Origin of the sequence: Carboxylicivirga fragile (assembly GCF_050589805.1) — a bacterium.
Taxonomy (GTDB): Bacteria; Bacteroidota; Bacteroidia; order Bacteroidales; family Marinilabiliaceae; genus Carboxylicivirga; species Carboxylicivirga fragile.
The window spans coordinates 1-57671 of sequence record NZ_JBNGOY010000007.1 but is presented as its reverse complement, the minus strand read 5'-3'; the positions used below and the strand labels follow the sequence as shown (position 1 = coordinate 57671).

Annotated in this window: 31 protein-coding genes and 1 pseudogene (1 of these 32 running past the window's edge); all 32 read left to right on the top strand. The window is 38.6% G+C overall.

What is annotated here, in order from left to right; translation table 11 throughout:
- Positions 1-246 carry the end of a hypothetical protein gene (locus tag ACRD7B_RS04380; RefSeq protein WP_430823256.1) on the top strand. It extends 1455 nt beyond the left edge of the window, so the window shows 246 of its 1701 coding nt (coding positions 1456-1701); the start codon falls outside the window, past its left edge; the stop codon is at positions 244-246.
- A gap of 20 nt (positions 247-266) precedes the next feature.
- Positions 267-3530: a SusC/RagA family TonB-linked outer membrane protein gene (locus ACRD7B_RS04375; protein WP_430823255.1), complete on the top strand. Its 3264-nt coding sequence runs from the start codon at positions 267-269 to the stop codon at positions 3528-3530.
- Positions 3531-3558: 28 nt separating this feature from the next.
- A complete protein-coding gene (locus ACRD7B_RS04370; RefSeq protein ID WP_430823254.1) occupies positions 3559-5400 on the top strand; it encodes a RagB/SusD family nutrient uptake outer membrane protein in 1842 nt (613 codons plus the stop codon).
- 226 nt (positions 5401-5626) lie between these two features.
- Positions 5627-7243: an arabinan endo-1,5-alpha-L-arabinosidase gene (locus ACRD7B_RS04365; RefSeq protein WP_430823253.1), complete on the top strand. Its 1617-nt coding sequence runs from the start codon at positions 5627-5629 to the stop codon at positions 7241-7243.
- Between the two features lie 12 nt (positions 7244-7255).
- Positions 7256-8377, top strand: coding sequence for an aldose epimerase family protein (locus ACRD7B_RS04360; RefSeq protein ID WP_430823252.1), 1122 nt, complete (start codon positions 7256-7258; stop codon positions 8375-8377).
- Positions 8378-8535: 158 nt separating this feature from the next.
- Positions 8536-12822: a hybrid sensor histidine kinase/response regulator transcription factor gene (locus ACRD7B_RS04355; protein ID WP_430823251.1), complete on the top strand. Its 4287-nt coding sequence runs from the start codon at positions 8536-8538 to the stop codon at positions 12820-12822.
- Positions 12823-13003: 181 nt separating this feature from the next.
- Positions 13004-14473: an arabinan endo-1,5-alpha-L-arabinosidase gene (locus tag ACRD7B_RS04350; protein ID WP_430823250.1), complete on the top strand. Its 1470-nt coding sequence runs from the start codon at positions 13004-13006 to the stop codon at positions 14471-14473.
- A 20-nt stretch (positions 14474-14493) separates the two neighbouring features.
- Complete coding sequence (locus ACRD7B_RS04345; RefSeq protein ID WP_430823249.1) at positions 14494-16026, top strand: alpha-N-arabinofuranosidase; 1533 nt, start codon at positions 14494-14496, stop codon at positions 16024-16026.
- An 82-nt stretch (positions 16027-16108) separates the two neighbouring features.
- Positions 16109-17062 carry a glycoside hydrolase family 43 protein gene (locus tag ACRD7B_RS04340; protein ID WP_430823248.1) on the top strand — a complete coding sequence of 318 codons (954 nt, stop codon included), beginning with the start codon at positions 16109-16111 and terminating at the stop codon, positions 17060-17062.
- A gap of 302 nt (positions 17063-17364) precedes the next feature.
- Positions 17365-18048: an NUDIX hydrolase gene (locus tag ACRD7B_RS04335; protein ID WP_430823247.1), complete on the top strand. Its 684-nt coding sequence runs from the start codon at positions 17365-17367 to the stop codon at positions 18046-18048.
- A gap of 140 nt (positions 18049-18188) precedes the next feature.
- Entirely contained in the window at positions 18189-19697 is a 1509-nt protein-coding gene (araA, locus tag ACRD7B_RS04330) for an L-arabinose isomerase (protein WP_430823246.1), read from the top strand.
- Positions 19698-19753: 56 nt separating this feature from the next.
- Positions 19754-21433 (top strand): sodium:solute symporter, encoded by a 1680-nt coding sequence (locus tag ACRD7B_RS04325; protein ID WP_430823245.1) that lies wholly within the window; start codon positions 19754-19756, stop codon positions 21431-21433.
- Positions 21434-21445: 12 nt separating this feature from the next.
- Positions 21446-22135, top strand: a complete 690-nt coding sequence (araD, locus tag ACRD7B_RS04320) for an L-ribulose-5-phosphate 4-epimerase (RefSeq protein ID WP_430823244.1) — start codon at positions 21446-21448, stop codon at positions 22133-22135.
- 6 nt (positions 22136-22141) lie between these two features.
- Complete coding sequence (locus ACRD7B_RS04315) at positions 22142-23170, top strand: zinc-dependent alcohol dehydrogenase (RefSeq protein ID WP_430823243.1); 1029 nt, start codon at positions 22142-22144, stop codon at positions 23168-23170.
- Between the two features lie 290 nt (positions 23171-23460).
- Entirely contained in the window at positions 23461-25197 is a 1737-nt protein-coding gene (locus ACRD7B_RS04310) for a ribulokinase (RefSeq protein ID WP_430823242.1), read from the top strand.
- Positions 25198-25556: 359 nt separating this feature from the next.
- Positions 25557-28715: a SusC/RagA family TonB-linked outer membrane protein gene (locus ACRD7B_RS04305; RefSeq protein WP_430823241.1), complete on the top strand. Its 3159-nt coding sequence runs from the start codon at positions 25557-25559 to the stop codon at positions 28713-28715.
- An 11-nt stretch (positions 28716-28726) separates the two neighbouring features.
- The gene (locus ACRD7B_RS04300) at positions 28727-30346 is read left to right on the top strand and encodes a RagB/SusD family nutrient uptake outer membrane protein (protein WP_430823240.1); all 1620 of its coding nucleotides are present in this window, start codon (positions 28727-28729) and stop codon (positions 30344-30346) included.
- A gap of 19 nt (positions 30347-30365) precedes the next feature.
- Entirely contained in the window at positions 30366-32201 is a 1836-nt protein-coding gene (locus ACRD7B_RS04295) for a hypothetical protein (protein ID WP_430823239.1), read from the top strand.
- Between the two features lie 78 nt (positions 32202-32279).
- Positions 32280-33743 carry a cellulase family glycosylhydrolase gene (locus ACRD7B_RS04290; RefSeq protein WP_430823238.1) on the top strand — a complete coding sequence of 488 codons (1464 nt, stop codon included), beginning with the start codon at positions 32280-32282 and terminating at the stop codon, positions 33741-33743.
- A gap of 11 nt (positions 33744-33754) precedes the next feature.
- Positions 33755-36619, top strand: coding sequence for a TIM-barrel domain-containing protein (locus ACRD7B_RS04285; RefSeq protein WP_430823237.1), 2865 nt, complete (start codon positions 33755-33757; stop codon positions 36617-36619).
- Positions 36620-36690: 71 nt separating this feature from the next.
- Positions 36691-39129, top strand: a complete 2439-nt coding sequence (locus tag ACRD7B_RS04280; protein WP_430823236.1) for a glycosyl hydrolase family 95 catalytic domain-containing protein — start codon at positions 36691-36693, stop codon at positions 39127-39129.
- Between the two features lie 4 nt (positions 39130-39133).
- Positions 39134-41308, top strand: coding sequence for a beta-glucosidase family protein (locus ACRD7B_RS04275; RefSeq protein WP_430823235.1), 2175 nt, complete (start codon positions 39134-39136; stop codon positions 41306-41308).
- Between the two features lie 62 nt (positions 41309-41370).
- Entirely contained in the window at positions 41371-45459 is a 4089-nt protein-coding gene (locus tag ACRD7B_RS04270; RefSeq protein ID WP_430823234.1) for a hybrid sensor histidine kinase/response regulator transcription factor, read from the top strand.
- Between the two features lie 9 nt (positions 45460-45468).
- Entirely contained in the window at positions 45469-46974 is a 1506-nt protein-coding gene (locus ACRD7B_RS04265; protein ID WP_430823233.1) for a family 43 glycosylhydrolase, read from the top strand.
- 71 nt (positions 46975-47045) lie between these two features.
- Positions 47046-47330 (top strand): annotated as a pseudogene (locus ACRD7B_RS04260) (glycoside hydrolase family 97 N-terminal domain-containing protein); the annotation flags it as partial.
- A gap of 27 nt (positions 47331-47357) precedes the next feature.
- Positions 47358-47804 carry a nuclear transport factor 2 family protein gene (locus ACRD7B_RS04255; protein ID WP_430823232.1) on the top strand — a complete coding sequence of 149 codons (447 nt, stop codon included), beginning with the start codon at positions 47358-47360 and terminating at the stop codon, positions 47802-47804.
- Positions 47805-47940: 136 nt separating this feature from the next.
- Positions 47941-48618 carry an aldo/keto reductase gene (locus tag ACRD7B_RS04250; RefSeq protein ID WP_430823231.1) on the top strand — a complete coding sequence of 226 codons (678 nt, stop codon included), beginning with the start codon at positions 47941-47943 and terminating at the stop codon, positions 48616-48618.
- Positions 48619-48654: 36 nt separating this feature from the next.
- Positions 48655-49911 carry a DUF418 domain-containing protein gene (locus tag ACRD7B_RS04245; RefSeq protein ID WP_430823230.1) on the top strand — a complete coding sequence of 419 codons (1257 nt, stop codon included), beginning with the start codon at positions 48655-48657 and terminating at the stop codon, positions 49909-49911.
- Between the two features lie 211 nt (positions 49912-50122).
- Positions 50123-51541: a sialate O-acetylesterase gene (locus tag ACRD7B_RS04240; RefSeq protein WP_430823229.1), complete on the top strand. Its 1419-nt coding sequence runs from the start codon at positions 50123-50125 to the stop codon at positions 51539-51541.
- A 30-nt stretch (positions 51542-51571) separates the two neighbouring features.
- Positions 51572-54385 (top strand): beta-galactosidase GalA, encoded by a 2814-nt coding sequence (gene galA, locus ACRD7B_RS04235; RefSeq protein WP_430823228.1) that lies wholly within the window; start codon positions 51572-51574, stop codon positions 54383-54385.
- Between the two features lie 649 nt (positions 54386-55034).
- Positions 55035-57110, top strand: a complete 2076-nt coding sequence (locus tag ACRD7B_RS04230; RefSeq protein WP_430823227.1) for a beta-galactosidase — start codon at positions 55035-55037, stop codon at positions 57108-57110.
- A gap of 134 nt (positions 57111-57244) precedes the next feature.
- Entirely contained in the window at positions 57245-57619 is a 375-nt protein-coding gene (locus ACRD7B_RS04225; protein ID WP_430823226.1) for an alpha-galactosidase, read from the top strand.
- Positions 57620-57671 lie beyond the last annotated feature (52 nt).

Sequence of the window (57671 nt, the reverse complement as noted above, 5' to 3'; positions counted from 1 at the left end):
GACGGTTATGGAACAGCCACGATTACAAATGACTGGAATTTTGATACATTCACATCTAATATTAACGGTTCAAAAGTGGTTATCACAGTGACCAATAACGGTGATAATACTGCTGATATTAATTACGATGTTACTTATGCCACAGGAGAAACACATTTCCAAAAGTATGAAGGTGTAACAGTTGATAGCTCTGATTTGAACTGTGCAATAGTATTAGAAGGTTCATATGTTGTAATTACAGAATAATTAAGAGAAAAAATCAAACTATGAAAAATATATATTTAATTCTTTTAGGATTGTTGGTGTTTGCGCCAGTAACATTGGCAGTAGGTGGCATCGACACCTACCAAATGTCAATGGCTCAACAAGGAGATATAATAGTGAGTGGTAAAATAGTTGACGATATGGGAGATCCGATTCCCGGTGTAACTATAGCAATTAAAGGTACAACCCAAGGAATGATTACTGATTTGGATGGTAACTTTGCCCTTTCTGCACCTGAAGACGCTAAGCTATCAGTGTCTTTCATAGGTTTCAAAAGCATGGAGATTGCTATTGAAGGAAAGACTAATCTTGGTGTAATAACCTTGATTTCAGACACACAAGAGCTTGATCAGGTAGTTGTAATTGGTTATGGCACTCAAAAGAAGGCCGACCTTACAGGTTCAGTTTCGATTGTAAATCCGGAAGAGATGCGAAAGCAGTCGAATTCCAACATCTCAACATTACTGCAGGGAAAAGCATCAGGTGTTCAAATAACTTCTGACGGGCAACCGGGAGCTGACCCTACAGTGCGTATTAGGGGTATTGGTTCTTTTGGCAATACAAACCCACTTTATGTTATAGATGGGGTGCCAATGGGAACGACAATTCGAGACTTCTCACCAAATGATATCGAATCAATTCAGATCCTTAAGGATGCATCAGCAGCAGCTATCTATGGTTCTCGTGCTGGTAATGGAGTAATAATTATTACTACTAAGCAAGGCAAGAAAAACTCACCAATGAAGATTGACTACAATGGATATGTTGGTGTGGACCAGGTGCAAAAAGGAGTTTATAATGTTATGAATGCGGATCAATACAAGGATTACCTTGGCATGGCTTACGCAAACAGTGGTGTGGATCTGCCGGGTGGTTATGTTTCTTCCAGTAGCAATTATTTGTGGGATACGCTTGACGATGGTACTGAGGTACCTTCAGTAGACACAGATTGGTTTGATGAGGTGTATAAAAACGGTATTCGTCAAAACCACAACGTGAACCTTTCAGGTGGCGGAGAAAATAATACCTACAATATTGGACTTGATTATTTTAGTCAGGAAGGAACAATGAAAGGTGCCGGTCCGAATTACGAACGTTTCACTGTCCGTGTTAACAATACCATGGATGTGAAATTCATTAAAATCCGAACCAGCTTGGTTTATAGTCACAGTGATCAGGATAATATGGCGCTTAGTAACGCAAACGAGTATGTACAAGGCCTTTATGGCGGTCAGTATCCAGTAATGGCTTCCACTCTGCTTTTGCCTTCTACCATCAAAGCTTACGATGAATCAACATGGGTATTGGATGACAGACTTTCTTCAGCATCAGGATGGAAATATGATGCTTACGGTTATGGTACTTATTACGATGATGTGCATGGCGACCTGCGTATGACCAATGTGTTGATGACGAATAATTTATTGGAAAGAAATGTAAAAGTTGACCGTTTTGTTGGTTCTGCCAATACAAGTTTTGATTTATTGGATATGTTAGGTGTTAATACTAGTAATCACAAATTGACATACAATCTAAATCTAGCGTATAACAAAACCATAGTTAAAAATTATTCATTTATACCTGCATTTATCTCAAGTACCATTAACTACTTGCCAAAGGAAAATGAGGTTCTTAACCAAGAATATCGTTCTACAAGTGATGTGTTAATAGAGAATTATATTAACTATAATACTACATTTAATAAACACAGTATTGATGTTGTTTTAGGGCAAACCTATCAGAGTGTATATTATCACTCGCTTAGAGGTACTGGCAATAATTTGTCTGAACCCTATTATTTGCAGCTTGACAATGCAGCCGAGAGAAATTCGTATAGTTATGAAAGCGATTGGAGGATGTCATCGTACATCGGTCGTTTAAACTATAATTTCGACGGTAAATACCTGATTTCAGCAACAGCACGACGTGATGGTTCTAGTCGTTTGTCTCCGGAAGATCGCTTTGATATTTTTCCATCAGTATCTGCAGGTTGGCGTATCGAACGAGAGAATTTTTTTCCTGTAGATAAGTCTACTATCAGCTTACTGAAGTTACGAGGTAGTTATGGTGAACTTGGTAGTATAGAGAATCTTGGACCATACGATTATATGGATACAATGCGCAGAAACGATTATACTTACAGCTTTAATAATAATAAGGTGACCGGATCCGCAATATCGAATTTTGTAAATACCGGATTAAGATGGGAAATTAAGAAAACACTTGATTTTGGTCTTGATTTAGCTATGTTTAACAATCAGTTTGAATTTAATTTCGACTGGTATGAGTCAACTTCAGAAGACTTACATTATGATGTTAGGGTTCCGACTGAAGCTGGTTTTACTAATGAGAGAGTGAAAATGAATGCAGCCACTATGGTAAACTCAGGTCTTGAATTCCTTTTTACCTATCGTAATTATAACCACCCTGTTAAATTTGAGGTTTCTGCAAACCTATCAACGCTATCAAATAAGGTAACTAAGTTAGGCGTGGCTAATGAGCCTCAAAATAATGGTGTTTGTCGCACAGAGGTTGGTCGTGAAGTTGGGGAGTTTTATGGCTGGGTGCTTGAAGGTGACGTGCAGAATGATGATGGTACGTATAACATCAGAAATGGTATTGCCCAAAATCAAAGTGCAATAGATAACAGAGTCAATGAGGAGGGATCCTTTGTTGACCAACCGGGAGCTCAACCAGGTGATATTTTATACAAAGACCTTAATGGTGATGGTACAATTAATGCTGAGGACAGAACTTTTATTGGGAGTGGATTGCCTGATATTAATTTCGGTTTAAATGGTCGTGTTGAATGGAATGGTTTTGATTTAAATATTGCCGCTTTTGGGGCTGCCGGTTTTAAAGCGGTTGATTTTGTTCAAGGGGAATTGATGAATTCTTATGGGGCAACTAATAAGGGCGTTAGCCTGTTAAATGCATGGACGCCAACCAACACTGACACCGATGTGCCCCGCGTGCAGTATAAGTCGGCTAATGCCACAAATAATTATTTCAGCGATAGATACATTCAGGATGCATCCTATTTGCGAATTGCAAATGTGCAATTAGGATATAATTTCCCTGAGCGTTGGTTTAAAGGTAAAGTTAGCAAGGTTCGTGTATATGCATCAGGTCAAAACCTGGCTACTATAACAAAGTATGAGGGGTATAATGTTGATTTTTCAGGTGGCACATTCACACCAGGGTATAATTATGCGTCATTTCCACAACCACGATCATTCATGTTAGGATTAAACCTGTCATTCTAAATTTTAATCGATTTAATAGAGAAACAATATGAAACGTTTAAATATATTACTATTAATATTATTGCTCATTGCGGGATTTTCAGCCTGTGATGACAAGCTCAATGTTGTGAACCCAAACAGTCAGACTACTTTCGATTTTGGTAATACGGAGTCAGAACTTCAGGAAGCTATAATAGCATGTTACAATCGTATTCGTTTAGAAGGTACATTTGCCCGTGTTGGTTATGTTATAGATGCTGTACGTGGCGATGAGGTTTGGAACTCATCACAACAATGGTATATTGATGCAGACAACCTAAATCATACATCCGCTTATTTTATGGCCGAGTGGCCATGGCGTGATAACTATCATGTTGTAAACCGCACAAACTTTGTATTGTCAAAAGTGGATGATGTTAAGATGTCAGAGGAATCTTATAATCAAATTAAGGGACAGGCTCTTTTCTTACGATCTTTAGCCTACTATAATCTGTCTACCATTTATCAGGATGTTCCGCTAATTACTAATTATGACGATTATAATGATATTAACACTCTTTATGCAACCTCTGCTAGTCAGGATTCGGTATTGAATAAAGTAGAGGTGGATTTTACTGAGGCAATGAAAATTTTGCCTTCGCGTAATGAAGGTGGAGAATGGGCTTCAGGTCGTGCCACTTCCGGTGCGGCTGCTGGGTATATGGCTCGTACACTTATGTTTCGTCAGAAGTATAGTGAAGCTTACACAATATTGAAGGATATTATTGCCGGTCAGTATGGAGATTATGCTTTGGCCGCAGACTTTGGTGATAACTTCAGGGAAGATACAGAGAACAATTCTGAAAGTCTTTTTGAAGTTCAATATATGGATCTTGGAACGGGTGGAACTGATGAGGAGTGGACTCCAGTGAACATCAGTCCTACTGCAACACAAGGACATGCAGTAGAAAGTAACTATGCACCCCAGGATAAAGGTAGTTGGGGTGACTGTGCGGCTTCGCCCTGGTTATACAACCTGTATAAGAAAGAGAACTGTACAGATGGATTTTTGGATCCGCGTTTGTATTGGACTTTAGTGACGTATGAGGCAGAATATGATGCTATAAATGGTGTTTCTACTGCGGCATATCCAGAAGGAGATCCTAGAACCAACATGGCTTATAAGTCCACATTATATGGAATTAATGGCGACAAAGATAATGATTGGGTTGTTAATTTTCGATCCAATACTTCACAGGGTGGCATATCGATTGCTAAATGGACTTATGCGAGAACTGATTTATCTGATGATGTTATTGTAGGATTAAGAACTGGAATTAATTTACGCTTAATGCGATATAGCGATGTTTTACTACGTGCAGCTGAGTGTGAAAATGAAATAAACGGACCAACACAAACTGCTATTAGCTATATAAACGAGGTTCGTCAGCGTGTGGCCCTTCCAGATCTTAATATTACAGACTTTCCTACAGCAGATGCTCTTTTTGAGCAAATTGCAAATGTAGAACGTCCGAAAGAATTTGGTTGTGAAAACGGTCGTGGAACTGATTTAATTCGTTGGGGATTTTTCTACGATGCAAGCCGCATGCAACAGATAAAAGAGCATGCTTATTATAAGTTAGCACCTAAGAAGCTTTATACATGGGTCGAGGATGGAGTTGAAAAACAGGAAGAGTATGTGATTGTAGATACGGAAGAGCTAAATTCTAATAATGCAAGTGGTTCTTCGTATGATAATTATATAGTAGGTCATGAATATTTTCCTGTATGGCAAGTTAATCTTGACACTAACCCGAATCTTAGGGGCAATTCAGCAAATAATAATTCAGATAATAGTACAACATTCTTTGAAAAAGGATATAAAGTGCGTCCTGTTTATAATTTAGAGTAAGATTATATTTAGGTTTATCTTAAAACTTCCTTACCAGTGTTTTTAAGCTGATAAGGAAGTTTTTTATGCGATTAAATTGCATGTAATACTAATTTTGCAAATGAGTTATGTTGACAACATTAAGTTTAGATAGTTATCTATTTATCTCCAATAAATGTGATATTGTCCACCTGTGAAGCTTTTTTATTCGTTTATTTTGAATCTGAATATTTTTAAGTTTTGTAATATGAAAAGTAAATTTTCCTGGTTTTTAAGCCTATTGATTTTTATAGCTTATGGATGTAAAGATGATGATATTGTCGATGAGGATCCAAAGCCCGATGAACCTGATGATGAGTATGTGATACCCATTTATAATGATGATTATACATGGACAGGAGATGATATAGCATCATGGAGTGATAGATCTAAATGGAATTTAGCAAACGTACATGATCCTTCTGTAGTGTTCGATGGTGGGTATTATTACATGTATGCAACAGATGCCTCATTTGGTAATGAGCACGCTGGGCATGGTCATTTCCACCACCGTCGATCTAAGGATTTGGTGAATTGGGAATATAGAAATGCTACCATGAATGATGCTCCGACCTGGGTTAAAGATACGCTAAACAATATACGTGCGACTAACGGGCTTGCACCTATTGATAATCCAGGCTACGGTTTTTGGGCGCCGGTTGTACGTCAGGTGGGGAACAAATATAGAATGTATTACAGCATAATTATCGATAACTATATTGGTAATGGTCTGCCTTGTAATGAAGCTAATTTCGATGGCACTTGGTCCGAACATGCTTTTATTGGAATGATGGAAACATCTGATTTGGCACTCAATGAATGGGAAGATAAAGGAATGGTAATTCATTCAGTGTCCGATAAAGGAACAGAATGGTCGCGTTCTTCATTTGGGGGCGATTGGGGCAATGCTTATTTTTATTACAATGCCATTGACCCGACTTTTCAGGAAACACCTGACGGCAAGCAATACCTGATTTATGGTTCATGGCATTCGGGTATAGCATGTGTTGAGTTAGACCCCGCAACAGGGAAACCGTTCGAATATGTTAATGTGGCAGATAAAACAAAACGCATTGCTACACGCGTAGCTAGTGGGTATTGGAGTCGCTGGCAGGGATCTGAGGGGCCTGAAATCCTTTATAACGAAGAAACTGGTTACTATTATTTGTTTTTAGCCTACGACGGATTAGATGTGCCATACAATACGCGTGTTTGTCGTGCCACATCCATCGAAGGTCCCTATTATGGCAGTGATGGCGCAAATGTAACAGAAGGGGCAGATTGTTATCCGGTTCTTACACATCCTTATAAGTTTAACAGCCATTCAGGATGGGTTGGTTTTGCGCATAATGCTGTTTTTCAAAATGAAAACGGTGATTGGTTTTACGCTTCTCAGGCTCGTCTGCCTGGTGGCACCAATGGCAATGAATATGCCAATGCCAATATGATGGGACACGTTCGAAAAATTGCCTGGACTGAAGATGGTTGGCCGGTTGTGATGCCGGAACGCTACACAGGTGTGCCAGAGAAGGAGATTACTGAGGACGAATTAATTGGTACCTGGGAGTGTATTGAGCTCAAATACGATTATGCAAACATGCAAACTTCTAATGCGATTGTTTTAAAAGAAGACGGTACGGCAGTTGGTGCGCTTAGTGGTTCATGGTCGTACGACAGTGCAAATGAAATATTGACTATTGGCACCGTAAAACTATGTGTTGAGCGTGAGCTTGACTGGGAAGCTTCGCCAAGAGAGGTAACAATTGTAATTTCAGGTCTTACACAAGATCGCAAGCATTCGTTATGGGGCAAAAAAATTGATTAAATCCAACTATCTATGAAATTTGTAAACCTATTTGTTATCGCCATGATTCTAGTGTCATGCAGCCAACCTACAAGCCAGATAAAATTAATTGATGAAACTACTTTTTCGACTTCTTTCAACGGTAAGGAGGTTAAGTTGTATACCCTTAAGAACAAAAACGGCATGATAACTCAAATTACCAATTTGGGAGGTCGTATTGTAAACCTATGGGTGCCTGATAAAAATGGCAATTTTGCCGATGTAAGTCTGGGCTATAAGACGGCTGATGAGTACCTTAATAATCCTGAAACCTTTTATGGAGCCTTGATTGGCAGGTATGGCAATCGCATTGCCAATAGTCAGTTTGTTATTGAGAAAGATACATTTCAGTTGAGTGTTAACGATGGTGAGAACACTTTACATGGCGGTCCAGCCGGTTTTTTCGACCGGGTGTGGGAGGCCGTTCAAGTGGGCGATAATAAACTGGAATTAAACTATACCTCTGTTGATGGCGAAGAAGGTTATCCGGGTAATCTGGATGTTAAAGTCTTTTATGAACTAACAGACAATAATGAGCTTAAAATTGAATATTTTGCTTCAACAGATAAGCCTACTCATGTTAACTTAACCAATCATACCTATTTCAATTTGGCGGGCGAAGCCTCAGGCACGATAAATGATCATTTGCTAACGATAAATGCAGATGCCTACACGCCTGTTGATGGAGGTTTGATTCCCACCGGTGAAATAGCAACAGTTGAAGGCACACCATTTGATTTTAGAGAAGCTACAACAATTGGTGCGCGTGTGAATGCTGATGACGAACAGCTGAAAAGAGGAGGAGGCTATGATCATAACTGGGTGTTAAATGCGTCAGGCAATGGCTTAACCCTGGCGGCCACTTTAAAAGAGCCTGTTTCGGGGCGAGTGATGGATGTTTATACCAACGAACCCGGTATTCAGTTTTATGGTGGTAATTTTATGGACGGCAAGTATATGGGCAAATACGGTAAAACCTTAAAGTACCGTGAGGCTCTGTGTTTGGAGACGCAGCATTTTCCGGATACACCCAATAAACCAAATTTCCCATCGACGCTTTTAAACCCGGGAGAAGCGTATTATTCGGTGTGTGTTTATGCATTCAGAACTGAGTAGTTAGTATATAGTTTGTTTAAAAAAGAAGGTTGTTTTGGCAGCCTTCTTTTTTTTTATTACGAGCTATATATATATTTGTGTATTGTTTGATATTCAATTAATATCAGCCCAAATCAGAACTATACCTTAGCATTGTTTTGTTATATTTAAAGCTGTTTATGAAAAATCATCCGTTACCCATCGTTGTTTTTCTTCTTTTGTTTTTGGTGCCTTTTGAGGGATATAGCCAAAGAACCCCGCGTGTTGAATACATTAACATAGACGATGGTTTGCCTCAAAATACCGTGCAGTCCATAACAAAAGATGCGTTTGGATTCATTTGGTTTGGAACTGATAATGGCTTATGCCGGTACGATGGATATGGTTTTGATTACTATTATTCAAATGGGGATGAAGATCAGCTGTTGGATAATCGGATTTTGCATTTATCGACCAACCATCAGGATTTACTATATGTGACCACCCAGAAGGGACTGCAAATATTAAATCTGTTATCGGGGAAGTTTCTAAAAATTGAGCAGGCTAATATTCACTTGTTGTTCAATCAGGATATTGTTCAAACCTTGCACGATGGGGAAAACCTCTGGCTTGTAACCAAAGTAAACGGGGTTTATAAGCTGCAGGAAACAAAGGAAGGAATTGAAGTAAAAGGACGTTATCAATCCTTTGAGAACGCTTCATCGCCCTTATGTATTTACAAAGGGGTGGATAACGCTATTTTTCTTGGGACAGTAGCTGGGCTAATGATACACGATCCGATTTCGGATAAGTTTAACGCCTATCAGTATAATGATAGCACTTATAATCCGGCGTATATCCAATGTTTATTGGACGATGCAAACAACCTGTATATTGGAACCAATAATGGTTTGTTTCTATATAAAAAGCAAGCAGGCGTTATTGAATGGTTAAATCATGATGGTAGTAATATCAATTCTTTATATCATTCCAATGTAACCGCCATTACAAAAGTTAATAATGAGCTGATTATTGGTACACTGGGAGGCTTGTGTTCTCTTAATCTGGATGATAATCAGGTCAATCGGTTTCATCTGCCTAATTATACAAACGAAGATGTTCATGTGGAGTTCATCCGTTCTATTTTTACCGATAACCAGGGCGATGTTTGGGTAGGTACCGATAAAGTTGGATTGGTCTATTATAATATTCACAAAAAGGCATTTAACGCTCTTGATGGTTTTGATTCTGATTACTCCGTTCTAAACCGGAGCATTATTAACTCAATTTATAAGAATGAGCAGTCGCTTTGGGTAGGAACAGCAGGTAATGGATTGGCCCGCATTAATCAAAAAGATAGTCAATTAAAATTTTATCAAAACAGGATAAATGACCCTAATTCGATCGAAAGCAACTTTATAACCTGCATTTACGAAGATAGACGAAGCAATATTTGGGTAGGTACGTGGGGCATGGGTGTTCAAATGTTGAGAAAAGGGAAGGGTGAACGGTTTGTATCGTATCATATCGATAAAGGCTTACCAAGTGACTTTATTTCCACTTTCTATGTTAACAAAAAAGGTGAAGTGCTCGTTGGTACGCAAGGAGGCTTGTGTATTTATAATGAGAAAGATGACCGCTTTTACAGTATTCAGCCTGCCGGTGGTGGTGCCATTGAAAACTGGGAGGTAGGGTGTATTCAGGAAGATAAGAATGGTTTCTATTGGGTAGGAACCACCGATGGCTTGCATCGCTTCAATGGTAAGCTTATTAAAGATGATGAACCGACAGTTATTTCGCGCTATGAACAGGTTTGGTATAAAGAAACGAATGAGAAAAACAGCCTGCCGGATAATTACATAACCACCTTAAATATCGATGCTGAAGGAACCATTTGGATTGGTACTTATGGAGGAGGAATTGCCAAATGCGTTGAAACAGAAAATGGTAACTACGAATTTATAAACTTTAATCAGCAAGACGGATTGGCTAACAATATTGTTTATTCGCTTCTTTGCGACGATAACAACAATTTGTGGATAACCACCGAAAATGGCTTGTCAAAATTTAATATTGAAGCGCAACATTTTATCAATTATTACAAGCAGGATAATTTAAGAAACAACCAGTATTATTGGTCGGCCGGATTTAAAGATGCCGATAGTAATTTATATGTTGGAGGTTTAAATGGACTGAATTACTTCGATCCTGATCGGATTAAAAAATTTCCTTTTGAAACTAAACCGATTGTAACCGCACTTAAAATTTATAATAAAAAGGTTGTTCCCGGCGATGTGCACAATGGAGTTACTCCCTTGCACAGAGCCTCATTTGCTGTCGATACCATTTCATTATCGCACAAGGATAATGTGTTTTCATTGGAGTTTTCGGCAATGGATTTTCTTCATTCATCCAAAATAAAATACGCCTATCGCTTAGATGGTGTTGATAAAGAATGGGTTAATGTCGATTCGAAACGACGGGTGGCTTCGTATACCAACCTGGCCGGAGGAGTGTATTTGTTCGAACTGAAATCAACCAACGATGAAGGGGTCTGGAACGATGAGTTTACTCAGGTGTATATCGAAATTATTCCCCCTTTCTGGCAAGAATTGTGGTTTAAGTTGCTGATGATTCTGATAGCAGTACTTATGATGGCAGGCTACATCCGTTATCGTTCGTTCAGAATGTCGATGCAAAACAAAAGGCTGGAACAATTAGTGAAGGAACGGACGATTGAAATCAATGAAAAAAACCAGCAGTTAGAAGTCAGTTCACAGCGCTTGCTTGATACGAATGAACAGTTAGAGAAGCGAAGTGCAAAAATTGAAAAGCAAAAAGCACAGCTGGAAGAACAAAATAGTGAGATTCGAACACAACGAGACCAGTTAATTGCGCTGAATGAGGAGGTGGAAAGTATTCATCAAATGCGCATGCAGTTTTTTACCAATATTTCGCACGAATTCAGAACCCCATTGACATTGATTATTTCTCCCATTCAGCGTTTGTTAAGTTCAGGGAATAATCAACTGCCGGAAGCCGCCCAAAAAACCATTAAAATTGTGAAGCGCAATGCGGAACGTTTGTTACTTCTGACCAATCAGATTTTAACATTTCGAAAACTTGAAGCCGGTAAACTGCAGGTGCAGTTACAGCAGGGAAAACTGGATGAAGTAATTGTGGAGATAGGTGAAGCTTTTAAAGTCTTAGCTGAGGATAAGCACATTACATACTTGACAAATGTGAGTCAGGCGGATTATTTCGGCTGGTTTGACAAATCAAAACTGGAGAATATTCTGTTCAACCTGCTGGCCAATGCTTTCAAATATTCGTCAGAGTCGGGTAAAGTCGAACTGTCTTTAAATCTGGAAAAAAACAGTGAATCCCAAAAAATCATAGAGGTAATTGTAACGGATAATGGCCAGGGTATTAAGCCGGAAATACAGGAAAAAGTATTTGATCGCTTTTACCGGGCTGATAATAACCTGGGCTTTGGTACCGGTATTGGTTTGTCGTTGGTAAAAGAATTAGTGATTAAATTGAATGGGCAAATTAATCTTAGCAGTGAGTACGGTAAAGGGGCCAGCTTCAAACTGATCTTACCGATTGAAAAAGAAAGTTTTGATGATTACACAATTGTAGAAGAGGGAGTTGCAGATTCCGTTACCTTGAATCAAAAAGTGAATTTGATAAAAGAGGCTGCCAATCAAGGAAGTAATCAGCCAGTTAACGATGCCGATAAAGCCCATGTATTAATTGTTGAAGACAATGATGATTTAAGGCAATTCCTTACGGAGTCGCTTGCCGAAAACTATCATGTTATTGCTGCAAAAGATGGACAGGAAGGTTCTGAACTGGCTCTGCAGAAAGAAGTCGATTTGGTGGTTAGTGATATTATGATGCCTCGCCTGAATGGGCTGGATTTGTGTAAACAGTTAAAGAATAATCTGAATACTAGCCATATGCCGATAGTTTTATTGTCGGCTAAAGGAATGGAAGAAAATCAATTGGAAGGATTGGGTGTTGGCGCAGATGATTACATCACTAAGCCGTTTAGTTTCGCATTTTTAGAGGCAAAAATCAGAAGTTTGATTGACAACAGGCAAAAGCTAAAGGCTATTTATCTTCAAAACACCGACGCTGAAGCCGATTTAAAAGGCAGTACACTAGACGAAGATTTTATGCAGAAGGTCAATCATGTGGTATCGGAATTCTACGCCGATCCAACTTTCGATATCGAGACATTTGCATCTAAAATGTTTGTTAGCCGTAGTTTGTTGTACAAAAAGCTAAAGGCTTTAACCAATGTATCGCCCAATGAATACATTAATGTTTCACGGCTAAAAAAATCAATTCCTCTGCTCAAATCGAAAAAATATCAGGTGGCCGAGGTGGCGGTAATGGTTGGTTTTAACGATCCAAAGTATTTTAGCCGTGTCTTTAAAAAGTTTTATAAATGCTCTCCAAGTGAATATGTAAGTGTATAAATGGGTAATTCTCTATCTTAAAGCGTGTGCAAAACTTGTGCTTATTTGCTGATATATAATGGTTTCGTGCTTATGGTAAGGTGTTGTCCACATCTATCCTCCTTATAAAAACGATTGTCCTCTCAATAGTTGCATCCTGAAGTTACTTTTGTCTTATAACGATTAAAGAAAAAGTTGTAGGATGAAATATTTACCTTATATACTATTGAGTTTCGTTGGGCTTTGTGCGTGTGAAACCAATATCACCAAAGAACACAAAAAGCTTCCATACGCCGATGATTATACAAGCATTGCCAGCTTGAGCCACCGGTATGAGTGGAATGCGGCCAATGTGCACGACCCTTCGTGTATAAAGGTTGGAGATACTTATTATGTGTATGCGACGGGTGCCTATTACGCACCGCCAAATATCAATTTTAAAGATGACTCGGTGCATGTGGGCAAAATTCCAATTCGGAGCTCAAAAGATCTGATAAACTGGAATTTTGAGGGTTGGGTATTTGACCAAACACCGGCCGAAGCTTACGATTACGTGAAGCAAGCAAATGGAAGAAAGGCGGCCGATAACATGTGGGCTCCATTTATTCGTCAGGTCGATGACGAGTTCCGTTTGTACTACTCAGTATCCTATTTTGGTTCTAATGCTTCCTTTATCGGGATGGCCACTGCAAGCTCGCCTCTTGGCCCCTGGCTCGATAAAGGTGAAGTGGTAAAAACATCCAAGGAAAGCCTGATGAATGCGATTGATCCATCGGTTATAACGGATAGTAAAACAGGTAGAGACTGGATGGTATATGGTTCATTCTTTGGTGGTTTGTATTGCATGGAGTTGGACCCAAAAACAGGCCTTGCCTTAAATGATGGCGACCAGGGGCATCTGATTGCTCGTCTGAAAGGAGGTGACGAACGGGTAATTGAAGCGCCTGAAATAATCTACAATGAAGAGCAGGATATGTACTACCTGTTTGTGTCCTACGATTCATTGTTTAATTTTTATAATATCCGTGTTGGTCGTTCTAAATCGCCAACCGGCCCCTTCCTCGATTATTTTGGAAATGACATGAGCGACACAAGGGATAATTACCCGATTTTAACCTATAGCTATATGTTTAATAATCATGTTGGATGGTCTGGAGTTGCTCACAATGCTGTGCTAAATGATGAAGGGAAGTATTATGTGATGCATCAGGGACGTTTGGCACCCGATAACCTGATGCTTCAAATGCATGTGCGCGAAGTCAAGTGGTTATCAAACGGATGGCCGGTTTTATCTCCTGAACGGTACAATGCACTTGATGATCAGAGTGAAATCAATAAGGCTGAGTTAGCTGGTTCGTGGGAAATTATCGAGCTGAAAGATATTTTAGATAAGAAGCTGAGAGCCCCTGGTGGCTGGCAATATAAGCCCACGGCATTTAATGTGTCAAAAGAAGCAATATTTGATGCAGACGGCGAGGTTCAAGGGAGAGAAATAGCTGGCATAAAGTCGTTTGAATACATTGATGGTGTACTAACACTGCTTGATGATGAGAACAAGCCAATCGAATGTGCCATATTCAGAGGGTGCGACTGGGAGCAGGAGCGCGAGACCATTTTATTTAGCGGAATATTGCCTAATGGTCATGGAATATGGGGAAAGAAAGTAAGATAAATTAAAATAAACATTATAACATGAGACTTCAATCTTTTTTTATTGCCGCATTATTGTTGGTTTCGTCAACAGTATTTGCACAAAACAAAATTACCGCGCATACAGACTCGGCTAAAACAAAAATAAACAGAGATATTTATGGTCACTTTGCTGAGCATTTAGGTCGTTGTATCTATGATGGGTTTTATGTTGGGGACACATCGTTGATTGATAATATCAAGGGCTTTAGGGTAGACGTCATCGACGCTTTACAAGAAATGAACATCCCTTTATTGAGATGGCCAGGAGGGTGTTTTGCGGATACATATAACTGGAAAGATGGAGTTGGCTCAAAAAAGATTCGCCCATCAATTGTTAATGTGCACTGGGGTGGTGTTACGGAAGATAATAGTTTTGGAACACATGAGTTTATGGACTTCTGTGAGTTGATTGGAGCCGAAGCATACATAAACCTTAATGTAGGTTCGGGTTCGGTTCGCGAAGCCAAAGAGTGGGTGGAGTATATGACTTCGCCAAATAAGAGTCCAATGACCGAATGGAGAAAAGAGAATGGTCGTGATGAGCCCTGGAAAGTAAAATATTGGGGAATAGGCAACGAAAACTGGGGCTGTGGAGGTAATATGACACCGGAGTATTATGCTGATTTATACCGTAATTATGCGACTTATTGCCATGGTGCAGATTACAAAATCGCTGGGGGTGCGAATGTTGCAGATTATAATTGGACTGAAGTGATGATGAAAAAACTGGTTCATCATAAGCATATTGTAGATGGACTTTCACTTCACTATTATGTGCACCCTGGAGGCTGGAGTAACAAAGGTTCAGCGACTGAATTTGATGAAGCAGAATACCATCTTACCTTGCAAAAAGCTCTGTATATGGAAGAGCTTATTAATAATCATTCTGCCATTATGGATAAGTATGATCCGAATAAAGAGATTGATATGATTGTTGATGAGTGGGGCTCGTGGTATGATGTTGAGCCGGGAACCAATCCAGGCTTTTTGTTTCAACAGAATACATTAAGGGATGCGCTTTGTGCCGGTATGCAGTTGAACATGTTCAACAACCACGCTGATCGCATCAAAATGGCCAACATCGCCCAGATGGTTAACGTAATTCAGGCGGTGATATTGACTAAGGGTGAGACAATGGTTTTAACACCAACGTACTATGTATTTAAAATGTATAGCGTTCATCAAGATGCTACATTGGTTCCATTAAGCATAGAATGTGACGATTATGAAGTTGGAGGAGAGAAGTTGCCGGTTCTTCATGCTTCGGCTTCAACAAAGGATGGAAAGTTAAACCTGACTGTTTGTAACCTGGATCCGAATAATGATGTTGAGTTTGAATACGATATCCTGGGTGAGAAATACACAAAAGCTTCTGGTCAGATCATTGGAGGTGAAAAAATTAATTCATTGAATGAGTTTGGGAAAGAAGAAGAGGTAACGCTTAAGCAATTTTCTCTAAAACAACCAAAGAAAGGGAAGCTTAAACTTAAGATTCCAGCTAAATCAGTAGTTTTAATTTCATTGGAAAAATAATTAGGTTGATCCGTAAGATGTGTGTATGCATTTAGAGTACAAGAATAGAATTATCAATAGCATCCAAAGTATACTTCTTTTGATGAGTATACTAACAGGTTGTCAGTCCGATATTAAATACAACAATCCAGTTGTCAAGCAACGGGCAGATCCTTGGGTCTTAAAAGTTGATAATGTTTACTATTACGTGGCTACAGCTCCTGAATACGATAGGATAGAGATGCGTCAATCCAACACAATAAATGGCTTGTCTGCTGCTGAAGCTAGGGTAATCTGGCGAAAATATGACAAAGGGGTGATGGGGAACAATATTTGGGCCCCTGAGCTTCATCGGATTGATGGCAAGTGGTACATTTATTTTGCCGCTGGAGAAACTGAAAAGGCCTGGAATATCCGAATGTATGCCCTTTCAAATGATTCGCAGGACCCCATGCAGGGAGAATGGAAAGAAGAAGGGCGAATTTTAACTGCGCATGACTCTTTTTCACTTGATGCCACTTTTTTTGAGCATAAAGGGAGAAAGTATTATGTATGGGCACAACATGTTAGAGAAGGTGAAAATACGTCCTTGTTGATTTCAGAAATGGATTCGCCAATCAAGTTAAAGGGAAAGGAAGTTGTGATTAGTAATCCCGAATTTGATTGGGAAAGAAAGGGTTATAGTGTGAATGAGGGGCCTGCAATATTAAAAAAGAATGGGAAAATATTCATGACTTATTCGGCAAGTGCTACTGATGATACTTATTGTGTCGGACTTCTTTGGGCTGACGAAAATGCGGATTTATTAGATGCTGAATCATGGAATAAGTCAGAAGAACCAGTTTTTTTTACAAACGAGGAAATGAATCGGTTTGGTCCGGGACATAACTCTTTTACAGTTTCTGAAGATGGAACAACGGATGTTATGATTTATCATGCCAGAAATTACAAGCGCTTAAGAGGTTCTCCTTTAACCGATCCCAATCGGCATACTCGTGCAAGGGTAATTAACTGGACTATGGATGGATTTCCTGATTTTAGACAAAATGAGGAGTAGTTATGGTGTGATTAAATTATTGCCTCTAATTGAGTAATGTATGCAGAAAAGGTTACGAGATTTGATAACTCAAAAGTGAAATGTTACTATGAAACGTAACAAATTTAAAGGATATAATAGAACCTAGATTAATTGAGTTAACGTCGTAAAAGAGTGTTCTTCTTTGATTGGTTAGAATCGGTGAAGTATTTTTGAATTGAATTAATGTAAAGTGAGGGCTATGAAAGAATTAGCAAAAAAAGTGTACTTAAAATATAATAGTACCAAATACTATTAATATATTTGTTCTAGATATGATAATTATGGGAGAAAAGTACAACAAATTTTCCAAATATTTTGTCGCCATCGACTGTGTTATTTTCGGCTATGTTGATGACGATTTAAAATTATTGCTTTATCACCGCGGCTTTGAACCGGCTAAAGGGCAATGGTCGTTAATGGGAGGGTTTGTTGGAGAAGAAGAATCGTCGGATACAGCTGCTCGTCGGATTCTAAAGAATATTACTGGATTAGACGATATTTATTTAGAACAAGTGCAGGCATTTACAAACCCTGATAGGGATAGTGAAGATAGGGTTATTAGTTTAACTTATTTTGCACTCATTAGAATAGATAAGCATAAAGCAGATAAAGTAAAGGAAAACGGTGCACATTGGTGGTCCTTGAAAGCTCTACCAAACCTAGTCTTTGATCATAAAGAAATGGTTGATAAAGCACTGGAGAAATTGCAAATTAAGGCTGGACTGGAGTTGGTGGGAAGTGAGCTATTACCAGATCAATTCACCTTATTACAGTTGCGTAAATTATATGAAGCTATTTTTCAGAAAGAATTAGATACTGGTAATTTTAGAAAGAAAGTATTGTCTTTAAAAGTACTTCAACGTTTAGATGAAAGAAATACAACAGAATCGAGACGTGGTGCCTATTATTTTAAATTTATTGATGGTGCAAAGGACAAGTCTTTTGAACGTATTGTGAAAATTTAAAATTTTTTGATAGTATAATAGTACAAAGTACTATATATAATGAATAAAAATCAATTATAAAAATTAAATAGTCTGTAAAAGAGAGATATACAATATAGTAGTTGATTCTTTAATTATGGGCGAAGTTAAATCAAGTTATTATGAAAACATTAAATCAGTTAGAGGTTTGGTTGGTTACTGGTAGTCAGCATTTGTATGGGCAAAAAACTTTAGATCAAGTTGCTTCACATTCAAAAGAAATTGCTGCAGCATTTGATGCTTCATCAGATATTCCTGTAAAGGTAGTTTGTAAGCCTACAGGAACTGGTTCCGCAGAAATACATAAAATCTGCAGAGAAGCAAATGGTGCAGAGAATTGTATCGGTTTAATTACTTGGATGCATACCTTTTCACCCGCTAAAATGTGGATTCACGGGCTTCAGGAGTTAAGAAAACCTATACTTCATTTACATACACAGTATAATAAAGAAATTCCATGGAAAGAGATAGACATGGATTTTATGAATTTAAATCAAAGCGCTCACGGAGATAGAGAGTTTGGTCATATAATGGCACGTATGCGCATGGATCGTAAAGTAGTAGTGGGGCATTGGCAGGATCCAAAAGTTGTTTCAAAAGTGGCAGGATGGTCGCGTGTTGCAGCTGCGTGGGCTGACTCTCAAGATATGTTAATTATTCGTTTTGGCGATCAAATGAATAATGTTGCTGTAACTGATGGAGATAAGGTTGAAGCAGAAAGAGTTTTCGGTTATCATGTAGACTATAGTCCAATTGCGGATTTAGTAAAAGTTCAGGATAATGTGAGTGATGAAGATGTCGCCGAACTGGTTAAAATTTATGAGTCTGAATATGATTTAGCTGATAATTGTAAAGAAGGCGGAGAAGCACGTAATCAAGTGGTACATGCAGCTCGAATAGAAATAGGCTTGCGTCGTTATCTGGAGAAAAAGGGAGCTAAGGCTTTCACCACTAATTTCGATGATTTAGAAGGGGTAGACCAATTGCCTGGTTTAGCATCGCAGCGATTAATGGCTGATGGTTATGGCTTTGGTGCTGAGGGAGACTGGAAAACAGCAGCATTATGTCGTCAGATGTGGTTCATGAGTCAAGGAATGTCTGATTACAAAGGATGTTCATTCTTAGAGGATTATACCTTGAATTTCGATGGAGAAAAAAGTTCGATTTTACAAGCTCATATGTTAGAGGTATGTCCTTTAATAGCAGATCATAAACCAAAGTTAGAAGTACACCCATTAGGAATTGGTGGCAAAAATGATCCAGCTCGCCTTGTATTTACAAGTAAAACAGGTTCAGGAGTTGCTGCAACAGTTATTGATATGGGAAGCCGTTTTAGAATGATTATTAATACGGTTGACTGTATTGACTCACAAGAGTTACCTAAGCTTCCTGTGGCGAGTGCACTATGGATTCCACAACCAAATTTTGAAGTAGGAGCAGCTGCATGGATTTTAGCTGGAGGTACGCATCATACTAGTTTTTCATATGACTTAACAGTTGAAGATTTACAAGATTTTGCTGAAATGGCAGGAATTGAGGCTGTGGTTATTGATAAGGGTACGAAAATTCCAGAGTTCAAAAAAGAATTACAGTGGAATGATCTTTACTATCATTTAGCAAAAGGTTTATAGTCATTAAATAAGAGGTTGGCTCTAGATAAAAGCCAACTCTCTTTAAAACTAATAAAATGGTAACATTAGATTGGATTGTTATTGGTGTGTTTTTCGTTCTGTTGGTGGCCATAATTTTATGGGTTGTTAGCCAAAAGAATGCGAACTCTGAAGATTATTTTCTAGGCGGCCGTGATGCTTCCTGGATTGCTATTGGAGCGTCTATTTTTGCTTCCAATATTGGATCAGAACACTTGATAGGTTTGGCAGGTGCTGGAGCTTCGAGTGGTATGGCAATGGCCCACTGGGAAATTCAAGGTTGGATGATATTGATTCTGGGATGGGTTTTTGTTCCTTTTTATTCCAGAAGTATGGTACTTACTATGCCAGAATTCCTGGAACGTAGATATAATAAAGAGTCAAGGACTGTATTGTCGCTGATATCTTTAGTAAGTTATGTGTTAACAAAAGTAGCCGTAACTGTATATGCTGGAGGACTTGTATTTCAACAAGTATTTGGTATTGAGGAAATGTGGGGGATTGATTTCTTTTGGATTTCTGCTATCGGATTAGTTTTATTAACAGCTGTATATACCATTTTCGGAGGAATGAAGTCTGTATTATATACATCTGTACTACAAACACCAATATTATTAGGAGGGTCATTAATTATAGTTGTTCTTGGTTTAAAAGCTGTAGGAGGCTGGGAACAAGTACTAGCTATAACAGGTGCTACATCAGTTAATGAATATGGCGATAGTATGGTGAATTTAATCAGAGATAATAGAGATGCTGATTTTCCTTGGTTGGGTGCACTAATTGGTTCAGCTGTCATTGGTTTCTGGTATTGGTGTACAGATCAGTTTATTGTACAACGTGTATTGTCTGGTAAAAATGAAAAACATGCTCGTAGGGGAACTATCTTTGGGGCATATTTAAAATTACTACCTGTATTTTTATTTCTTATTCCTGGTATGATTGCTTATGCAATGAGTGCTAAAGGAGATGTGATGTTGAATGGGGAATTATATGTTCTACCTAGTGCAGATGCGGCCTTTCCTTCATTGGTTGCGCAGTTACTTCCTGCAGGAGTAAAGGGATTAGTTGTTTGCGGTATTTTAGCAGCATTAATGAGTTCTTTAGCTTCGTTATTTAACTCTTCGGCAATGTTGTTTACAATTGATTTTTATAAACGATATAAGCCAGATACCCCAGAGAAGAAATTAGTAAAGATTGGTCAGGTAGCTACGGTAGTTATCGTAACCTTAGGTATTTTGTGGATACCAATAATGCGAAGTATCGGAGATGTATTGTATGAATATTTACAAGATGTTCAATCGGTATTAGCTCCTGGTATTGCTGCTGCATTCTTAATGGGGATTGCCTGGAAACGAGCATCTGCTAAAGGAGGATTCTGGGGATTAATGTCGGGTTTTATTATTGGTATAACTCGACTTGGAGCTAAAGTATATTACAATACTGTTGAAACGGCTGGAGATTCTTTATTTAAAACGGTATTTTTTGATACTAATTGGTTGTTTTTCTGCGGATGGATGTTACTGGCCTGTATACTTGTTGTGGTAATAGTTAGTTTCTTTACGGAAGCTCCTTCTGAAGAAAAAATACAAGGCTTGGTATTTGGAACATCAACACCAGAACAAATTGCGGCCACGCGTTCTAGCTGGAACCATTGGGACGTAATACATACAGTTGTAATTCTTGGCTTAACAGCCGCATTCTACATTTATTTCTGGTAAATCAATAAGAAGATGTTAGAACAATTAAAAAAAGAAGTTTTTAAAGCCAACCTTGATTTGGTGAAGCATAACCTAGTGATTTTCACATGGGGAAACGTAAGTGCCATTGACCGCGAAAAGGGATTAGTGGTGATTAAACCCAGTGGTGTGGAATATGATGTGATGAAAGCATCTGATATGGTTGTGGTGGATTTAGAAGGTAATGTGGTGGAGGGCGATATGCGTCCTTCATCCGATACGCCAACACATCTGGAATTGTACAAAGCTTTTCCGGAGGTAGGAGGTGTTGTGCATACGCACTCCACCTATGCCACAGCTTGGTCGCAAGCAGGCATAGATTTGCCAGTATTGGGCACAACGCATGCCGACTATTTTTATGGCGATATACCATGTGCACGAGCGATGACCAAAGCCGAAATTGAAACGGCCTATGAGAAAGAGACGGGTACTGTTATTGTCGAATCATTCAAAGAAAGAAACCCCATGCATGTGCCGGGTGTAGTAGTGAAGAACCACGGCCCTTTTACCTGGGGTAAAGATGCACATGATGCCGTTCATAACAGTGTAGTATTGGAGCAAGTGGCAAAAATGGCGTATGTAGCCAAGCAGATAAATTCGCAAACCGATATGAATGCTGATTTAGTTGAGAAGCATTTTAACCGCAAGCATGGAAAAAATGCTTATTACGGGCAAGGGAAATAGGTAACTATGAAAGCTGTAAGAATAACAGGTATTCGTCAGGTTGATGTGGTTGATGTCAAAGAACCAAATAAGCTGAATAGTCATGATGTGAAAGTAGCTATCCGCTCAGTGGGCGTTTGTGGTTCAGATATTCATTACTATAATGAAGGCAGTATTGGCTCGCAGGTACTTCAATACCCATGGGGTGTTGGTCACGAAGCCGCAGGTGAAGTGGTGGCAATAGGTTCAGAAGTCACAAGCTTACAAATTGGAGACAAAGTGGCTATTGAACCAACTATCTACTGTGGAGAGTGTTCAGAGTGCTTAAACGACCGACGTCACACCTGCCTGAATCAGCGCTTTTTAGGATGTCCTGGTCAGGCAGAGGGCTGCATGAGTGAATATTATATCATGCCAGAGAGCTGTTGTATAAAAGTATCAGAGCAATTAACGCCTCAACTAGCAGTTTTAGCCGAACCCTTATCCATTGGTCTATATGCATTCAAGCTTTCAGGTATGAAACAGGCTAATACGAAAGCGGCTATTCTTGGCGCTGGGCCAATCGGTTTAAGTGTTCTTGCTTCTTGCCTTGAATTTGGTCAGGAACAAGTGATAATGACTGAACCACTTCCATACCGACAAGAGTTTGCCTTGAGAATGGGGGCACAGTCCTGTACTTACCCTGATGACGAGGAATCGTTATTGGAAAAGAATAAAGTAGGCTTTGATGTAGTGTATGAATGTTGTGGCAAACAAGAGGCACTAGACCAGGCCTTACGAATACTCAAACCTGGTGGTAAATTGATGTTTGTGGGTATTCCTGAAACCAAGCATTTACAGTTTAATATGGACCTGATGCGACGAAAAGAAATATGTGTTCAGAATGTTCGTCGACAGAATAACTCATTTGAAGAGGCCATTGAAATGATTACTGCCAATCCAAAATATTATGAGCAAATGATTACTCATAATTACTCGTATAGTGAAGCAGCAGAAGCATTTGAAAATGTTACTCTATACAAGAATGGCGTGATTAAAGCCATGGTGAATTTTTAGTGTTTTAATTGAGAGGTTGATATGGAGATAAAGGATAGGATGATGGAGCAGATAAAGTCTTCAGAGATGATAGAGTATGTTACTATTTATAGTAAGAAAGGAATTTGTCTGTATAATGGGCAGCCCTCAAATAAAATTCTGATTAAAGCATATAAAAAGACTAATAAAAGACTAATAGCTGTTTTAAATATGCGTTCTGGAGGGACTATGATATTTAATCAGGTTGAAATATGTCAAGCACGAGGAATTACAGTCGATGCTTTGTGTATGAATTTAATAAATCAAAACAAATGAAAAAACAATATGTAATCGGATTAGACTACGGTTCTGATTCAGCCCGTTCGGTAATTGTGGACGTGGCAACAGGTGAGGAATTAGCATCATCGGTAAAATATTATCCACGTTGGATAGAAGGTAAGTATTGTGAACCAGCTAAGGACATGTATCGTCAACATCCTTTGGATTACATTGAAGTGATGGAGTACATCGTAAAAGATGCCTTAGCGAAAGCGGGTGATGGGATTGCCGAAAATATAATTGGAATGTCTTTTGACACGACCGGAAGTACACCCGTTATGGTCAATGAGCAAGGAACACCTCTTGCTTTATTGCCAGAATTTGCCGAGAATCCCAATGCTATGTTTGTATTGTGGAAAGACCATACAGCTGTAAAAGAAGCAGCAGAAATAAACGAACTGGCTCATAATTGGAGTGAAGGAAGAACACCTGAAACAATTCAGCGGATTCATCCAACATTCCACATGCCAAATGTATTTAAGCAAGATTTTACAAAATACGAAGGTGGTATTTATTCATCAGAATGGGTATGGGCAAAGGTTTTACATGTCTTACGCGAAGATGAAGCCGTACGAAACGCTTCCTTTTCATGGATAGAGCATTGCGATTGGATGCCAGCTCTTATAACGGGTAAAGAAAATCCATTGGAGGTACCTCGGAGCCGTTGTGCAGCGGGTCATAAGTCTATGTGGCATGAGAGCTGGGGCGGCTTGCCGCCACAAGAATTCTTGAGTGCATTAGATCCTGTTTTAGACGGCTATCGTGATCGATTGTATAAAGATACCTACACCAGTGATGTAGCTGTTGGTAATCTGACGACAGAATGGGCAGAACGCCTTGGTTTAACAACCAATGTAAAAGTTGGTGTAGGCGCTTTCGATTGTCATATGGGAGCAGTTGGTGGCGAAGTAACACCTAATGTATTGGCTCGCGCTATTGGTACATCAACTTGCGATATCATGATTGCTCCTTATGAGCAAATCGGAGATAAGTTAATTGCCGGTATTTGTGGTCAGGTTGATGGTTCGGTTGTTCCAGGTTATGTTGGCTTAGAAGCTGGTCAGTCTGCTTTTGGTGATATCTATGCGTGGTTTAAAAAGGTTTTGGCCTGGCCTATCGAAAATATTCTAGCAAAATCAGAAATTGTTGATGCTGCAACAAAGGCCAAATTAATTGACGAAACAATGGATGCCATCATTCCTCAACTAGCTGAAGAAGCAATGGCTATTCCGATGGAAGAATCAACCGTGCTTGCGGTTGACTGGATGAATGGTCGTCGTACGCCTGATGCCAGTCAGGAAGTAACTGGTTCTATTGCCGGTTTAAAGCTGGGTACAACAGCACCTCGTATTTTCCGCGCTTTGGTTGAAGCAACAGCCTTTGGTTCAAAAGCCATTGTTGACCGATTTGCTCGTGAAGGGGTGGAAATTAATGGAATTATTGGCTTAGGAGGCGTAGCTAAAAAATCACCTTTTGTGATGCAAACCTTAGCAGATGTATTAAATATGCCAATAAAAGTAGCTACAACTGAGCAAACTTGTGCCTTTGGAGCAGCTATGTTTGCTGCCACAGCAGCAGGTGCTTATGAGAAAGTGGAAGATGCGCAAAAGGCTATGGGTAAGGGGTTTGAGAAAGAATATCATCCAATAGCAAAAAATGTAGATGCTTATACTGTTATTTATAACAAGTACCTAAAACTTGGAGTTTTTACCGAGCATAACAATATATAAGAATCAAATTATCAACGGTAGAGGTCTTCAAACTATTTTACCGAATTAAAAAGCCTGTGCAAAACGTTGTACAGGCTTTTTTAATTAAATCAAACCTATTAGATAATCATTCTAGCATTATACTATGGATTTAAAATGAGAATCTAATAATAAATAGTTAATAGCTGTGTAATGCCTAGATAACTATATAGATATGCTGTTTATTGTTAACATTTGATGCTTGATTAGTTATCATTATTGAGGGTGCTGTTATCATTCCTGTAGTCACTGTTAACAATTGTTAATGACACTCGGAGGCTTCACTAATAGATTTGTGCAGATTAAATAATCGAGTTTTACTTAAATCTGATTTTATGATTATGAAAAAAGCACGGAATGCAATTTCAGCTGGATTAATACCTATTAATTATAGGTACATAGCTGTTCTTGCTTTTATGTTACTCACTGCGATGGTAACAAATGCACAAGAAAAAAGAACCATTACTGGTAATGTGGTGTCAGCTAATGATAATCAACCAATACCAGGAACTAACGTGATGGTTAAAGGAACCACTTCTGGAGGTATCACAGATGTTAATGGGAATTATTCAATTACAGTCCAGGAAGGAGATGTTATTATCTTTTCCTTCATAGGGTTTAAAAATCAAGAGATTGTAATTTCGAATCAATCAATTATTGATGTCAGATTGATTGAGAATATTTCTGAGTTCGATGAGGTTGTAGTTGTTGGATATGGAGTTCAGCAAAAGAAATTGGTAACTGGTGCAACGGTTCAGGTTAGTGGAGATGATATTGCTAAACAAAGTACAACCAGTGCCCTGGAAGGCTTGCAAGGGCAAACAGCCGGAGTTCAAATAACATCTACATCAGGTCAGCCAGGAGAAGGTATGAATGTGCGAATTCGCGGAGTTGGAACCATAGGTAATTCTGGTCCTTTATATGTTGTTGATGGAGTGCAAACAGGTGATATTTCCTATTTGAATAATGCAGATATTGAAAGTATAGATATTTTAAAAGATGCCGCTTCAGCTGCGATTTATGGTTCACAGGCTGCCAATGGTGTAGTTTTAATAACAACCAAAACAGGTAAGGCAGGTAAAATGAATGTAAATTTTGATGCCTATTATGGTGTTCAGAATCCATCGCGTCAAATCAGTATGTTGAACAGTAAAGAATATGCTGTTATAATGAATGAAGCCGCTATCAATTCAGGCAAGAGTGCTCATTTTACACAAAATGAAATTGAAGCCATGGGTGAAGGAACCGACTGGATTGATGAGATGATCTATCCCAATGCAGTTACTCAAAACTATTCATTCGGCTTGAACGGAGGTAATGATGTATCTGTTTATTCCATGTCCATGTCATATACAGGACAAGAAGGAGTAATGGGTGGTCCTGATGTTTCGGACTACAATAGATATGTTTTTAGGGTTAATACAGAACATAAGCTGTTTGATGATATAGTAAAAGTTGGACAGCACTTAACATTCAGCTATGTTGATAAAAATGGTATTTCTGTAGGGAACCAATATAATAATTCATTAAGGGGTGCTTTTAATACAAGTCCTTTTTTACCAATGTATGATGATAATGGAGATTATTTAAATAACACGGCAGGTGCTGGAGTAATGTACCAGGGTCAAGAATGGGTGCCTTGGTTTGATGGAGAAAGTAACCCCTATGCATCAATGGTATTAAATAATCAGAGCCGTAACAATAATCAAAAACTGTTTGGTGATGTTTATTTGGAAATTAATCCAGTTAAAGGCTTGAAATTCAGAACGCGTTTAGGCGTTGATTTTTATACAGGAGAAGGACGTTCATATTCACCGCAATATCAATTATCAATTTATTCCCAACGTTTATTCGATTCGGCTAGCCAAACGATGAACAAAGGCCTGGCATTGACATGGGATAACTATGCCACGTATGACTTGACAATAGATAAGCATTCTATGACGGCTATGGCTGGTATGTCCGCATATCAGAATCAAGGATCATGGGTTAGTGTTAGTAACTCTGATTTGACGATTTCAGATCTTGATCATGCTTATATTGATAATACAACAAATACTGATTTAACTAGACTATCATTTGGTGGAGCACCTTTTGATGAGTCTATGCTTTTGTCATATTTTGGACGTCTGAGTTATAACTATGATGAACGTTATATGTTGAATGCTACATTTAGAGCAGATGGTTCTTCTCGTTTTGCTAAGGGTAATCGTTGGGGGTATTTTCCGTCAGTTTCAGCAGGCTGGGTTCTCACCAATGAGGAATTTGCTACCGGACAGGATTGGATGGATTTCTTTAAGCTTCGCGCAAGTTGGGGACAAGTTGGTAACCAGAATATTGCAGCCTGGCAGTATTTAGCGCCAATAAGCATTGGAACATCTAATTACTATTTTGGTTCGGCCGATTTTGATGCATCAGGTAATTCTGTTGGGGCTTACCCAAGTCGATTGGGTAATCCTGATATTGTTTGGGAAACCTCAGAACAGATAAATATTGGTTTTGATGCTCGTTTTATTGATGCTCGCTTAGGTGTAAATTTTGATTGGTACGATAAGCAAACTAAAGATTGGCTACTTGAGAAGCCGGGTTATGCAACCGATGGCGCCGATGCACCATTCTTTAATGGAGGTACCGTTAAAAACACAGGTATAGAATTAGCATTAAACTGGAATGACAATATTGGTGATTTTAAATACTTTATAAGCGCAAATATTGCAAAAAACAAAAATGAAGTAACAGATGTGCCAACAGAAGATGGGATTGTTCATGGCTTAACTAATCAATTATACGATAATGCTGGCGAATTTTATCGCAGAGCCGAAACAGGCATGCCGGTAGGTTATTTCTGGGGATGGTCAACAGGGGGTGTTTTTCAGAACGAAGCAGAAGTAGCTAACCACAAGAGTACCGATGGTACACTTATTCAGCCAAATGCTAAACCAGGTGACCTAATATATATCGATCGCAACGACGATGGCGTGATTGATGATGATGATAAAGGTATGATAGGTGATCCAAATCCGGATTACACTTATGGTTTTAATTTAGGTTTTAGTTATAAAGGTTTTGACTTCTCTGTATTAGCGAATGGTGTTGCTGGTAATCAGATTGTTCAATCCTACCGAAACCAATCCAACGGTTATGCTAATTATACAAAGGCTATTCTCGGTCGTTGGCATGGAGAAGGAACATCAAACCATACACCTAGAGTAACTGAAACCAATGTGAATTGGCAATTCTCTGATATATACGTTCAAGATGGTGACTTCCTTAGAATTAGCAATGTAACCTTAGGATACGATTTTTCAAATATTATCCAAAGTGGCTTATTTAAGCAAGTTCGCCTCTATGCTACTGGTCAGAATGTATTCACATTTACTAAGTATGATGGAATGGATCCTGAAGTAGGATATGGCTTAGAGGGTGGGTCATCTGGTGTGGATTTAGGTTTTTATCCGCGACCACGCACATTTTTGCTAGGTGTAAATGTTAAATTTTAAATGAAAGAGAAATGAAGAAAATTTCAATATATATAGTTCTATTAGTTGCTCTTTTGGCATCAGCTTGCTCCGATAGCTTTTTAGATAGTGAGCCTATTACCGATATAACTGAACAGAACTTTTATAAGACAAAAGCTGATGCTGAAAAGGCCATAATAGGTTGTTACGATGGAATTCAAGTCTTATATGCGTCAGGTGTTGCTTTCCCGGTATTATCTGAGGTGATATCGGACAATACTTTTGGAGCAACAGGGAATAATGATGCTTATAATTACCAAGTTCTAGATGAGTTTGATATTAATCGCTCACCAGGTGAAACAGATATTCTTAACGATAACTGGAAAAATTATTACAAAGCCATTTACCGAATGAATATGCTCCTAAAAAAAATGGATCAGATTGATTGGGAAGACGATTTAGCTTTTAAAACAAATATCGAAGCTCAAGCCCGTTTCCTTCGTGCTTACTGTTACTTTGATATGGTACGTATATGGGAACGTGTGCCATTATTAACAGAACCGGAGAGTGGAAATATTCCACAAGCTCCCATTGATGATACATATAAAGTTATAGCCGAAGATTTGAAGTTTGCAGCTGAAAACGGAACAAATGTAGTTGAACCCGGGCGGGTTAATCAATATGCTGCAAAAGCTTTGCTTGCTCGTGTATTCTTGTTTTACACAGGTTATTATCAAAAAACAGACTTAGTTGGAGTTGTTGATAAAAGTACTGTTTTACAAGGGTTGGAAGATGTTTTGGGTGTTAGTGATTATGGCCTTGTTGATGAATTCAAAAACTTGTGGCCGGCAGCATCTGCAATGGTAAACGAAGCCGGCGATGGATTGGAATCAAGTTATGCAGGTAAGGATAATCAGGAAACCATTTTTGCAATTAAGCATAACATTACATCCGACTGGAATGGTAACACTGATGGAAACCATTGGCTGGTAATGATGGGATTGCGTGCTACGGAATACAATGTGCCTTATAGCAAAGGTTGGGGTGCCTGTACAGTTTCAGCTGATTTGTATGCAGCATATGAAGATGGAGATACTCGCAAAGAAGCATCAATCATTTCGATTATAGGTGAAGACCTCTCATTCGATAATGGTGGACAGCGTGAATATACTGGGTATACAGTAAAGAAGTATACGCCAATGGCCAGTCCGTATAAAGACGAAGAAACAGGAGAGATAAATGTAGGAGATGTTTCGGAAATTAATGGTGGAGAGAATTTTATGATTAGCCAGTTTCAGGATTATGTGGTCATACGTTATGCGGATGTTATGTTAATGGCAGCTGAGCTTGGTAGTGCTAATGCACAAAGTTATTTTGATGAAGTGCGTCGTCGTGCCGGCCTGGATCCGAAAGCCCTGACTAAGGAGAATATTATGGTAGAGCGTCGTTACGAATTTGCTTTTGAAGGTATTCGTTACTGGGATTTATTGCGTCAGGGAGTTGATGTGGCAGCCAATGCTATTGGTACAACTACAAAAGTATTGAATGGTGGTGTTGAAACTGATAAGGTCATTCAATCAGCTAAGGTAACCGAAACCAAAGGTTTGATGCAAATTCCTCAACAGCAAATTACTCGCTCAGCAGGTGTGTTAACTCAAAATGCCGGTTGGTAATAACTTAAACAACAAAAAGATGAAGAAAAATATATTTCATATTGTCATAGCTGTCATGGTGCTGGCCCTTGGCTTTGTAGCTTGTCAGCCCGATGATTTTGAGCTGGGTAATACCATCTCAAAGGATGCATTAAAATACAGTATAGTACAAGATGCTGAAGACCCTAATATGGTGCTGCTTGAGAGTTTAACAGACGATGCTGCTCCACATTGGATTACACCATTGGGGCGTTCAACACGTGAAAAAGATACCGTTAAATTAGCATTCCCAGGTGTTTATGATTTTGCATATGGCGTAATGTCGGCAGGTGGTTATATTCAGGATGATACGATGCAGGTTGAAATTACCACAACGAACTTCGAATACATTAATGATCCACTTTGGGAGTTTCTCTCTGGGGGAGTTGGAAATAGTAAAACATGGAGATTAGATTATGGAGACTATGGCCTTGCTGCAGGTCCCTTAACTTATTGTGAACCTCAAACAACTTGGGTGGAATGGCAGGCAGGCACTGCTGTAATAGGATGGGCTCCAGCCTGGAGTGATAATCAATGGATAATTGAAGAGGCTGATAAGGATAGTAGAATGACTTTTAGTTTGATTGATGGTGCCGTTATGACTACTCATAAAGTTACGGAGGGTGTTGATGAAATAGGAACTTATTCTTTGAATGTAGATAATCATACTATTACAACAACAGATGCTACTATTCTTCGTTCAAATAATTTTATTGCTAATGCAACTAACTGGAATAATGATTTGGTAATTCTCGAACTAACTGAAATACAATTAATGGTTGGTGTAAGACGAACTAACGAAGAAGGAGATTACTTGTATGTATGGAATTTTGTTTCGGATGAATATGCTGAGAACTATGTGCCAGAGGATTTACCAGACCCGGAACCAATTCTACCTGATGGCTGGAAAGATGATGTTTCTCAAGTAATAAACACATCTATCAAATGGGTATTATCGCCTGAAACACCATTTAACTGGGCTAATCTTGATGGCTCGCTAATGAATGCCGATTGGGTGTCGCCAGATACCTATGCTGATTGGACGGGTATGAACGCTGATGTACCACCTACTTATGTTGATTTTGCATTAACCATGAATTCAGCAGATAATACTGTTCATATGGTATTGCCCGATGGAACAGAGTCGGAAGGTACCTATACATTGGATGAAAAAGGTATCTATACCTTTGATGGTGTTAAGCCTGAGTTCATAATATGTGGTGGCTGGGTAACTTTAAGCACGACCGCCGAAAATCAGTGGCGTATTTTATCCATTGAAAAAGAAGCTGGAAATGTAACAGGGATGTGGGTAGGAGCACTTGCCACTGATAAACCGGAGTATATGTGTTATAAATTAGTACCACAAGCTAGCGGTTCTGACGATGGAGGATCCCCTCAAGGAACAGAACTGGCTTTTGATAATACTAAGTTCGTCTATGGTGACCTTGAAGAAAACGGAAATTTGCGTTTAGAATTATATAATGATTATAGCAGCACTGCAGCTGATCCTCCTTTAAATAGAGATGACCTGGTATTCACTAATCGTATTGAAATAACATTTACATTAGGAGGTATTACGCTTCAAGATGACGCAGTGGGTAATTATAATACTGCTTTTTCATTGGCCGATGGTGACTGGGAGCCTCAGTATTGGGGAGATGGAACTCAAGAACAAGTTGCTTCAGTGACCGGTGATGGCACCTACACTGTTTCGTATGATCCTACATCAACGAGTGAAGGTGCAGCAGTTTTTGTTATTGACATTAAAGGAATGGCTGCTGAAATTAGTGATATTAATGCTGTGACAGCAACAATTGATAAAGTAGTTTTATTCTAATAACTTTAATACCGGAGGTTAGTCTAATCTCCGGTTATTCCAACCTTATCATTAACGAAGAGCGCAATTAGGAAAGATATGAAGATGAATATTTTAATAATCACCATGCTGGCATTGATATTCAGTAGCTGTAGTGAGTCAAATGGGGGAGAAGAACCACCTGAACCAACTCATGAATTGAGTGTTGAGCCAACGAATATTAGTGCTTTCGCAGAAGGAAGTGAATCCAATATTTCTATCAAATCCAATACAACATGGAGAATAACTTATGATAATTCTTCTTTTTTTCGTCCTTCAATTACAACAGCCAAGGGAGATGCTACCGTTAAGATTACGATAGATGAGAACCAACAAGCAGAAGAACGAAATGGAACACTTACAATTATCGATAGTGATGAGACACTTGAAGAAATTATAATTACAATTAACCAGGAGGCAGGAGAAGAGGTGATTGATCCTGAAATACCTGATTATATCGAACCCGACATGACAGGTGTTGAAAGTACAGCCTCTGAATTAGCTAATAAGATGATTGTTGGTTGGAATATTGGAAATTCATTAGAAGTGCCCGGTGGTGAAACTGGTTGGGGTAATCCAAAGGTGTCTGAAACATTGATTCAAGGCGTTAAAGATGCAGGATTTAATGCAATACGCATTCCTTGTGCCTGGGATAGCTATCTTGAGAATCAGGAAGATTACACAATAAAAGAAAGTTGGCTCCAACGCGTTAAAGAGGTTGTTGACTGCTGCGTAAGCCGAGATATGTATGCCATTATTAATATTCACTGGGATGGTGGCTGGTTAGAAGAACATCCAATGTATGAACATCAGGATGCTGTAAATGAAAAGCAAGCGGCAATTTGGAAACAAATTGCCAAATACTTCCGCGACTATAACGAGCACTTAATGTTTGCCGGTACCAATGAAGTAAGAGAAAATTATGGTAATCCAAGTACAGAAAATATAGAAGTTCAAGAGTCTTATGTACAAACATTTGTTGATGCTGTGCGAGCTACTGGTGGTCGAAATACTTACCGCAACTTGGTAGTTCAAACTTACAATACCAATATCGATCATGGAGTTAATTACCACACAATGCCAAGCGATGATACAGAAAACAGACTTATAGTTGAAGCCCACTACTATGATCCATATGAGTTCACTATTAAGACTGATGAGGGTTATAAAACGCAATGGGGCGAAGGCTATACAGATGTTACCGATTGGGGGCAGGAAGACCACCTGGAAGCGCAATTTCAAAAGCTAAAAACAAAATATATCGATAATAATATACCCGTGATTATTGGAGAGTATTCGGCCATGTTACGAGGAGATATGCCTGCAGATCAACAGGCTTTGCATGAAGCGTCGCGTAACTATTATCATCAAAAGGTAAATGAAATAGCAAAAGCAAATGGTATTACTACTTTCTATTGGGATAATGGATACACAGATAAGGATGCTTCAGGATTGTTTAATCGTTCAACTGGCGAGCAGGTGCATACCGAAGCTATTGAGGCCATTATTAATGTATACAATTAAAATCAGAAATAATGAGTAAATTGAGAACTGTGATAAAAAGGCTTTATGTCATAATGGTTGTTGGACTTGTGTTATTCTCTTGTTCAAAAACTGCCTATAAGCGAACGCCGGAGGGAATAATAATTCATCCAGTTGAGGTGGCCAAAGATGGAGCAAAAAGTATTAAAATACAGATTGTTTCCGATGATATTATCCGAGTGAAGGCCACTCCCGAGATGACGATGAAAGAAAGGGAAAGCTTAATTATAGTTAAGGAGTTCGACAATAAAGTGAAATTTGATGTTGTTGAACAAGAAGGAGTACTTCATATTAAGACAGCCAAGTTATTAGTAAAAGCATCGCTGCAGACTGGTGAATTAAGTTTTTACGATTTAAAGGGAAATGCCTTATTGGAAGAAAGCTCTGGCAGTCATAAGAAGTTTAAACCAATAGAAGTTGATGGTTATACTGGTTATACATTTGAGCAGGTATTTGAATCACCCGATGATGAAGCGTTTTATGGTTTAGGCCAGCATCAGAGTGATGAGTGGAACTACAAAGGTAAGAATGAAGAACTGTATCAATACAATACTAAAGTATCTGTGCCATTTGTGGTGTCAAATAAAAAATATGGGATCTTGTGGGACAATTATTCTTACAGTCGCTTTGGTAACCCTAACGATTATGGACAGCTATCGCAATTTAAATTATTTAACAACGAAGGAGTTGAAGGTGGTTTAACAGCAACATATACTACTGCAGAAGGCAAAATATTTGCTCAGCAGAATGAGGCTGAGATTGATTATGAACATTTAGAGTCTATTAAGAATTTCCCGGCAAATTTTCCTTTTAATAATTCAAGGATAACTTGGGAAGGTGAAATTGAAGCACCAGAGTCGGGAATCTATCATTTTAAATTGTACTATGCTGGATACACCAGTGTTGAAGTAGATGGTAAAGAAGTGGTGGAAGAGCGTTGGCGTACCGCTTGGAATCCAAACACCTATAAGTTTACAGTTCAGTTGGAGAAGGGTAAGCGTGTGCCTATCAAACTAGATTGGAAGCCTGATGGAGGTATTTCCTATATTGGCTTAAAAGCCTTTAGCCCTCGTTCAGATAAAGAACAGGGTAAATTAGCCTTATGGTCTGAAATGGGGCAAGAGCTCGACTATTATTTTATTCATGGTGAAAATATGGATAAGATTATTAGTGGTTACCGTCAATTAACAGGTAAAGCAACCATTTTACCGCGTTGGGCCTATGGTTTTTGGCAAAGTCGTGAGCGTTACAAAACGCAGGACGAGATTGTTGGGACACTTGGGGAATTTCGTAAGCGTCATATTCCAATTGATAATATTGTGCAGGATTGGTCATATTGGGAAGAAGACCAGTGGGGAAGCCATGAATTTGATGCGAAACGTTTTCCTGATGTGCAGAAGATGATGGACGATATTCACGAGATGAATGCGCGTTGTATGATATCGGTATGGCCTAAGTTTTATCATAATACGGATAATTACAAAGCGTTGGATGCCAGGGGGTATATGTATCAACGAGCGGTACAAGACAGTATTCGTGATTGGATTTCACAAGGCTACATCGGTTCGTTCTACGACCCATACAGCCAGGGAGCACGTGAACTATTCTGGGATCAGATGAAAGAAAATATCTACGAATATGGCATGGACGCCTGGTGGATGGATGCTTCTGAGCCTGATATTCTATCTAATGCCAGCATCGAATACCGTAAAGAGCTTTGTGGACCAACTGCTCTTGGTTCATCAACCGAGTTTTTTAATACCTATTCCTTAGCCAATGCCGATGCTATTTATAACGGACAAAGAAGTGTAGACCCAAATAAACGTGTTTTCTTATTAACGCGTTCTGGTTTTGCTGGCTTACAGCGCTATGCAACGGCTACATGGAGTGGTGATATTGGTACTCGCTGGGAAGATATGAAAGCCCAGATAACGGCTGGAATGAACTTTGCCTTGTCCGGTATCCCATATTGGACGATGGATATTGGTGGTTTCTGTGTCGAAAAGCGTTACGAAACAGCAAAAGAAGGCAGTAAAGATTTGGATGAGTGGCGTGAGTTAAATACACGCTGGTATCAATTTGGAACTTTTGTGCCTTTGTATCGTGCGCATGGGCAATATCCTTACCGTGAGGTATTCCATATTGCACCTGAAAATCATAAAGCTTACAAAACGATTGTGGCCTATAATAAATTGCGTTATCGTTTAATGCCCTATATTTATTCGGTAGCAGGTCATGTTTATTTTAATGACTATACCATGATGCGTGCCTTGGTAATGGATTTTGCTCATGATAAAAAGGTGGAGAATATTGATGATCAATATATGTTTGGTCCGTCGTTAATGGTATGCCCAGTTTATGAGTATGGAGCCCGCAAACGAGAAGTATATTTACCTAAAGACACAAAGTGGTATAATGCCCATAATGGCAGAATGCTTCCGGGTGGCCAAACGATAATGGCGGATGCACCATATGAGCAGATGCCATTATTTATCAAAGCTGGTTCTATTATTCCTTTTGGTCCTGAAATTGAATACACCGACCAAAAACTGGATGCGCCAATTAAATTAGTTGTTTATACCGGAGAAGATGGGGCATTTGAAATTTATGAAGATGAAGGGTTAAATTACAACTATGAGAAAGGATTGTTTTGTTCTATACCATTAAAATGGGATCAAACGAATAGGACTTTAACAATAGGAGAGCGCAAGGGCGAATATGAAGGAATGGTTAAAGAACGACAGTTCAATATCGTTTTTGTATCAGAAAATAGTCCTAGAAGTATAGAGGCTATTAAAGAAATTGATGGTCAGGTTGCAAACTATACTGGCGATCAATTATTGATTCAATTCCCGTAGGTCCAACCGGGAAAATCAGTTTCCCGGCAATCAAATGATTGTCGGGTTTTTGTATCTATAATGTTTATTCTATGCATTTAAAAAAGAAACAATTATTGGGGCTGTTCTTAACCCTAGTTTACCTTGCATTATTTCAACTACAATCACTGGAAGCTCAAGGCCAAATTCAATTTATTCCTCGAAAAGGTTTTGTTAGTTGGTTGCCAGCTGCTAAATGGGAAGACGCCTTATTAACGGGCAATGGCGAGATGGGGGCAATGGTCATGGGCAATCCGTTTGAGGAGACAATCATTTTGAATCATGCATTGTTGTTTCTACCCAATGAAAAACCAGTCATTCCTCCCGATATGACGGATTATCAGGATACGATTAAACAGTTGTCCTTTGAGGGGAAATACCAGGAAGTTGCAGAGTTGGGCTATGATTTATGGCAAGAACAATATGGTCCTAAAAGATGGACGGACTCCTTCGTTCCTGCTGCCAATATCACTATTGATATGCCAGCTTCAAATGTGGATAAATACCGTCGAATGGTTAACTACGAAACGGCTGAAGCCATTGTTGAGTGGACTGACCAGCAAGGTGCTTTCACACGAAAGACCTTTGTGTCAAGAGCGGATGGCATTGTTGTTACTTTTATCGAAGGGACTTCGCCAATTGATGCAGAAATTTCATTACACAAACAACCGCATTCTTGGGAGCAAAATGCCACTATGGATCAGTTGATTACTCATTCTACCACAAGCATTGAAGATGAGTTTATACATTATCACTGCCAGTATGGCAAAGCACATAACTACTCACCAGATGGTTACGATGGCCTATTAAAAGTAATAAATGATGGTGGAGAGTTGACAAAATCAGGTAATCGATATAAAGTACAGGGTGTAACTTCTGTGTTGATTATTACTGCTATTGAGCCTTATAAGGGAAGTAATCATGAAGTGGTATCGAATCTTAAGAATAAGCTTAATAGTATTGATGCAAATTACACCAGCTTACTTGATAAGCAGAAGGCAAGTCATGGCAAATTATATAATCGCGTATCCTTGTCCTTGGCAGTTTCAGAAGAAGAGCGGGAAATGAATTCCGAAACGCTTGTGTCAAAGGTCAGGCAAAATACATCTGTAGGAATAATGCAACGCCAGTTTGAAGCAGCCAGATATAACATTTTATGCTCCACAGGAACCAACCCTCCAAACTTACAAGGAATTTGGAGCGGTACATGGACTCCTCCATGGAGTTCTGATTTTACCCATGATGGAAATGTACAAGTTGCTATTTCAAATCTGCTTAATGGAAATATGCCCGAACTAATGATGGCTTATTTTAAATATCACGAGCGCATGATGGACAATTATCGGATAAATGCTCAGCAGCTATATGGTGTCCATGGCATTCATATCCCTTCACATACCAGCTCTCATGGTTTAAATAACCATTACGATGAAACTTGGTGTATGGAATATTGGAATGGCGGTGCAGGATGGGCGGCTTCTTACTTCTACGATTATTATTTATATACGCAGGATATTGAATTCTTAAAAAAACGAGCTTTTCCCTTTATGACCGAGGCTTTGTTATTTTGGGAAGATTTTTTAACGATGGGTGATGATGGAAAATACATTGTTGTACCTTCCTATTCACCAGAAAATAATCCATTGGAGCATCGCTGGCAAAATTGTATAAATGCTACAATGGATGTAATGATTATTAAGGAATTAACACGCAACTGGATTAGCGCTGCCAAAAAGCTTGGAGTAAGTCAAAAAGAAATCAGGCAGAAAGAGGAATTTTTAAGTAGTTTGCCCGACTATCAGATAAGTGAGGATGGTGTATTACGAGAATGGCTTTGGGAAGGTTTGACCGATAACCAGGCACACCGTCATGCATCCCATTTGTACGGTGTCTACGAAGTGCCTGATGAAGAAATTCTGACTTCTGAAAAATTGCAGGAAGCGGTTAAGACAACCATCAAAGAAAGGATGAAGATTCGCAAACAACAGCAAGGTGGAGAAATGGCTTTTGGGATGTGTCATCTTGGTTTTGCAGCTGTGAATATGTACGATAAAGAAACCGCTACTGAAATACTTGAATACTTATCTCGCTTCTATTGGACAAATAGCATGGCGACTACCCACAATCCAGGGCATCTTTTTAATATGGATATCAGTGGTGGAATTCCATCATTAATGACAAGGATGATTATAAATAGCAGCCCCGGATATATCAGTTTATTTTCTGCATTGCCAGATGATTGGACAGAAGGACAATTAAATGGCGTTTTGGTGCGAGGAGGAATAGCATGCGATGAAATTAAATGGAACAAGACTAATGCTGAAGTTAAATTGGTTTCAGCTCTGAATCAAAAAGTAGAAATAGACTTTGGGAATAAATATAACATTAATGGAATTGATGTAATAGGTGCCAGATATAATATTAATAACTCAAAATTGATTATCCATTTCAAGCGTGGGAAGAGCGTTGAAGTAATGGTAAATAAAAAATAAAGATATGAGAAAGCTATTGATATACATAGTGATTGGCTTTGGAATAATGGCAACAGTAAACGCCCAAACAGAGGCTAATGTGGAGAAGAAGATAGATGAGCTTTTAAAAGAAATGACTCTGGAAGAGAAGGTAGCTATGTGTCATGCCCAATCAAAGTTTAGTTCACCCGGAGTTCCACGTTTGGGCATTCCTGAAATATGGATGTCGGATGGTCCTCATGGGGTTCGAGGGGAGATTAATTGGGACAATTGGGGCTATGCTGGATGGACCAATGATTCAATCACCGCTTTTCCGGCGCTAACATGTTTGGCTGCTAGTTTTAATCCTGAATTATCTTACGAATATGGGGTGGCCATTGGCGAGGAAGCCCGTTACCGTAGAAAGGATATTTTACTGGGACCGGGTGTGAATATCTATCGAACGCCATTGAATGGTCGTAATTTCGAATACATGGGTGAGGATCCTCATTTGGCATCCATAATGGTTGTGCCATATATCAAAGGCGTTCAAAGGAATGGAGTGGCTGCTTGTGTGAAACACTATGTGTTAAATAACCAGGAGCATTGGAGGGGACACATTAGTGTGAATGTTAGTGATAGAGCCTTGCATGAAATTTATTTGCCTGCTTTTAAGACAGCAGTTCAAGATGGACATACTTGGGCTATAATGGGGGCTTATAACCAATTTAGAGGTCAGCATACAACCCATCACAAACTACTCAATAAAATTCTAAAAGAAGACTGGGCTTTTGATGGTGTGGTAGTGAGTGACTGGGGAAGTGCACATGATACCAAAGAAGCTGCGCTTTACGGCTTGGATATTGAAATGGGCTCATGGACAAATGGATTAACATCATCTATTGATTTGGCTTACGATAATTATTACCTGGCCACACCCTTCCTTGAAATGTTAAAAGCGGGCGAAATTAGTGAAGAAGTATTGGATGATAAAGTCAGTCGGATTCTACGTTTGATGCTACGCACCAATATGAGTGGAAGCCGTCCTACGGGTAGAATGAATAACGTGGAGCATTCTCAGGTAGCCCGCAAAGTGGCAGCCGATGGCATTGTCTTACTAAAGAATGCGAATGATTTTTTCCCGATAAGTCCCGATACTGAATTAACGATAGCAGTGATTGGTGAAAATGCAAATCGTTCGATGACGGTGGGAGGAGGTTCATCAGAGCTAAAAGCCAAATACGAAGTTTCACCTTTGGAAGGCATTCAAAATAGATATGCCAAAGCCAACATTATTTACTCATTGGGTTATGCTTCTGGGCCATCAGCTTATGGACGCGAAATAGCTTCAGAACTAGATGCTGATTCTTTGGTGAATGCAGCCCTTGAAGTGGCTTCCAAAGCGGATATTGTATTGTTTATTGGGGGTTTAAACAAAAACCATTATCAAGATTGCGAGGGAGCTGACCGCAAGCACTACAAGTTACCTTTTGGGCAGAATGAGCTAATTGATAAACTATTGAAAGTTAACTCCCAAGCTGGTGTTGTACTCGTAAGTGGCAATGCGGTTGAAATGCCATGGATCGATAAAGTTGATGGTTTGATTCAATCGTGGTATAATGGTAGTGAAGCCGGAAACGCCTTAGCCGATATTTTGTCGGGTGATGTAACGCCATCGGGCAAATTACCTTATTCATACCCGGTTAAATTGAAGGATAACGGAGCACATTACTTTGGTGAGTTATCTTATCCTGGTGATACCATTGATCAGTATTACAAGGAAGATATTTTAGTAGGTTACCGTTGGCACGACACCAAAAATATTAAACCGCAATTTGCCTTTGGTTTTGGCTTGTCGTATACCGATTTTGCCATCAGTGATTTCCAGCTGGATAAAAAAACATATACACAGGGCGAGGTGATTAAAGTAACCAGTGGTATTGAAAATACAGGTGATGTGAATGGAGCCGAGGTAGTCCAGGTGTATGTGGGTAAACCAACATCGAAGGTTAAAAGAGCCCTTAAAGAGTTGAAAGGTTTTCAAAAGGTATACCTCAATGCCGGCGAGAGCAAAACCGTTGAAATTGAAATTCCGGTTGAAAAATTGATGTTTTATGACGAATCCTTGGCCGACTGGTCTTTGGAGAAAGGAACTTATATGCTATACATTTGTAATTCGTCAGATAATATCATTAGTAAGCAAAAAATCAATATAAAGTAGTATTTTAAAGGGATGGCTTTAACGTCCCTTATTAAATGTTTCAAGTTCTAACCAGGTTTCAAATGAAAAAACAGCTATTGTTTGTAGTTATTTTGATGGCTTTAGCTTTTACAGGTAGAGCCCAAAAACAATATTCTTTTCTACAGGTTAACAATACCAATGGCTTGGTTAATAATCAGGTGACTTGCATTCATAAGGATACACGTGGCTTTATCTGGGTTGGTACAGTGGCCGGATTAAGTCGTTTTGATGGAAGTTCATTTGTTAATTATAAACACAATCCTGCTGATACTACTTCCTTAATAGATAACTATATTCTGACCATTCAGGAGGATGCAAGAGGTGGTATATGGATTAAAACCACTTGGGGTTATACGGTTTTGGATACTAATAAAGAGGTGCTTTACAATAATGTAAATGAGTATCTGGGGCAAGGTGCTTCACATTTAAATATTTCAGAAATATATTGTGATAAGGGTAAACAACTATGGATTTTAGAATACGATCAATTGCATTATAAAAAGTGGGATGCTGAAATAAAGCAGTGCTTATCACTTTTTCCAGAAGGGTCGGTTCGTAACAGGATTATCCTGGACTTTATGCATGTTAATGATGCCTATTATTGTCTTTTTAATGATGGTGTGATTGAGTGCTATAGTGATTCAAATTTTGAATTAAATTATCAGGATGATTATTTATGCGGTAAACTGGGTTCTGACAGTTTGAATGTTAAGATGTGTATTGATTATGATAGTGATATATGGTTCTATGGCAACAATAAAGGTGTTTATCACTATGATAAAAATGCATTAGAATGGAATCATTATTCAATTAATAGTAAAAAGATCGCCTTGACGAGTGATTTGATTCGAAAAATCATTCAGGATGATAAAGGTCTGATATGGGTAGGAACCGACCATGGTGGGATTGATGTGATTAATAAGTATACTAATGAAGTGAAGCATATTTACCACCAGGAGGATAATCAAAAAAGTATTGCGCAAAATACAATTACTGACCTGTACCTTGATAACAATAACATAGTGTGGGTGGGGACCTATAAAAATGGGCTAAGTTACTATCACGAGAGTATACATAAATTTCCACATTACCGACATGTGCTAAGCGACAAAAGTAGCTTGCCTTTTAGTGATGTTAACTGTTTTGTGGAGGATGAAAAAGGTAATCTGTGGATTGGTACAAATGGGGGTGGCCTCATTTACTTTAACCGCAACACAAATACCTTTAAAAGTTACAAATACGATAGAATTGATCCCAATTCGCTAAGCAGCAATGTTGTTGTTAGCTTATTTATTGATTCTTATGGTGAACTATGGATTGGAACCTATGCAGGTGGGCTCAATCGTTTTAATGGAACCAGTTTTAAACGTTATCAACATGGAAGCTTATCAGCTCATGGTTTAAGTAATAACAATATATGGTCCATCCTAGAGGATAATAATAAACAATTGTATATCGGTAGCCTTGGCGGAGGTATTGATGTTTATGATAGAAAAAGTGATTCATTTGCCCCATTACCTAATCGGGGTGAAAAAGAGTTATTATCTGTTTTTATTAATCAGATAATTAAATTGTCCAATGGTAATTTATTTATTGCAACTGCGGATGGTGTAACCTTTTATGATGTTAATGAGAAACGCTATAAAAATCATCCGGATGACTATGCAACGAAGGCTTATCCAATTGGGCACAAAACGGTTTACGATGTATTTGAAGATTCCCGTGGACTTTTGTGGACAGCAACCCGTGAGGGGTTATATGTTTTTAACCCCAATACCAATTTTTTTAAATATTTTACTGAAGCTGATGGAATACCTCATGATATAATAAACTGCATCAAAGAGGACCTCTCTAATAAAATTTGGATTAGTAAATCTACAGGTTTAAGCCAAATTATTGTTAATGAATATGCACCACAAAGTGACTATACCTTTTGGGTTTATGACTATACCGAAGAAGATGGTTTACAAGGGAAAGAATTTAACCCGAACGCAAGTTATCTAACAAGTAAAAATGAATTGATATTTGGTGGGCCTAACGGATTTAATCTTTTTGACCCGCGAAATGTAAAATATAACAAGAAGCTTCCTAAAGTAGTTATTACAGATTTTCAGATATATAACCAAAGCATTTCTCCGAGTTCTAAAGTTAGAAACAATAAGCTTCTTGAAAAGTCCATCGAATCAACAGAAAAGATAACCATCAAACATACGATGAACGTAATTTCAATTGATTTTGCAGCCCTTGATTTTTTTATACCTGAAAAAACAAGGTATAAATATAAGCTCGAGGGATTTAATGAAGAGTGGCTTTTGTTGGAAAATACTCATAAGGTCACATACACTAATCTAAATGCTGGCGATTATTACTTTAAAGTAAAGGCAGCTAACAATGATGGTTTATGGAATGATGAATATACTCAGTTGCATATCAAAGTTTTACCTCCATTTTATGCTACTCCATTGGCTTATTTCCTCTATGTTTTGTGTATTATTCTGATCATTATCTATTTTAGATACTCCATGCTTCGTAAAGAGCGCATTAAGTTTGAAGTTGAACAAGAGCGCTTTCAAGCCAAACGAAATCATGAAATGGATGAAATGAAATTACGTTTTTTAACCAACGTGAGTCATGAATTCAGAACGCCTTTAACCCTTATTCTAACCCCATTGCATAAATTATTGGATCAAAAAAAAGGTGGTGAGGATAAGAAATTACTAAAAGTGATTGATCGTAATGCGAAACAATTATTAGGCTTGGTTAATCAATTGCTTGATTTCAGGAAACTGGAATTGCATGGACTAAAGTATAATCCATCATATGGCAATCTGGTCGTTTTTTTGGATGAGGTGATTAGAAGTTTTGAAGAAGAATTTACCAAGAAGAATATTGAGTTTATTTTTTCGCATAGTTTGGATAAACTCATGCTCAACTTTGATAAAGATAAATTGATGAAGGTGATAATGAACCTTCTTTCAAATGCTCTAAAGTTTACACCTGAAAATGGAAAAGTTACTTTAGTATTAAAGGCTGATGAATTAAAACAGCTCGTTCAAATTAGTGTGTCTGATAATGGTGTTGGGATAAAGAAGGATGACAAGGATAAAGTATTTACACGTTTTTATCAATCGGAAAATAACAAAAAGTTAGGAATATCAGGCAGTGGAATTGGTCTTAACCTTGCTCTTGAGATGGTGCAGTTGCATAAGGGGACTATTCGTTTTGAGAGTGAAGAAGGTAAAGGCGCCACATTTATTGTAGAGTTGCCTATAATCAAACAGGCTGAAGAGAAGGTTGCAGTTAAAGACAGTAGCAATGACAATGAAGCTATTATGAAGTCAGAACTACCAGAAACAAGCACTAAACCAACGTTAATGTTGGTTGAGGATAATATCGATTTCCGGACTTTTATGAAAGAAACTCTGGCTGGTATGTTTGAGGTTTACGAAGCAGCCGATGGTAAAATTGCCAGCGAACTTGTTTATGATGTAGTGCCTGACCTAATTATCAGTGATGTGATGATGCCCAATGTTGATGGGTTAGAGCTTTGTAAAATGTTACGAAACGATATCAGAACATCGCATATTCCGTTTATTCTATTAACCGCCCGCACAGCCGATGAGGATAAAATAAAAGGCTTAGAAATAGGTGCCGATGACTATATCACTAAGCCATTCAATATGGATTTACTTATGTTAAGGGTAAATAAATTACTTGAAAAAAGAAGTAAACAACAGAAACAGTTTCAGAAAACAATTGAAATTGATCCGGGTGAAGTTAAAATTACTTCAATGGATGAAAAGCTGATAAAAAAAGCCATTGATTTAGTAAATAAAAATATTGGGGAGTCTAGTTTTTCGGTCGAAGACTTTAGTCAAGAGCTGGGCATGAGTCGTGTGTATCTGTATAAAAAAATGACCTCCTTAACTGGTAAGTCGCCAATCGAATTTATTCGAATAATCCGCTTAAAAAGAGGTGCACAGCTATTGGAGAAAAGCCAAATGAATATTTCTGAGGTGGCCTATGAAGTTGGATTTAACAGCCCTCGCTTGTTTAGCAAATATTTTAAAAATGAATATGGTATGTTGCCTAATGTTTATGTTAAGGTGAAACAAAAAAAGAAAGCATAAAAAACATCGATGAAGAAGATTTTATTTGTAATAGTTATTAGTCTGATTAGTTTTTCAGCCATAGCTCAGTCTCAACGAAGTCGAAATAATGAAACATTTCTCAATCCTGTTTTCGCAGGTGATTATCCCGACCCGAGTATTTTGCGGGATGGTGATGATTTTTATCTCGTGCACTCTTCCTTTGAGTATTATCCTGGCCTCTTAGTTTGGCATTCTACCGATTTGATAAATTGGCTACCTTTATCAAATGCGTTACATAAATATGTAGGTTCAGTGTGGGCACCTGATTTAGTAAAGTATGATGGCAGGTATTACATCTATTTTCCGGCTAGTAATAAAAACTATGTGGTGACGGCTGATAATATTGAAGGTCCATGGAGTGAACCTGTTTTACTTGATATTGAATTAATCGACCCAGGACATGTGGTTGATGAAATAGGTAACCGTTATTTGTACTTTAACAATGGCAGTTATGTGCCTTTGTCAAAAGATGGATTGTCAATTACAGGAGATATACAGCACAGTTATGATGGTTGGATAATTCCGCGTGACTGGACAATTGAGTGTTTTTGCATGGAAGGGCCTAAGCTTTTTAGGCGTGGCGACTACTATTATCTGACAGTGGCTCAGGGAGGAACAGCCGGACCACCAACCGGCCACATGGTGATATCAGCGCGATCGAAATCGCCTTTGGGTCCATGGGAAAACTCGCCATACAACCCTATTTTAAGAACACAATCGGTTGATGAGCAATGGTGGTCAGTAGGACACGCCACTATTTTTGATGATTCCAACGATGAGTGGTATATGATATTTCATGGTTTCGAAAATGGTTTTTATCACATGGGGCGCCAAACCATGCTAACACCTCTTGAGTGGACTAAAGATGGATGGTATAAAATACCAGATGCAACAGAAATTGATAAACCAATCGCTATACCGCAGCTTGATAATAAACATACTGAAGAGTTTAATTTATCTGACCCATTTAATGCTACTGAATTAAAAAGTCAATGGAAGTTTTATAAAGAAAGTGGAGATACAAGATATACTTGTAGTTCCGATGGCTTTGTTATGAATGGTAAAGGCAACGATGTGTCAAACTGTTCTCCTTTATTAACGATTCCTTCAGACCATAGTTATACGGTAGATGTAAAGTTAGAGATTGAAGGTAATGCCATTGGAGGCTTGGTGCTGTTTTATAACGAGCGGGCTTACTCCGGTATCCTGGCAGACAAAAACAGTATTCTTGCCAATTTACGCGGCTGGCAATTTGTTTCTGAGAAGAATGCGATTAGCCAACACGTTCATTTAAGATTAAATAACACCAATAATATTGTGGATATGTATTACAGTCTAGATGGTAAAGAATGGTTTAAAATTGAAAACTCGTTTGATTGTTCAGCCTACCATCATAACGTATTAAGTGGCTTTATGAGTTTACGCATTGGACTATGTTCGATTGGTCAGGGAAAGGTTAAGTTTAAGAATTATGAGTATCACCCACACAAATAAAGCCAAGATGTATCGAAATGCAATTAGAAGTGAGGTCTGAAGGAAAAGTGTTTTACTAAGTTACAAAACAAGGTGCTGTGGTTTTAGAAATTTCTAAACTAGGCTTGTTTCGTCAGGATGTTGATTTTACTAAAGGACTTTCGTTGGTTTCAGTTAGCGATATTGGAACTTATAGTGAAGTACATGAGCCTAAAACAGGCAGGCAATGGCGAGTAAACAATTGCGTAAATAAACGGGGATATTCTTTTATCAATTATAAAGGAAACCCTATGGATCTAATTATTCAGGTTTCAAATGATGGCTTGGCTCTTAGCTATTTCTTTCCATATTTGTCTAAAGAGTCAAATATTTGTTAAGAAAGTATTCACTTTAAAACAGATGATATGAAATATTTAATTACAGGATTGTTTTCAATTATAATATCCATGCAGTTTTCTCTTGCACAGAACTCTGAGAGTAAAACTGAAATCATACAATTATCAAAAGATAAGTGGCAATGGATGAGCGATAAAAATGTCAATAAATTGAACAAACTGTTTCACGAAAAGGCTGTGTTTGTCCACATGGGAGGTTCTTGGGGGAAAGAACAGGAAATACGTATTATAAAAGATGGTGGTATTTGGTACAAGAAAGCCGATATTAAAGAAGTTACGGTAAATATTATTGACAATACAGCCATCTTGTTGAACCAAATAGACTTGCTGGCTGTGGTTGGCGGAAACGAAGTTACTAATCCTTTTGAAGTTACAGAGGTGTATATTAAGCAAGATGATGAATGGAAATTGGGTTCTCTTTCATTCACAAAATTACTAACTCCCAGAGGTCATTAATACATTGTATTTTAAACTTGTTTTGCTATGGAAAACTTAACGGACAATAAATCAAATCAGGGAATTAATCGAAGGAAGTTCTTTAAATCAAGGGCAGCAATGGCCGGAGGTACATTATAAGCTTGCAGTAGAAGGAATGTTGAAAAGACTTCGCACTGATCGTATTGATTTACTATATCAGCACCGGGTCGATCCGGAAGTGCCAATTGAAGATGTAGCTGGTGCGGTTAATGACATCATGGAACAAGGTAAAGTACTTCATTGGGGACTTTCCGAACTTGGACTTCAAACCATAAGGCGAGTACATGCGGAACTCCCCCTTAAGTCCATTCAGAACGAGTATTCAATGATATGGCGCGACCCTGAGAAAGACGTAATTCCGATATGTGAGGAGTTAGGAATTGGGTTTGTTACACGGTGGCCACTCGCTTGCCAACTATTCACAGGGGCAATTGATTCGAATACCCAATTTTCACCAAGTGAATTAAGGGCAAGAACAACGAGATATTCTCCTGAAAATCTACCCCAAAATTTGAAGCTGGTTGATTTAATCAAGATATGGGCAATACGAAAGCAGGCTTCTCCTGCACAGATAGCAATTGCATGGTTAACGGCTCAAAAACATTGGGTAGTTCCAATTCCTGGCACAACTCAAATGGCACATATGGCACAAAATATTGGTGCCGACACGATAAAGTTTTCTGTAGAAGAAGTGAATGAATTTAATAAAGAATTTGATTATATTCAAATAAAAGGAAAAAGATTACCCGATTTTATTCTTCAATTCTCCAAAGTAGAAGCCCCTTTAAAGTGATAAAATAATCGAAAAAATAAACTCAAATACTTAAATATGGTACAAAATAAATCAATATCATCACCACTTAAAAGAATTACAATATTAGACTCACTCAGAGGCTTTGCATTGTTAGGTGTAATTCTAATGCATATGATTCAGCATTTTGGAATATTTTCAACGCCATCGCAGAATGAAGTGCATCGTTTTCCTGAACTTGACCAAGCAGTTCAATGGATTGGGAATAACATTATAATGGGACGATTTATTAATATTTTCGCCTTGCTGTTTGGCTTAAGTTTTTTTATTCAAATGGACAGGGCTGCAAAAAAAGGTATTGATTTTCGTATGCGATTTGTATGGAGAATGATTTTATTATTAGTCATGGGATTAATAAGTCATTCTTTTTATAGTGTAGAAATTATTTCGGTGTATGGTTTTTTGGGTTTGTTAATGTTGCCGCTATATCGGTTTAAAAGCTGGATGTTGATAACAATTGTTGCGTTTTTATTACTCGGAGGTCCACGTGTAATAAAAGCCTTTAATCATAATAAAAGCGTAAAAACTGAACAAGTCGAAACACGGGAACAAATGAATAATACACAAGCCTCCCGTGCTGTGCCAGAGCATTTAGCTAATCCTTCTTTTTTAAATATTGCAAAGTTTAATTATCAGGAACGACTTCCAGGCAAGCTAAATTATCAATTTGGCTTCATTGGCCGAGGCTATATTACTTTTGCATTATTTATCCTCGGCCTTCTTCTTGGACGCAATCGCTTTTTTGAAAACGAACATAAACATAAGAAGAGAAATATGTTTCTCTTTATTGGGTTTGTCCTTGCAACCATATTATTTACATGGGTTCAAAAGCTATTTCCTCCACTCAATATTTTTATCTTTTTTAGACCGGAAGGTCAGATATTGGCTTCTGAAACATTAATTGTAAAGACCTTAGAAGATATTAGTCTCGTATTATTTACGGGGTCTTTAATAATGGGATTTATATTATTATATAATACACGCAAATTTGGAATATTTCTTGAAGTTTTAGCACCGTATGGACGAACAGCACTTACAAATTATATAATGCAGGGAGTAATTGGAAGCTTTATTTTTTCTGTATGGGCATTTGGTTCGATTTTCAGTAATTGGGGCGTTTCGGCTTTATTTATTTTAGGGATTGTAATTTATATAGTGCAAATTATATGTAGTAAAATATGGCTTAATTACTTTATATATGGTCCTCTCGAATGGTTGTGGCGTTCGCTAACTTATTTTGAAATTCAACCTTTTAGGAAAAAAATAACGTTATAATATAAAAGTGTTTTGATTCAATAGCCATAAATTAAGAAATTGATTATAAAAACTATAAGTTGGGCAAACGAATTTGATGTGCAAGTTAAAAAGCAATAGAACATTCATGTACTACTTCAATTGATTAACATTAGAGTACATAGATGGTAACAATAGTGAACAGCTCACTATTGAAGTCTGCATACCTTGCAATGGCTAAAAATTTAAAATAATGAGAGCAAGGTTTTTTAGAATTAAAGGAGGTCTTTTTTTGTGGGCCTTATTCATGGCATTTAGTTTAAAAGCAAATATATCTTTACCAGCTATTTTTGGTGATCATATGGTCATGCAGCAAAATGCATATATTGAACTTTGGGGATGGGGCAAGCCTTTGGAAGATGTATATGTTACCACTACATGGAGTACTGATACAACGCACACGGTGGTTTCGCAAAACGGTAATTGGTCGATTAAATTGAAAACACCTGAAGCAGGACAGATACACGAAGTTACCATCCAAGGTTATAATAAAGTAAGCATTAAAGATATATTAATGGGCGAAGTTTGGCTTTGCTCCGGACAATCGAACATGGAATGGTCGATTAATCATGGAATAATCAATGGGGAAGAAGCTGCCAAACAAGCTGATAATAACGAAATTCGATTATTTCATGTAGAGTGGAGAAGTGCACCCTATCCAAATATCGACTTGAAGGGTAAATGGCTTAAATGCACACCGGAATCAGTGCGAAATTTCAGTTCGATCGCTTACTTTTTTGGGAAGGAACTGAATGAGAAAACCAATTATCCTGTTGGACTTATCAGTTCCAATTGGGGTGGTACACCAATCGAATCTTGGATACCTGAATATGAAATCAGGTCGAGAAAACACTTAAACGATGCTGCTAACAAGTTGCCTCATTTCCCTTGGGCACCCAATGAAGTGGCTTATACTTACAATGCCATGATTGCCCCTTTGTTGCCATTTAATATTAAAGGTGTGCTTTGGTACCAGGGCGAAGCCAATGTGGAGAACGCTTATGCTTATACCGATATGTTAGAATTACTGGTTAAAACCTGGCGCGATAAGTTCAAGACTAATTTTGCGTTTTATTATGCCCAAATTGCGCCTTTCATGCACTATCAAAACGATGATGGTGTGAAAGTGCGGGATGCGCAACGTCGCGCTTTAGATATTATTCCAAATTCGGGCATGGTGGTTTTGAGCGATATTGGCGATACTACCGATATTCATCCGCGCAATAAAATAGATGCAGGACAACGCTTTGCTCAGCTGGCTCTCAATAAAACTTATGGTTTGAACGAATGGCCGGTTTCAGGGCCTCTTTTTAAGGCCTACGAAGTGAAAAACGAAACGATTATCGTGCAATTTGATTATGCAGAAGGCTTATATAGTTCGGGTGATGCCATGCAGCAGTTTGAAGTGGCTGGTGAAGATTTAATATGGCATAAGTCAGAAGGCATCATTAAGAAGGATAAGGTGATTGTTAGTTCACCAGCTGTTAAAAAGCCCATACATGTGCGTTTTGCATGGCGCAATTCTGCAACACCCGATTTATTTAACCAAGATCATTTGCCCGCCTCTAGTTTTACTACTTATGAATGGCATAATGTAAAGCATTCGTTATAAGGAATTAGTGGAACTGAAAAAAACAGACTTATGAAACATACAGGATTTTTATTAATTGCATGTTTTCTTTTTTCATTGGTTCAATCGCAAACCGCAAGAGAACGTATCAACTTTGACAATAACTGGTATTTTGCATTTGGGCACCCTACTGATAAATCTAAGGATTTTAATACTGGCACTAGTTATTTTACCTATTTGGCAAAAGCTCGGTATGGAGGTGATGGAGCTACAACATTGGCGTTCGACCACCGAGCTTGGCGAAAATTGAATTTGCCGCACGATTGGGCTGTTGAAGTGCCTCATAGTGCCAGCGCCAGTCATAGCCATGGATACAAGGCCATTGGTCCGGGTTTTCCCGATGTGTCTGTTGGTTGGTATAGAAAGGTATTCGTTATCGACAGCATTGATTTGGGCAAGCAAATATTTCTGGATTTTGATGGGGTTTCGCGCGATGCTAAAGTGTGGGTCAATGGTCATTATTTAGGAAACGAACCAAGCGGCTACCAAAGCTTTAGCTATAACATTAGCGATATTCTCAATTATGGGTCAGAAAACATCGTGGCCGTTCGGGCTGATGTAAGCATGGAAGAGGGCTGGTACTACGAAGGTGCTGGTATATACCGGCATGTGTGGCTGCGCAAAACACCCAATGTACACATTCCTAAAGACGGCACGTTTGTTTATAGCCAGATAAGTGAAAACTCAGCCAATATTACTGTTGAGGCCGATATAGCCAATAACGATACTCAGGCCTTTGAAATTGAAATAAGACATCAGTTAATAGATGCCAGTGGAAAAATTATTTCAACATCGGAAGTGAGTCATGTGCAGTTAAAGCCGATGGGTCAAACAACCGTTAAAGCAAACCTTTCAGCAGAAAAGCCGCAATTGTGGTCGCTCGAGAATCCGTATCTACATCGCATGGTAACACAACTGCTGGTTGATGGTCATTTGGTGGATGAATACACCACACCATTCGGAATCAGGAGCGTTCGTTTTGATGCTGATAAAGGCTTCTTCTTAAACGGCGAACACATCAAATTAAAAGGTACAAATAATCACCAGGATCATGCGGGCGTAGGATGTGGCATGCCCGATGATTTGATTCGCTGGCGCATTCAGCAACTCAAAAACTTTGGCAGCAACGCTATCCGCAGTTCTCATAACCCACCAACACCTGAGTTGTTGCAATTGTGCGATGAGATGGGCATGCTCGTTATTGATGAAAATCGGCTTATGGGGACGACTAAAAAGGCGCTGCAAGAGCTGGAGCGTTTAATTCGACGCGACCGCAATCACCCGTCTGTTATTGTTTGGTCAATTGGTAATGAAGAGTGGGGTATTGAGTGGAACGATATTGGCGCTCGCATGACACAGACCATGCAGAATTATGCGAAGCAGATCGACCCAACTCGTCCGATAAACGTTGCTGTTAGTGGTGGTTGGGGCGATGGTTCCTCCACAACGGTCGAAGTGATGGGCTTCAATTACCTGGTGCACGGCAGCACCGATGAATACCATAAAAAATTCCCGAATACGCCTTGTATTGGTACAGAAGAAGGTTCAACCTATACCACTCGTGGCATTTATGAAGTGGATGACGAGCAGCATTACAAAACGGCTTATGATGTGAAGCCACTCGAAGATTGGTTTACCATTCAGGAATGCTGGAAACACTATTGCGAGCGCGATTACCTGGCTGGCATGTTTATCTGGACAGGTTTTGATTACCGTGGCGAACCAACGCCTTACGCCTGGCCGTCGGTTACCTCGTATTTTGGAATGATGGATTTATGCGGTTTCCCCAAAGACAATGTCTATTATCTGAAATCGTGGTGGCAGAATAAAGAAGATGTTTTACACTTGTTGCCACACTGGAACTGGCAAGGGCGCGAAGGTGATACCATTGATGTGTGGGCTTATAGCAATGCCGAAGAAGTCGAGTTGTGGCTCAATGGCCGTTCGTTGGGCAAGAAGCAAATGGAGCTGAATGGACATTTGACTTGGGATGTGCCTTATGAACCAGGAACCATTAAAGCTGTTGCCTATAAAAACGGACAGACAGTAAAGGTGACCGAGAGAACAACAGCCGGAAAGCCAAGTTCTATTCAATTAAGCAATACTCAATCGGAGCTGAATAATAAAGGAGTAGCTATGATAACTGTTGAAGTGTTGGATGAAAAGGGAGTGGTTGTGCCAACAGCGGACAATCTGATTCATTTTGAGTTGGAAGGTCCCGGAAAAATAATCGGTGTGGGTAATGGTAATCCAACTTCCCTGGAGAAAGAAGTGTTTGTGGATGATTATCAACAGTTGGAATTGCCGGAAGCCACTATATACGAGCTAAAAAGTACTGAGGCAGAAGAATGGCTTGCTGTATTGGATAAGAAAGAACGTAAGCGTATCTTAACCTTGCCGGGTGTTAAAGTGATGACTGCTACCTTTGAATTGGAGCAAACACCGTACGACAGCCAAACCATTACCTGGTTTTATCATCACGTGGGGGAGGCACAGCAAATCTATATTAACAGTCATTTGTTAAGTGCCGAAACAATAGCGAGTGGCGGCCTGGCCTCTTTTGTTATCCATAATGACTGGTTGAATAAAGGTAAGAATGATGCAGTGATCATCACAAAACCTTTTGAGCCAAAGCACAAATGGGATGATCCCAACAAAAAACCGGGTGTTATTCAGGTGCTCACCAAGTCGGAGACTAATAAACGACGTTTGTTTAATGGATTGGCACAAGTGATTGTGCAGGAAAGTGACAAGCCGGGAACAATAATCCTTCAAGCAAAATCCGATGGACTTGAGAATAGTAGCTTATCTATTAAAGTAGAGTAAATAATATAACAAGCCATATGTCGGTGGCGAACTTATTTTTTAAAACAACGGATTCCTGCTGTGACATATTCTTATCTCTACTTTTAATAGAGGAAGACTTGTGGTTTTAAGAATTCAAAGAAACGTTTCGGAGATAAATAATTTCTTAATTAATTAGAAAGTGTTGTCATTAAGTGGTTTGTGGAGGGTAATTCTTTTCTGCTATTTGTTGATAATGCCAGCCCTCTGCTTGTTAACAAATCTGCATGTATAGTTATCATTCTTGCACCTTTAATCGCTGGGTTTATAATAGTTTTAGACCAGTGTAAAAGGTCTTTAATAGGTGAACATAACTACAGAGAGAGTAAGTATGTGTGTGAATAGGATTGAGTATGTTTCTTTACATTATAGAAATGGAGAAACAAAAAGTTATCAAGTTGATAAGTTGGGAGTATTAGCATATGATTTAATAAGTGAAACAAACTTTCTTTTCGTTGTTGTAAATCTAAAAGATGAAAATAAACCATTAATTATCTATGATCTTCAAGAGGCATGTTGCCTTTTATTGTGATGGTTTGAATTATAAATGTTGGTTAGAGTGGCGCATAAAAAACTTTTGTAGGATTGAGTAGCCGCCTTAAAGTTTCAATTAAAGACATTAATAAAAGATATGATTAGAAAAATTATTGTTTCATTCTTATACCTGTTCGCCTTGAGTTCATTTGTTAGTGCGAAAGGTTTCTTTCCTAAAGAAGAATTAATGTCTTTAGGTGTTTATTATTATCCTGAGCATTGGTCACCAAATCAGTGGGAGCGCGACATTAAGAACATTACAGACCATGGTTTTGAGTTTATCCATATGGCTGAATTTGCATGGGCGCAATTAGAGCCTATAGAAGGTCAGTATGATTTTAAATGGTTGGATAAAGTCATTGAACTGGCAGATAAAAATGGATTAAAAGTGATACTGGGAACACCTACACCTTGTCCGCCAGTCTGGTTAAGCCAAAAGCATTCAGATATTTATATTAAAGATGCCCATTATCAACGTAAAGAGCATGGCACTAGAGCAAATATGTCTTTGTCAAACCCAATAGTATTAAGCTATACCAAAAAGATTGTTGAAGCCATGGCTAAACGTTATGGACGCAATAAAACCATTATGGGTTGGCAAATAGATAACGAACCCGAAGCAAAAGAAGATTACAGTGAAGCATCTCAAGTGGCTTTCAGGCTATGGCTTAAAGAAAAATATTCAAAGGTTGATGCTTTGAATGAAGCTTGGGGAACGGCCTTTTGGAGTCAATTATACAGTGCATTTGATGAGGTGAATATCCATAATGCAACCAATGTGGGGTGGTGGGGCGCCAACCCAATTGCATTGCTCGATTTTAAGCGTTTTACAGCGGACACACAGGCTGCTTTTCTCGATTTTCAAGCCGAGGTGCTCAGAGAGTATATTGATAAGACTCAATTTATCACTACCAATTACGTGGCTAAAGGAAATGGAACCGATCCGCGTCGAAGTACAAAGATGGATTTTGCCTCATTTACGGCTTATCCGAATTACGGAAGTGCAAATTTAGGAGATCTAGGCTTTAGGTTGGGAGATTATTCAGTTTTGATGTATGCGAATGACTATTATAAATTAATTGATGGAATAACCGGAGTGATGGAGCTTCAACCAGGACAGGTTAACTGGGCCAACCATAACTCTCTATTACAACCAGGTATTGTGCGTATGTGGTTGTGGCATTGTTTCGCTGGTGGTAGTTCATATGCGTGTACCTATCGTTATCGTCAGGTGTTATACGGAGCCGAACAATATCATCATGGCATAGTTTCAACAGATGGTGTGAATTTAAGTCAGGGGGGTAAGGAGTATGCACAGGTTATTAAAGAGATTAACCAATTGCGCAAAGAATATTCATCTAAGTCAGAAATGCCTGAAATATTGCAAAAGCGTAAAGCTGCTATTATGTGGTCGTTTGATAACCTTTGGAGTTTGGAGCGGCAGAAGCAAACCTCCCAATGGGATACTTGGAAACATATGCAAGGCTACCAATCTATCTTACATTCTTTGGGAGCGCCGGTTGATATTATTTCAGTGGAGGATGATTTTACCGATTATCCGTTTTTAATTGTACCGGCTTACGAAATGGTAGATGAAGCCTTAGTTCAAAAATGGAAAGATTACGTGAGCCAGGGGGGGAACCTGATTATTAGCACTCGAACTGGTGCTAAAGATGTCAATGCGCATTTGTGGGAGAGTAACCTTTCCGGCATCATGAATGAATTAATAGGCGGAAAGGTTCAAACCTTTGATATGCTGTCAGCTGGTAAAAGTGGTCAGGTGATAATGAATGGTAAAACATACCAGTGGAGCTCATGGGGTGATCAGGTAATTGCCAACTCTACATCTGATATTTTGGCGAGATATAACGACCAGTTTTACAAAGGTGATGCCTGTATTATTTCTCAAAGTATTGATAAAGGCAAGGTTTGGTATATAGGTGTTGAATCGTTGGAAGGGCTGTTAGAAAGGGATATATTGAAGAGAGCGTTTGCATATAATGATGTGCCTGTCGAAAATTACCCTGAAGGTGTTTTTGTGATGTATCGTGATGGATTTATGGTAGCGGTTAATTATTCATCAAAAGTTTATGAACTTGCCTATGATGGTAAATATCTACTTGGAGAAAAGGTGCTGAAGCCCGCTGGTGTATCCGTATGGAAAAGTAATTGAGGTGTTGACTTACTTAAAACGCTAAATAATTATTGACATTTGAAATAATTATACATAAATACTACGAGAGACTGATGTTCTTGACACTTGAGAAGATTTTTTAAATTAAACAAACTAAGAAAAACTGGATAAAAATGAAAACAGCACTAAGTTTTATAGTATTAAGTTTGATTACATTTACACTTAATGCCCAAAAAGACAAGAATCTAGCATTAACGCCACCAATGGGATGGAATAGTTGGAATACCTTCGGAACAGATATTAATGAACAATTAGTAAAAGATATTGCTGATGCATTTGTTGAGTTGGGTTTGCGTGATGCAGGTTATGAATATCTCGTATTGGACGACGGTTGGATGGCCAAGGAACGTGATGAAAACAATAATTTGGTACCAGACCCAAAGAAATTTCCTAACGGAATGAAAAATGTTGTTGATTACGTACACTCCAAAGGTTTAAAATTCGGCATTACTAGTGATGCGTTAATTTTTAAAAACAATTTGCAATAAATTATATTTCAACAACATACAAACGTTCTTTGATTTTTTGATTTGATTTGAC

Coding starts and splice junctions, on each gene's coding strand:
- araA (WP_430823246.1), top strand. CDS start 18,189: ATGAAAACATTAAATCAGTTAGAGGTTTGGTTGGTTACTGGTAGTCAG.
- ACRD7B_RS04295 (WP_430823239.1), top strand. CDS start 30,366: ATGAAGAAAAATATATTTCATATTGTCATAGCTGTCATGGTGCTGGCC.
- ACRD7B_RS04370 (WP_430823254.1), top strand. CDS start 3,559: ATGAAACGTTTAAATATATTACTATTAATATTATTGCTCATTGCGGGA.
- ACRD7B_RS04265 (WP_430823233.1), top strand. CDS start 45,469: ATGAAGAAGATTTTATTTGTAATAGTTATTAGTCTGATTAGTTTTTCA.
- ACRD7B_RS04355 (WP_430823251.1), top strand. CDS start 8,536: ATGAAAAATCATCCGTTACCCATCGTTGTTTTTCTTCTTTTGTTTTTG.
- ACRD7B_RS04280 (WP_430823236.1), top strand. CDS start 36,691: ATGCATTTAAAAAAGAAACAATTATTGGGGCTGTTCTTAACCCTAGTT.
- ACRD7B_RS04345 (WP_430823249.1), top strand. CDS start 14,494: ATGAGACTTCAATCTTTTTTTATTGCCGCATTATTGTTGGTTTCGTCA.
- galA (WP_430823228.1), top strand. CDS start 51,572: ATGAAACATACAGGATTTTTATTAATTGCATGTTTTCTTTTTTCATTG.
- ACRD7B_RS04375 (WP_430823255.1), top strand. CDS start 267: ATGAAAAATATATATTTAATTCTTTTAGGATTGTTGGTGTTTGCGCCA.
- ACRD7B_RS04310 (WP_430823242.1), top strand. CDS start 23,461: ATGAAAAAACAATATGTAATCGGATTAGACTACGGTTCTGATTCAGCC.
- ACRD7B_RS04300 (WP_430823240.1), top strand. CDS start 28,727: ATGAAGAAAATTTCAATATATATAGTTCTATTAGTTGCTCTTTTGGCA.
- ACRD7B_RS04245 (WP_430823230.1), top strand. CDS start 48,655: ATGGTACAAAATAAATCAATATCATCACCACTTAAAAGAATTACAATA.
- ACRD7B_RS04255 (WP_430823232.1), top strand. CDS start 47,358: ATGAAATATTTAATTACAGGATTGTTTTCAATTATAATATCCATGCAG.
- ACRD7B_RS04240 (WP_430823229.1), top strand. CDS start 50,123: ATGAGAGCAAGGTTTTTTAGAATTAAAGGAGGTCTTTTTTTGTGGGCC.
- ACRD7B_RS04365 (WP_430823253.1), top strand. CDS start 5,627: ATGAAAAGTAAATTTTCCTGGTTTTTAAGCCTATTGATTTTTATAGCT.
- ACRD7B_RS04340 (WP_430823248.1), top strand. CDS start 16,109: ATGAGTATACTAACAGGTTGTCAGTCCGATATTAAATACAACAATCCA.
- ACRD7B_RS04275 (WP_430823235.1), top strand. CDS start 39,134: ATGAGAAAGCTATTGATATACATAGTGATTGGCTTTGGAATAATGGCA.
- ACRD7B_RS04250 (WP_430823231.1), top strand. CDS start 47,941: ATGTTGAAAAGACTTCGCACTGATCGTATTGATTTACTATATCAGCAC.
- ACRD7B_RS04285 (WP_430823237.1), top strand. CDS start 33,755: ATGAGTAAATTGAGAACTGTGATAAAAAGGCTTTATGTCATAATGGTT.
- ACRD7B_RS04225 (WP_430823226.1), top strand. CDS start 57,245: ATGAAAACAGCACTAAGTTTTATAGTATTAAGTTTGATTACATTTACA.
- ACRD7B_RS04290 (WP_430823238.1), top strand. CDS start 32,280: ATGAAGATGAATATTTTAATAATCACCATGCTGGCATTGATATTCAGT.
- ACRD7B_RS04305 (WP_430823241.1), top strand. CDS start 25,557: ATGAAAAAAGCACGGAATGCAATTTCAGCTGGATTAATACCTATTAAT.
- ACRD7B_RS04325 (WP_430823245.1), top strand. CDS start 19,754: ATGGTAACATTAGATTGGATTGTTATTGGTGTGTTTTTCGTTCTGTTG.
- ACRD7B_RS04360 (WP_430823252.1), top strand. CDS start 7,256: ATGAAATTTGTAAACCTATTTGTTATCGCCATGATTCTAGTGTCATGC.
- ACRD7B_RS04335 (WP_430823247.1), top strand. CDS start 17,365: ATGGGAGAAAAGTACAACAAATTTTCCAAATATTTTGTCGCCATCGAC.
- araD (WP_430823244.1), top strand. CDS start 21,446: ATGTTAGAACAATTAAAAAAAGAAGTTTTTAAAGCCAACCTTGATTTG.
- ACRD7B_RS04230 (WP_430823227.1), top strand. CDS start 55,035: ATGATTAGAAAAATTATTGTTTCATTCTTATACCTGTTCGCCTTGAGT.
- ACRD7B_RS04350 (WP_430823250.1), top strand. CDS start 13,004: ATGAAATATTTACCTTATATACTATTGAGTTTCGTTGGGCTTTGTGCG.
- ACRD7B_RS04315 (WP_430823243.1), top strand. CDS start 22,142: ATGAAAGCTGTAAGAATAACAGGTATTCGTCAGGTTGATGTGGTTGAT.
- ACRD7B_RS04270 (WP_430823234.1), top strand. CDS start 41,371: ATGAAAAAACAGCTATTGTTTGTAGTTATTTTGATGGCTTTAGCTTTT.